The following is a 57319-nucleotide window of genomic DNA, read 5'->3' on the forward strand; positions in this document are numbered from 1 at the left end:
TGAAAGGCCAGATTTTTAATGAGATACTTGGCCAGCATAGTTCTATCCGCCATTTCCCGCAGGGGACCAAACTCCACCTCAATTTCAATCTGTCCCGGACCACCTACTTCGTGATGATGGTATTTGACTGGAATATTGTTATCTTCCATCAACAGGCACATACGAGCTCTCAGATCGTATAGTATATCCTGCGGGGGAGCAACATGATAGCCGCCGTTTGCCGGAATTTTGTAGCCCAGGTTCTGCTTCTCATTGTCTCCGCTGTTCCACATAGCCTGCTTAGCATCTATGGTAAAACCGCTCTTTTGCGGGGAACATTCATAACTGACATGGTCAAAAACATGAAACTCGAATTCCGGCCCGATTCTCATCTCATCAGCAATACCGGTGGATTTCATATATTCTTCCGCTTTGGCCGCTATGCTGCGCGGGTCCTGGTCAAAACGGTAGTTGTCCGGTTGAGCTATAACAAAGATATCGCCTATCATGCTGAGGGTGGGAACCACGGTAAAAGGATCATAAACAGCGGTGCTGAGGTCGGGAATAAACACCATATCGCTATTTTCTACCGGGGCAAAACCATAATTGGAACCATCAAAACCGATGCCGTATTCTAAAATTTCCGGTTTGAAGCGGCCCAGGGGAATGCTCAGGTGGTGCCACCTTCCCAGCAGGTCTATTATCTTGAAATCAATCATTCTGATAGCTTGTTCATTGCAAAAACCCAGTGCCTCGTCAAAACTCTCAAACACTTATAAAGCCTCCTTTGCTCTATACAACAAATTCCGTGAGAATTATAGCAGATAAGCCATACATAGTAAATATGAGGGTAATAGATAATCCTGGTTTTAGAAGTCTTTGCCTTGGAATAAAATTCTTCTCCAGATGGCGGTATATATACTCTTTTCGCTTAATAAAATGTATTACTCTCCGAGAAAAAAAGTTGTCAGATCATTCTGGGGGTGAATAAACTGAAGCGAACCCGCTTAATCATTCTTATCTTAATAGCTTTGCTATTACTGGGATTAGCTGCTTCAGCCCGCAGCATAGAAGAATACTATATAAAATCCCAACTGGATCCGCAAATCGAACTTCAAACCAGCATAAAAAATATGACCACGGTAGATAGCTACCGCTATAAGCTTACTTCATGCTTTACCGTGGCTGAACGGAAGGAGGTGATAAGCCGGGTAGAAGGAGAAAAGAGCGGCGCAAATACGCATATAAAGGGGGAGATGGTTAACACAGCTGTTGATATCTACTATATTGACCGCACTATCTACAATTACGATGCTTTTTCTAAGAAATGGCTGATAATTGAAAGTGATACCAATAAGTCGGAGGAATTGCTCATTTCAGAACTCAATCCCCTGTCCAATTTTAGATTCAAACAGATAGCTGCGGTAGAAAAGTTAAGGTTTGAAGAGGTAGATGGTGTAGAGTGTTTGGTAGTGGGCTGCAGGCCCTCAATTGAAAGCCGGTTATTGGAAAATTTATGGAAGAGTTTTGAGTATCGCTTATGGTTGGATTATAAGGAAAGGATGGTTAAAAAAGCGGATTTGACAGCAGTCAACAAAAAGGCCCCGGATACCAGGTTAAACTTGTTGGTAGAGTTCTCGGATTGGAATCAGAAAATTGATATTAGACCACCGGATACCAGCGGTACCAAAAAGAATTGAAGATTATCGGCAGGGGCTCAAGGCCCCTGCTTTTATGTTTTCACCCCTAAATCTCGATTTAATTGCACCTTTCCCTTCAAGTTGTTATAATCCACTTTATAGGGAGGGATTTACATTGGATCTGGTAAAGGTTGAAGTTTTATTTGATCGGGAAACCCTGAAGCAAAAAGTAGCAGAAATGGGAAAACAAATCTCCCGGGATTATAAAGGGCGGGATTTGCTGGTTGTAGGAATATTAAAGGGCGCTTTTGTTTTTATGGCTGATTTAATCAGGGAAATGGAAGTTCCGGTGGAGCTTGATTTTATGGATGTTTCCAGCTACGGCATCTCAACTTCCTCTTCTGGTGAGGTGAGGATTGTCAAGGATCTGGAATATTCCATAAAAGATAGGGATGTCCTTATTGTTGAAGATATAGTTGACACTGGTTTAACTTTAAAATATATTTGCGAAATATTGAGAAATAGGAATCCGCGCAGTTTGAAGATTGCCTGTTTACTGGACAAGCCATCCCGGCGAAAAACAGATATTCATCCCGACTATGTCGGATATACCATTCCGGATAAATTTGTGGTGGGTTACGGTTTGGATTATGCGGAACAATACCGGCATTATCCGGCTGTATGTGTTTTAAAACCTGCAGTTTACGAAAATTAGAGGTGGATAAATGAAGAAAGAAACGGTTGTGGTCCTGGATTTTGGAGGACAGTATAACCAACTAATTGCCCGCCGGGTTCGAGAGCTATCAGTTTATAGCGAAATGCTTCCTTATGATACTGGCTACGAAGAAATAGTGGCTAAAGAACCTCAGGCAATAATATTAACCGGAAGTCCGGCCAGTGTTCACGGGGGTGAGGCTCCTCATTGCGACCCCCGGGTTTTTTCTCTGGGTATTCCCGTTCTGGGCATTTGTTACGGTATGCAGTTAATGGCCGAGCAAATGGGCGGGAAGGTTCAACCTTCTTCCTTGCGGGAATATGGCCGTGCAGTTTTACAGCTCACGGGGGAGGACGAAATATTTAAAGGTCTTCCTGATCAAATGCAGGTATGGATGAGCCATGGGGATACTATTATTAGCGTGCCCGAAGGTTTTAGAATAACGGCAAGTACAGCTAATTGTCCGATAGCAGCTATCAGTTGCCCACAGCTCCAGCTCTACGGGGTGCAGTTTCATCCCGAGGTAAGACACAGTACCTATGGTATGGATATATTAAAAAAATTCTTGTTTGAGATTTGTGGTCTTCGAGGAGATTGGGATCTTAGTGATTTTATTAGTGAAGCCATTGCGGAGGTCAAAAACAAAGTAGGAAATAAACGAGTTCTTTGCGCCTTGAGCGGCGGGGTAGATTCTTCCGTGGCGGCCACCCTGGTGCACCAGGCAGTGGGGGAGCAGCTGATCTGTGTTTTTGTGGATAATGGCCTCTTAAGAAAAGGAGAAGCCCGCCAGGTAATTGATACTTTTGCTAAAGAAATGAAGATGAACCTGGTTTTTGTAGATGCGGGAGAAAGATTTCTGGCCAAACTGACTGGAATTACCGAGCCGGAGAGGAAACGCAAGATTATCGGAGAGGAATTTATCCGCATATTTGAGGAAGAGAAAGCCAAACTGGGAGAAATAGACTACCTGGTTCAGGGAACCATTTATCCGGACATTGTGGAAAGCGGAACCAGCACTGCGCAGACCATCAAAAGTCACCATAATGTGGGGGGATTGCCGGAGGATATGGATTTCCAGCTAATTGAACCCCTGCGCTTGCTCTTTAAAGACGAAGTCCGCCTGGTGGGAGAAAGGTTGGGCATCCCTGCGGAGATTCTATGGCGCCAGCCGTTTCCCGGGCCCGGTCTGGGGGTAAGGGTGCTGGAGGAAGTTACTTTTGAAAAACTGGGAATATTGCGGGAAGCCGATGCGATTGTCCGCGATGAAATAAAAAAGGCCGGTCTGGAAAGGGAAATCTGGCAGGCATTTGCCGTTCTGCCCCCGGTAAGGAGTGTAGGTGTAATGGGTGATGCTCGTACCTATGCCTATCCCATAATTATTCGCGCTGTAATCAGCGAAGATGCTATGACGGCGGAAGTGGCTAAACTCCCCTGGGAACTCCTGGATATTATGGCGCGCCGTATCGTTAACGAAGTGGCCGGTGTCAACCGGGTGGCCTATGACATCACTTCCAAGCCTCCCGGAACCATTGAATGGGAATAGACGCCAAAATGCCTCTGAACCCGGTGAAATAAAGGGTTTCAGAGGCCTAAGACATGCCCGAGGCAATCGAAAAGCAGAGCGGAAGCCAAGGGAATCAGTCAGGAACAGGCAGCAATCAGCAGCCTGAAATAAGTAGTAACGAAGATACTTGTTTCCTGTTGTCATATGTTTCGTATCTTCGGCTTCGAATTCTCCCGATTAAAGAACAGTCCCTTTTTATTGTGATGATTACCAGACTTCGGGAAAAGCAGTGTTAGTATAAAGTGCCTCCATTCGAGCCTTATGTCCTTCCTCCATTTTAGCCAACTCGGAAAGGATTTTTTGTTTTTCCGGATCGGCAGAAAGAGCGGCCAAAGAAGAATAAGTTTTCATCGCTTCTTCCTCTTTTTTCATAGCCAGGGCAATGGCATCCACCGGTTTTAATTCCAATGATAGGCGAGGCAATTCTACCGTTTCTGATACTTTATAATTGCTAGCTCCAGTAAAAGAGAAACTTTTAATATCGTGTCTTAAGATCTGTTCCAGCAAAGTACGATGTCCTAATTCTTCTTGGGCAAATTCTTGATAAATCTTTTTTACTGAGGTATCTGTTATTTTTTCAGACACATCACGGTAGAACTCGTAAGCTTCCGTCTCGGCCTCTATGGCCAGTTTCATTATCCTTTCAAATTCACTCGGATTCATCTATTTTTCCTCCTCACATTAGATTCGTTTTTTAAGCTGCCATTTTGTATTATTAGCAAAATCATAAAATTTTAAATATTTACAACTAGCTAGTTGTAAATCATAAAGGGTTTTATAGATGAGTGGCTTGCCTGTTCTTTAAATGCATGCAAATATAGCATGTTGCTTGAGTTATGCGCTCTTTGCTATGAATGAATTCTGGCACCCTGGGCAAAAATGGTAAAACAAGGGGGTGTTAGATTGGAAGAATATATTAAACAACTGGCGGCAAGACTGGCCAGCGAGCTGGAGGAATTGGAACAGGGAAGCGGGTTCGCGCATTTCCTGGCAGCTCCGGACAGCGAAGTGAGAGAAGAGGCCCGGGAATTAAAGGAACAGATTAGAAATCTCAGAGCTAAATTGCAGGGAATACTTTAGGGACCCAAAGGGAGGTTTTGCTCTAAGACATAGAGTATTCCTGGTTGAATCCTTCCTGGATTGCTATAATAGAGCAATGGAAGGAGAGGTAGAATGCTTGATATTTTGAGCGCTATGGCTCTGGGAGATTACCTGAGCCGGGGTCTGGGTCAAATAGGTTTAGAGTTTTGGCAGAGTGTATCCCACGATATTTTTTTAAATGTGGGAATGGAGTATAAAAACAGCAACCGTTTCTGGGAACGGGTTGAGTGCCGAGAAGTGGAAAGCCTGGCCGGCAAAGAACAACACTTTTGTGAAAATAACCGTCAGCTGGATAAAGATATCATCGCGCATTTTGGCAGCGCCACACCTGACGCCAAAAATTACCTGCTACATTACGCAGTCGGCTGGGATAGCAACAGAAACGCGGTTCCCTTGCTTTTGCTTCATGGGGCTGGATTGGATGCCACCTCTTTTTGCGATGTATTTGCTTTGGGATATACCGGTTTGCAACAACAGTTGGTTGAGCTTGGTTACAGGGTATTTGCCCTCAGCTTTTCCCATCCTCATGGGGATAATTATTACCAGGCGCTACAACTAGCTGATGCTATTTCCCGGGTGCGAGAATTGACCGGTGCTCCCCAGGTGGATGTATTGGCTCACAGTAAAGGGGGCCTGGCTGCCTGGATATATTTGTCCGGATTGGCTTCAACTCCATACAGTGGTGAGGTAAGACGATACATAATGCTGGGAACACCCAACGGAGGAACCGACTTTGCCTTTCGCAATCCCCTGTTTAATTACCTTATTTATATTTCCGGCTCCAATGGGGTTATGGCCTGGGATCAAGTACTTTCCCTGGGGAGCCTGGTGGATTGCAGCAAGCAGGCTATTTATCATGATGGCTGTTTTCCGGGACAGAGCCAGATGCTTGCTCGCTGGGATGAGAAATTCGCTTTAGATCCGCTGCAGCAAGATTGGTGGTCTACCTATTATGGTGGGTCTGGACTAATCAGTCATTCCCGGGGGATTGAGGCGGCTATACAGGACGGAGGCTCTTGTATGCAAAAGCTTAACCGGCATGGCCTGCCTCCAGAGATTGAGCTTGCTGTTCTGGCTGGCGATAAACATTTCCTTAATTGTTTACCGGGGGAATGCAGCGCTCCCAGTGATGGACTGGTTCTGGTGGATAGTGTTCTTTATACAGATGGTTTAATGAGGGAAGGTGCTCATCTCCTGGAAAAGACCGTTCTCCCGCTAAACCACCTGGAACTTCTTTTTGCCCGCCGGGCAGGCCGTTGGGTGGATCGGCAATTACGGGATTAAAGCAGGGAAGGGAGCAAGTTGACAGGCCAGGAATGCTCTGCTAATATCAAGGTGTAAAGCTGGAAATGAAAGAAATACGTTTAAGTTTTAGAAACGCGAAAGTGTGTCTAGGGTTCCGCATCTTGGTATGGTCTGGTCCAAGTGACACAGGTGCAGGATTGCACTACACCGTATAGGGATAAAAGCCCAGGCGGATAGGTTTCGGTTACGAATCCTGTCCTTCCGGGCTTGTTACTTTTTGCCTGGTTTTACTCTTGTTTTCTGTGAGAAAAGCGGCAAAATAACTGGTAAATCAAGCTAATGACATCATGAATTCGTAATAAGAATTTTATAAATAAGGGGGAATGCTAATATGCCCAGAGTGGGAATTATTATGGGAAGTGATTCCGACCTGGCTATAATGAAAAATGCTGGGGATATACTCCGAGAATTTGCTATAGAATATGAATATACGATCTGTTCGGCCCACCGTTTGCCTGCTGAAACCGCGGCCTATGCAAAGGAGGCTCGGGACAGGGGAATCGAAGTAATAATTGCCGGAGCCGGTGGTGCCGCACATCTACCTGGAGTAATTGCCTCTTATACTCTGCTTCCGGTTATCGGGGTTCCCATAAAAACCAGCAGTCTTTCCGGGGTTGACTCGCTTTATTCCATTGTGCAAATGCCCCGGGGAATCCCTGTAGCTACGGTAGCCATCAATGGTAGTGCCAATGCGGCCCTCCTGGCTTTGCAGATTTTGGCCCTGCATGATGAAAGCATTTGGCAGCACTTGCAAGAATATCGAAATAAAATGGCCCGGGAAGTTCGAGAAAAAGACCGGAAGTTGCAAGACTTGGGCGCCGATGCGTATTTGAACATAAAAAAATAGATTTGCAGTGGCATTAACCTTAAAAAGGGGAGTCCAAAATGATTGAAAGGTATACCCTGAGTGAAATGGGAAGGGTTTGGTCGGAAGAAAATAAACTTAAAAACTGGTTGAAAATCGAAATTGCCGCCTGTGAAGCCTGGGCTGAATTAGGTAAAATACCGTTGTCAGCCGTAGAGATAATTAGAGGAAGGGCAGCATTTAAACTGGATAGGATTAAAGAGATTGAAGCCGAGGTTCGTCATGATGTAATCGCATTTTTGACCAATGTAGCCGAATATGTGGGAGATGATTCCAAGTATATTCACCTGGGCATGACCTCTTCAGATATACTGGATACCGGACTGGCTTTACAGATGCGCGAATCTGCCGATTTAATTCAGGACAAGCTGGAAAAACTACAAAGGGTAGTAGCCGAAAAGGCTATCCGCTATAGGTACAGTCTTAATATTGGCCGAACACACGGGGTACATGGCGAGCCCAGTACCTTTGGCTTGAAGATGGCCCTGTGGTACAGTGAAATTAAGCGAAATATTCTGCGTTTGGAACAGGCCCGGGAAATAATATCTTTTGGCGCCATATCGGGAGCGATGGGCAATTTTGCTCACCTGGACCCTCGGGTGGAAGAGTATGTTTGTCACCAATTAGGGCTCAAACCCTGCCCAGTTTCTACCCAGGTAATTCAACGTGACCGGCATGCTCAGTTTATGACTACTTTGGCCATTATTGCCAGCTCTTTGGAAAAAATGGCCACAGAGATTCGCAACTTGCAGAGAAGCGAAATTTTAGAGGTGGAAGAACCATTTCGCCAGGGACAGAAGGGTTCCTCGGCCATGCCTCATAAGCGTAATCCCATGATGAGTGAGCGAGTTGCCGGTCTATCAAGGGTTATACGGGGCAACGCTTTGGCCGCCCTGGAAAATGTAGCCCTCTGGCATGAAAGGGATTTGACCCACTCTTCGGTGGAGAGGATTATCATTCCGGATAGCTGTATTTTACTGGATTATGTTTTAGAAAAATTCCGAGCTGTGGTTCAAGGGTTGGTGGTCTATGAAGAAAACATGTTGGAAAATATGAAGAAAACGCGAGGGTTGGTGTTTTCGCAGGAGTTGCTGCTGGCTCTGCTAACAAAAGGTCTTTCGCGTGAAGAAGCCTACCATTTGGTACAGAGAAACTCTATGAAAAGCTGGCAAGAAAGGTTGGACTTTAAAACTCTGGTGGAGAAAGACGCTGCTATAATGCAGCTGCTCTCCCATGATGAAATCGAGGGCATATTTGATCTCTCTATTTACCAGGCCCAGGTAGATTACATTTTTAAACGCTGCGGCTTGGATTGATGGAAATTTCACTTTTCTAACTAAGATGCCACTGCAAAAAAACTGTTCCCGGGTATACTCAACGCTACATATGGTGTTCAAAACCTCACCATTATACTAGATATAGCGGTGTTAATTTTGAAAAATGACTTTTTGCAGTGACATCAACTAATCAATGCGGTAAGTTAGGAGGAACGTTGGATTGGAAGCCAATGCCTGTGCAACCCTGAGTATTTGGATATTACAAGAGGGGGAGGAAATAGAGTGTTGGAGGAAATGAAGGATTTGGATCTGCTTTCTACATGCTGTGCTGAAGACAAATTCCACGATGAATGTGGGGTTTTCGGGATATTTCTAAATGAATCCGAGGATGATTGTGAAGCCGCCCGAACAACTTTTTACGGTCTTTATGCCTTGCAGCATCGAGGCCAGGAGAGTGCGGGTATAGCTGTTTCCAATGGTCATGAGATTCAACTGCATAAAGGCATGGGGCTAATAACCGAGGTCATAAAGCCGGATCATATTAAGAAACTTAAAGGCCGCCTGTCTATCGGCCATGTTCGTTATTCCACTACCGGGATGAGTAATGTGGTAAATACTCAGCCTCTGGTATTTCATTATTTGAATGGAATGCTGGCCTTGGCCCATAATGGGAATCTAGTGAATACAGTGGAGCTTAGAAAAAGGCTGGCTGCCTATGGCTCCGTTTTTCAAACAACTAGCGATACCGAGGTGGTGGCTAACCTTCTGGCCAGGTATTCCCAGGATAATAAAATAGAGGATGCTTTGGCCCGGTGCATAATGGATGCGAAGGGGGCTTTCGCTCTCTTAATAATGACCGAAGACCGTTTGGTTGGGGTGCGGGATCCGATGGGGATTCGGCCTCTTTGCCTAGGGGAGCTCAATGGCAACTATATACTGGCTTCCGAATCGGCGGCCCTGGATACAGTGGGGGCCACATTAATCCGTGATGTAAATCCCGGAGAAATAGTGGTAATAGACCAGGATGGATTACATTCCCGGCAGGTAATCGATTCGCCTCGCCGGGCCCATTGTATTTTTGAATATATCTACTTTGCCCGGCCGGACAGTACCATTGACCAGGTAAATGTTTATCAAGCCAGACGAGAGATGGGTCGGCAGCTGGCCCGGGAGTGCGATATCGATGCCGATATGGTTATTTCCGTACCGGACTCCGGCACCTCATCGGCTCTGGGTTATGCTGAAGAAGCGGGCTTGCCTTTTGAAGAAGGACTGATGAAGAACCGCTATGTGGGACGCACCTTTATTCAGCCCACCCAGAAGATGCGGGAACTGGGGGTTAAACTGAAACTCAATGCCATTGATGAAGTGGTTTGCGGCAAACGTATAATAATGGTTGATGACTCCATAGTTCGCGGAACCACCAGCAAGAAGATCGTGCAAATGCTGCGTGAAGCCGGGGCCACCGAGGTGCATATGGTGGTGGCTTCCCCTCCCACCCGTTTTCCCTGTTATTATGGAATTGATACCTCGCGCCGGGAGGAGCTTATTGCCAGCACCATGGACAAAACGGAGATTGAAAAGTTTATTGGTGCTGATAGCCTCCACTATTTAAGTATGGAAGCTATGTTTGCCGCCATGAAAAGCGGTGAAGATACTTTTTGTTCCGCCTGTTTCAGTGGTAAATATCCTATGGAGATTGAGACCTGATAGCGCCAGGAGAGCACGAGAACCGTTCCTCTGTGTGCATATTTGCAGGAGGTGGAAGGACATGGATAAACCGGGCTTGAGTTATAAGGAAGCGGGTGTGGATATAGATGCCGCCAACCGCTCGGTGGAAATGATTAAAAAGTGGGTGGGACAGACAATAAGACCGGAAGTGCTGTCAGGGATAGGGTCCTTTGGCGGTTTTTTCGCTCTGGATTTACAGAAGTACCGGGAACCGGTATTGGTTTCCGGTACTGATGGAGTAGGCACCAAACTAAGGATTGCTCAAATGATGGGGGTGCATGACAGCGTGGGGATTGACCTGGTGGCTATGTGTGTAAATGACATACTGGCTCACGGGGCTGAACCCCTATTTTTTTTGGATTATATCGCTATTGGCAAACTGGACCCCGTATTGGTGGAGCTATTGGTAAAGGGAGTCAGCCAGGGCTGCCGGCAGGCCGGCTGTTCTCTCATTGGTGGAGAAACCGCGGAAATGCCGGGTTTTTACCGGGAGAATGAATATGATTTGGCTGGATTTGCGGTAGGAGCAGTAGATCGTTCCCGGCTTATTAACGGGAGTTCTATTGCGGATGGAGATCTCTTGCTAGCTTTGCCTTCTTCCGGACTGCATTCCAACGGCTATTCCCTGGCGCGCAAGGTATTACTGGAAAAGGCCGGGATGGAGCTGGAGGAAAACATTGCTGAACTGGGACGTAGCCTGGGTGAGGAATTGCTCTGCCCCACCCGTATATATGTGCCAGCCATACTAGCACTGCTGGAAGCATGTGAGGTAAAAGGATTGGCCCACATAACCGGAGGGGGAATAGTAGAAAACCTGCAAAGAATTATGCCCTCCGGCCTGGGGGCGGTAATCGACAGTCAGGCTATAGAAGTCAAACCGGTATTTCAGCTTATTGAAAAATTGGGTCAGGTTGATAAATCTGAAATGTTTCGGACTTTCAATATGGGTGTAGGATACATAATCGTTGTATCGCCGCTTTATCATGATAAAGCTTTAAAGTGCTTGCATGATAAAGGAGAAAAGCCTATACTTATAGGCAGGGTGGAGAAAGACAGGGAGAAGGTAAGTATTCAATGATTAGAGTAAGGGAAGCCGGGCGTATCAGCCTGGCAGTTCTGGCCTCCGGGCGGGGAAGTAATTTTGATGCCCTCTGCCAGGCAGTGGAAAGAGGCCAGTTGGATGCTGATATCAAGCTCTTGCTCAGTGACCGCCGGGATGCTCCCGCTTTGGAAAAGGCGGCCCGCCGGGGGATAGAATCGATTTTTCTTTCCCCGGCAGCTTTTACTAGTCGTGATGATTATGAGGCTTGCCTCTTGCAAAAACTCCGGGAACACGGGGTGGAAATCATAGCTCTGGCCGGCTATATGCGCCTGGTAGGAAAAGTGCTTTTAGATGAATATAAATGGAAGATAATAAATATTCATCCGGCGCTTTTGCCATCTTTTCCTGGCTTGAATGCCCAGAGCCAGGCTTTGAACTATGGAGTCAGATTCAGCGGTTGCACTGTACATATGGTTGACGAAGGCATGGATACCGGGCCGATATTAATGCAAGCCGTGGTTCCGGTTTACCAGGATGACGAGGAGGACAGCCTGGCGGCGAGGATACTGCTGGAAGAACATCAGATTTACTGGCGTTCTTTGCAGCTATTAGCCGAGGGACGCGTTTTTTTAGATGGCCGCCGGGTGATAATAGCCGATAAGCAAGGAGGTTAGATAGATTATGAAAAGAGCATTGATCAGTGTGTCTAATAAAGAAGGTTTGCTGGATTTTGCCCGGGGATTGGAGAAGCTGGGCTATGAAATCATTTCAACCGGCGGCACCTATAATACTATCAAGGAAGCCGGGATTAAGGTCAAGAAGGTAGCAGATATAACCGGTTTTCCGGAAATCCTGGATGGCCGGGTTAAAACTCTGCATCCCAAAATCCATGGAGGAATTTTGGCTCGCCGGGTACCGGAACACCTCCAACAATTGCAGGAGAATGATATCGGCCCGATTGACATAGTGGCGGTAAACCTCTATCCCTTCCGGGAAACCATCAGCCGGCCCGGAGTAAGCCTGGAAGAAGCCATAGAGAACATTGATATCGGGGGACCGGCCATGGTAAGAGCCGCTGCCAAGAATTATCAGGATGTTGCGGTTGTGGTAAAACCTGAATTCTACCAACCTCTACTGGAGGCCCTGGAAAAACAAGGAGGAATAAGCCCGGAATTTCGCTTGAAACTGGCTTGGGAAGCTTTCAGCCATACTGCGGCTTACGATGCCATGATTTCTTACTACCTCTCTCGTGTAAGCAACAGCGATTTAAACCAGAACCTGATTCTGGCCGGGGAAAAGGTCTATGACCTGCGCTATGGCGAGAACCCCCACCAGAAAGCTTCTTTTTACCGCTTTATGACCCCGGGGCTGGGATTGCCTGATGCCCGGCAATTGAATGGCAAGGAACTCTCCTATAATAATATAATTGATACCCAGGCGGCCTGGGAACTGGTGCGGGAATTCGATGAACCGGCCTGTGTTATCATTAAACACACCAACCCCTGTGGAACGGCGGTAGCCGCAACCCTGGAAGAAGCCTTCGACCGGGCATTTGCCGCTGACCCATTGTCCGCCTATGGCGGTATTATTGCCCTGAACCGTCCGGTTGACGGGGCTACGGCCCAAAAAGCGGCCGAGCCTTTTATGGAAGTTATCATTGCTCCGGCTTATACCCCCGAGGCTTTGGAAAGCCTTCAGGCCAAGAAGAACCTGCGAGTACTGGAACTTCCGCTGGAAGTCGCCGGGGGGTTGCAGATAAGAACTGTAGCCGGTGGTTTCGTAGTTCAGGAAAGTGACCGGGATGAGCTGGATATGGATAAAGTGCAGGTAGTCACCCAGAAAAAACCTGCTGCCGAGCAATTAAAGGAACTGGCCTTTGCCCGCAAGGTGGTCAAACATATAAAGTCCAATGCGATTGTCGTAGCCCGGGATGGGGTTACTCTGGGTGTTGGTGCCGGGCAAATGAACCGGGTGGGTTCAGCCCGTATTGCCCTGGAAAGTGCCGGGGAAAAGGCCCGGGGGGCTGTGATGGCTTCCGATGCCTTCTTCCCCTTCAAGGATACGGTGGAATTGGCGGCGCGGTATGGGATTACCGCCATAATTCAACCGGGCGGCTCGGTAAGAGATCAGGAGAGCATAGATGAATGCGATAAAAACGGTATGGCCATGGTCTTTACCGGTATAAGGCATTTTAAACATTGATGCTACTGCGGTACCCTTGAGCCGCGAGACAAGCCGCAGGTGTTGCCCATGCGTAGACAGCGAGCGGTATATTTAATACAAGTATAATTTTGATATCAGTATTAAAGAGCACGAAAGAACTATCTACTTGTGCTAAAGGAGGCAGCTATGGGGAAAAAGCTATTGCTTATCGGACAGGGAGGAAGAGAACATGCACTGGCCTGGAAATTGGCCCAGAGCCCGGAGATAGAAGCACTGTATGTGGCGCCGGGTAATCCCGGCATAGCCGCTATAGCAGAGTGCATTTCCATAGGAGTAAATGAAATAGAAAGCCTGCTGGAATTTGCCCGGAGCCAGCGTATAGACCTTACCGTGGTTGGGCCGGAAGCTCCGCTTATGGAGGGCATAGCAGACCGTTTCCGGGAAGCGGGCTTGAAAATATTTGGCCCTACTACTGCTGCCTCCAGGTTGGAAGGAAGCAAGGTTTTTGCCAAGAAGCTGTTAAAAAAATATGGCATCCCCACAGCTGATTATACGGTATGTGAAAGATTGGATATGGCTTATGCTTCTGCCCGGACTTACACTGAGCAGGGGAAAGCAGTAGTAATAAAAGCTGATGGACTGGCAGCGGGCAAAGGGGTTACTGTCGCCGCCAACTGGGAAGAGGCCAGCCAGGCTATTGACAGCATGATGAAAGACAAGAGCTTCGGTCAGGCTGGTGAAAGACTGTTGGTGGAGGAGTGCCTGCTGGGCGAGGAAGTTAGTTTCTTTGCTATTTGTGATGGTAAGGATTATATTTCCTTGTTGGCCGCCCAGGATCATAAAAGAGTCTTCGATAATGATCAGGGCCCCAATACCGGAGGTATGGGAGCCTATGTCAATCCCCCAGTTTTTGACCGGGAACTGCAAATGCAGGTTATTAAAAATATAATAGAACCGGTCATTAAGGCCATGGCAGAAGAAGGATGCCCCTATCAAGGGGTGCTCTATGCCGGGCTGATGATAACCTCGGAAGGTCCTAAAGTATTAGAATTCAATGCCCGTTTCGGTGACCCGGAAACCCAGGTGTTGATGCCCATGATTAAAGGTGATATTTTGCCGGTGCTGGAGGCTGCCGCCAGTGGTAAGCTGGGTGATTTGCAGCTGGAGATAGAAGAAGGCAGCTGTGTGGCGGTTATTCTGGCCTCCGCAGGCTATCCCGGAGATTATGAAAAAGGGAAAATCATTAAAGGCTTGGATAGGCTTGAGCCGGATACCCTGGTATTCCATGCCGGAACCAGCCGAAAGGATGAAAATCTCATTACCGCTGGTGGCCGCGTTTTGGCCGTAGTCTGCCGGGGGCAGGACATGAGAGCGGCCCGGGATAAGGTTTATCAAGAGGTAAAAAAGATAGAATTTGATGGAATGCATTATCGCCAGGATATTGGCGTAAAAGCAATGCAACATGAGGTATAGGGAATGAAGCTGATAATACGAGTTTTATCCCGGATACTGTTAATAGCGGCTGTAATCGCTATGCTCTATTTCATGCCTACCCGGGAGTTTTTGAAAACAACTTTCATATTGGGTATGCCCTTCATTGTAGCTTTGGCCATAATGAGAAAAAGACCCCGCTATTCATTCTTATGGATTATTGCCTTCTTGGCACTATTGGGAATCGCCGGGGGTTATGTTTATTTATTGACCCAGCTCCCGGAGCGGATAGAAACCCGTCGTATAATCAGTGAGGGCGGATCTTTGGTGGCAGAAGGAAAATTTGATAAAGCTATAGATGAATACAAGAAGTTGGAAAAGCTAGGCAAGCCGGAAAAAATGAAAGAGAAGATTGCCATTGCGGAGCAGGAGAAGCGGGCAGCCGCTATGCTGCAGGAAGCCCAGGATTTGCTTGCTGCAGGCGAAACAGAAAAAGCGAAGAAACTGTTAGAGTCCATACCAGATAATACCAGGGCTGCCGTGCAGGCGAAACGATTGCAAAAAAAGCTATGAGGAATAAGGATATGTAATTAATTAAGGAACGGGGACAGATCAGCTTCGCAGAAATGTCATTGATTAAGGAACGGGGACACATCAGCTTCGCAGAAATGTCATTGATTAAGGAACGGGGACACATCAGCTTCGCAGAAATGTCATTGATTAAGGAACGGGGACACATCAGCTTCGCAGAAATGTCCCCCATTCGAAAACGGGGTGAGGAAATGGTAACACTGGAAGTGGTAAAGAACAGTCACATGGTGGAACAGTATATGCAAATAGGCAATGCCTATATCGGTAATATTGGAGCCATAGAACATGACCTGCACCATGCCGAGCAAACTTCGCAGCTTTGTTCGGAGATTCTGGAAAAACTGAACTTTCCTGCACGAGAAGCTGAGCTGGCTGCCATTGCCGGTTTTTTACATGACATCGGCAATCTGGTTAATCGATACGGGCATGGTATGTCCGGGGCTATTATGGCGTTTTATCTTTTGCTGGATTTGGAAATGGATACAGAGGAAATAGCGACGATTATGGGAGCCATAGGTAATCATGAAGAACAGGCTCAGGGTAAGAGCATCAATAATGTGGCGGCGGCCCTGATTTTGGCTGATAAGTCCGATGTACACCGCTCCCGGGTGCGAAAAACCGAGATGTCGGCTTTCACTCCGCGCGATAGGGTTAATTATGCAGTTACTGGTTCCCGGCTGGTGGTTATGCCGGAAGAAAAGACTATAAGGATGGAAATTGATATTGATAACGAAGTATGTTCAGTAATGGAGTATTTTGAGATATTTTTGACCAAGATGCTTATGTCCCGGCGGGCTGCCGAGTATTTGGGCTGCCGATTCGAACTCTTGATTAACAACAACCGGCTATTATAGTGTTGCCCATGCGAAGCGCCCTGTCGAGCACAACTGATGCTCCCTTTGGTCGCTATTAAGGACGCTGGAGCGGTCATATTTATGCAAGCTAATGAGTATTAATAACTTTTTGCAGTATAGTCAAGGTTAGGTTTCGTTGGTAGGGAGGTATGATCATGACATTTTCACCTGGCTGGAAAGACCAGCATACTGATTTCCTGGTTCAGGCTCTATTATGCCTCCAGAACGAAGAGGATGCTTATCGTCTGTTGGATGACCTCTGTACCGTTAGTGAGATAAAGGCTATGTCACAACGGCTGGAAGTAGCACGACTGCTGGCCGGGAATATCAAATACAATGAAATAGCTGCGGATACCGGAGCCAGCACAGCTACTATTAGCCGGGTAAAACGCTGCCTTAATTATGGTGCTGATGGTTACCGCAGGATATTAAATAATTTATACGGGGAGAAAAATAATGAAGAGTAGAAAGATTTCGCGGGGCCTGCGTGACCTCTTACCCCCGGAGCTAAAGGTCCGCCGTTTTATGGAAGAAAAGGCAGCGGCACTTTTTGCCAGCTATGCTTATGAGGAGGTTATGACTCCCACCTTTGAATATCTCGAAGTAGTGGAAATGGGAACCGGAGGGAATATAAGGGAAGAGCTCTTCCTCTTTATGGATAGGGAAGGAGGCATTCTCTCCCTGCGCCCGGAGATGACCACGGGGATTGCCCGTTTGGCTGCCACCCATCTGCGTGATGCTGTTTTCCCGCAGAGATTGTATTATCTGAGCAATTCTTTTCGCTATGTCCAGCCTCACCTGGCCCAATACCGTGAGTTTTGGCAGGCCGGCATTGAATTGCTGGGTGCCGAGGGGGTACGGGCTGATGCCGAGGTGATTACTATTGCGGTCAAAGCGCTGCAAGAGATGGGTTTGGATAATTTCAAAATAAGCCTCAATCAAATAGCTATTTTTAATAGTCTTCTGGATGATAGCGGTTTAAACCGCGAAGAGAAAGACTGTATCAGGAGCCTGGTGGAAAATAAAGATTTGGTGGAATTATCCCGGGTTCTGGAATCCCTGGACATTGATGATGAACTCAAAGAAACTATTGCCATACTCCCTGTTTTGCATGGGGGGATTGAAGTCCTGGACCGCTTGCCTTATGTGGAAAAAAACCGGCGGGCCCTGGCGGCAGTACAGGAACTGCGTGAAGTATATGAAACTTTGCAGCTTTGCGGGGTGATTGATCATATAGTAGTGGATATGGGAGTTCTCCGCGGGCTGGATTATTATACGGGCACTGTGTTTGAAGGTTATTCCCCTGAGCTGGGATACGGCCTGTTGGGTGGCGGCCGTTATGATCACTTGCTGGGGAAATTTGGCTTTCCCTGCCCGGCCACAGGATTTGCCCTGGGAATGGACCGCCTGGCTCTGCTTTTGAAGCACCCGGCCTTACAAGAAGCCCCTCGATACCTGGTGGGGGGAAAAGACTTCGCGGCGGTAATAGCTCAGGCGGAGGAACTCAGGAAGCAGGGCTTTGCCGTAGAAATAGATGTAGAAGGAAAGAGCCGGCAGGAGCTGGAAAGAAAGCTGGAAGGAAGGGAAAACTGTATAACTGGAGGATTAATCTATGTATGATGATTACCTGACCATCGCCCTGTCCAAAGGAACTCTACTGGAGCCCACCCTGGAAGTTTTTAAGAAATTAAAGCTGCCTGGTGAGGGAATTGATGATAAAAGCCGCAGCATGGTATTTACTTATGATAAAGAACGGGTAAAGTATATCATGTGTCGTCCCACCGATGTGCCTGCCTATGTCGAACAGGGAGCGGCCGACCTTGGTATAGTGGGCAAGGATGTAATTGTGGAACAGGCTCGGGATGTTTTTGAAATGGTGGACTTGCAATATGGATACTGCCGTTTTGTAGTAGCGGTACCGGAGGCCATTAAAAATATAGCGCTTAAAGATTTGAACTACAAGCGAGCTGCCACCAAGTTTCCGGTAATAGCGGAGAATTTTTTCCGCAGCCAGGGACTGCAGGTGGAAATTATAAAACTGCATGGCAATATAGAACTGGCACCCCTGATGGGGCTGGCCGACATGATCGTGGACCTGGTTTCTACGGGGCGAACCCTGAAAGAAAACCGGCTGGTGGAGTTTATTAAAATAATGGATTCCACCACCAGGCTGATATGCAACCGGGTGAGCTACCGCACCAAACACCAGCAGATTCAACCCCTGATTGAAAACATGCAAAAATTAAGTACAGGAGGCAGTGCTTGATGAATATAAAGAGATTTGATGGAGCTTCAGAGGATTTTAAGCATTTTTTAACCGCCAGTAATGCCAGTATGAAACAATACGAAGATAGTGTTGGAGAGATTGGCCGGCAGGTGCAAAAGAAAGGTAATCAGGCCATATTTGCCTTTACCTTAAAGTTTGATGGAGCAAAAATCGATGAAAGCAACTTCCTGGTTTCTGAAGATGAGATTGAGGCGGCTTATGATGCAGTTGATGATGATTACATATTTGCGCTAAACCAGGCTATAGATAATATCGCTGCTTTTCATGACAGACAGTTGAAGAACTCCTGGATGGAACCGGATGAGCGCGGCAATATACTGGGACAGCTTTACCGGCCTTTGAAAAGGGTGGGTATATATGTACCCGGCGGAACTGCGGCTTACCCTTCGTCAGTACTTATGAATGCCATACCGGCCCAGGTAGCCGGGGTAAGCGAAATAGCCATGGTGACTCCACCGGCTAAAGACGGTTCCATAAATCCCTATACTCTGGTAGCGGCAGCTGAACTGGGAATCGAGGAGATATATAAGATGGGTGGTGCCCAGGCTGTATTCGCTCTGGCCTATGGTACGGAGAATATTAATAAAGTGGATCTGATAAGCGGTCCCGGCAATATCTATGTTACTATCGCTAAAAAAATGGTTTATGGTGATGTAAATATCGACATGCTGGCTGGTCCCAGCGAAATACTGATAGTTGCTGATAAGAAAGCCAACCCGGCTTACCTGGCAGCGGATATGATGTCCCAGGCGGAACATGATGTGCTGGCTCGCAGCATACTGGTGACCGACAGTGAGACCTTGATTGAGCGGGTACGGGAGGAAATTGAGAAGCAGGTGCAGGAACTTTCCCGCCGGGATATTATCCGGCAGGCCCTGGAGAGTTACGGGGCCTTGGTACTGGTTCCCGGAATGGATCAGGCCTGTACGGTGGCTAACCTGGTGGCCCCCGAACACCTGGAATTGATGGTGGAGCATCCTTTTGATTATTTGAGCCGGATTCGCAATGCCGGGGCTATTTTCCTGGGAAAATACACCCCGGAACCGGTGGGGGATTATTTTGCCGGTCCCAACCATATTTTGCCCACCGGCGGAACCGCTCGTTTCTATTCCCCGGTTAGCGTAGACACCTTTATGAAGAGCTCCAGCATTATTTATTATTCTCCGCAAGGAATAAGGGAAGACGCCGAGGGAATAATGAAGCTGGCTGAGGTGGAAGGGCTTACTGCCCATGCCAATTCCATAAGAATAAGAGTAAAGGGAAAAAAGATAAAATAGGAAACCAAAGGAGGAGTGAAAATTGGATAATAGCAGAATAGGAGAAGTACAGAGGAAAACCAGTGAAACCGAGGTCTTACTGCAGGTCGAATTGGATGGTACCGGAAATCACCAGATTGACACGGAAATTCCGTTTCTCAATCACATGCTGACCCTTTTTTCATTTCATAGCTTGTGCAACTTGAGAGTCACTGCCCGAGGAGATATAGAGGTAGATGATCACCATTCGGTGGAAGACATCGCCATCTGTCTGGGTCAGGCCTTGAAAACGGCCCTGGGCGACAAGAGAGGAATAACTCGCTACGGGGAAGCGACGGTCCCTATGGATGAATCCCTGGCCCGGGTGGTCCTTGATCTCTCAGGTCGCTCTTACCTGGTCTATAATGTGCCGCTGGAAAGGGAAATGATAGGCAATTTCGCTACGGAAAATGTACGGGAGTTTTTCCAGGCCGTGGCCGCCAATGCCGGGATTAATATCCATATCGATCTCTTGCGGGGCACGAACACTCATCATATAATTGAAGCGGTTTTCAAGGCTTTTGCCCGGGCCTTAAAGGATGCAATCGCAATAGAGCCGCGCATGGAAGGAATATGGTCCTCCAAGAGGGTTCTCTAAGCTCAGGGAGTATCAGGGAGTTCATAGAAGAGGAAAAAGAAAACGGCTGAGTTTGGGAATATTACAGAAGTTGGGGGAGATGGAATAAAAATGATTATTTATCCCGCGATAGATTTAAAGGATGGCCAGTGTGTACGGCTGGTTCAGGGCCGGGTGGAAAACAAAACGGTGTACTCTGATGCACCCGCCACTGTAGCCCGTTCTTTTCAGGAGCAGGGCGCTTCATTCTTACACATTGTTGATCTCGACGGTGCTTTCCAGGGCAGTCCCCAGAGCCTTAAAGCTATTGAAGCGATAGCCGCAGCGATTGACATTAGTTTTCAAGTAGGCGGAGGCTTGCGTCAGCTAAGCGATGTGGAAAAGCTTCTGGCTTTGGGTGCCAGCCGGGTAATAATTGGAACCCGGGCGGTTTCCCACCCGGATTTCATCGCCAGCCTGCTGGATAAGTTCGGCCCTGAGCGCATAGTACTGGGCCTGGATGCTAAGGAGGGCATGGTGGCGGTGGAAGGATGGGTTTCCACTTCTTCAATAACGGCTATAGATTTTGCGTTGCGGATGAAAGCTCTGGGGGTACAAACGGCCATATATACAGATGTCTCGCGAGACGGGCTTTTGCAGGGTCCCAACCTGGCGGCCATAAAAGAGATGGCCTGTAGTACCGGACTGGATATTATTGCTTCCGGAGGGGTAAGCAGCCTGGACAATATAAGAGCCTTGAAAGAGTTGGAGAATGACGGGGTGAGCGGGGCCATTATCGGCAAGGCCCTCTATGACGGCAAGATAAGTTTGCTTGATGCTCTTAAGGAAGCGGAAAAATAAATTTTGATATATGGGGTGGTTTAATGCGGGCTAAAAGAATTATTCCCTGCCTGGATGTACATGGCGGCCGGGTGGTAAAAGGAACAAATTTTATTAATTTACGGGATGCCGGCGATCCGGTGGAATTTGCGGCTTTCTATGATAAAGAGGGGGCCGATGAACTGGTGTTTCTGGATATCAGCGCCACCTCCGAGGAGCGCCAAACCATGGTGGAGGTGGTACGGCAAACCGCCCGCGAGGTTTCTATTCCCTTTGCTGTCGGCGGAGGGATAAGGACCCTGGATGATATCCGCAATATATTGAAGGCAGGAGCGGATAAGGTTTCCATGAATTCGGCGGCCATAAGAGATCCGCAGATCATTAAAGAAGGGGCAGTTGAATTTGGCAGCCAGTGTATCGTGGTGGCTATCGATGCCCGGCGCATCAGCGAAAATTTATGGGAGGTTTATATTGATGGGGGACAGGTTGCTACCGGCATGGATGCCCGAGAGTGGGCCTGCAAGGTGGAAAGCCTGGGAGCTGGAGAAATACTTTTAACCAGCATGGACAAGGACGGAACCAAAGACGGGTATGATATCGAGCTAACCGCCGCCATAAGCGAGCAGGTCGGGATACCGGTTATCGCCTCGGGCGGAGCCGGCAAGCTGGAACATCTCTATGAGGGCATTACTCTGGGTAAGGCTGATGCCGTTCTTTGCGCTTCAATTTTTCATTTTCGTGAATATACGGTGCGGCAGGCCAAGGAATACCTGGCGGCTAAAGGAGTGGCAGTAAGATTATGATAGATAATTTAATATTCGATGAAAAGGGCTTGCTTCCCGCCATTATCCAGGATTTTCAGAGTGGACAGGTATTGATGATGGCCTATATGAATAAGGAATCCCTGACTCGCACCCGGGAAAGCGGCAAAACCTGGTTTTATTCCCGCAGTCGCCAGAAACTATGGCAAAAGGGGGAAGAATCAGGGCATATCCAGGAGGTAAAGGAAATATCTTTTGATTGTGATAGTGACTGCTTGCTGATCAAAGTGGCACAAACGGGGGTAGCCTGTCATACCGGGCACTACAGCTGTTTTTACCAGACCCTTGACGGGAAAGAGGTGGAGAGTCCCCTCTTTGACCTGTCGGCGGTTTACAACTCCGCTGGTGGGGGGCCGGGGATCCTTTATGAATTATATGATATTATCCTGGAACGCAGGGAAAAAATGCCAGAAGGCTCGTACACAGCCTATCTCTTTAGTAAAGGCCTGGACAAAATCCTGAAAAAAGTGGGTGAAGAAAATGCGGAAGTGATTATCGCCGCCAAGAACCGGGATAAAGCTGAACTGGTCTACGAGACATCCGACTTGCTCTATCACCTGCTGGTTTTGCTGGTGGAACAGGGAGTTAGCCTGGCGGAAGTTTTTTCCGAACTGAAATCCCGCCGCTAAAGCTCAATCCTGGCGGGGCTTGGCCGGAAGTTTACGGATGCGGATGCGGTCGATGCGCATCCCGTCCATCTTTACCACTTCCAGCTGCAAATGTTCCTGCTTCACCACATCTCCCTCTTGCGGGCGCTGGCCCAGTTTTCCCAGAACATAGCCGGCCAGGGTGTTATACTGCTCCTCTTCCTCTTTATCAATCGCCAGGTCAAATCTCTCCATCGCGTCTTCAATGAACATACGGCCGCTGACCAGAAGCCTGCCGGATTCTTCGACAATGACTTCGGGTTCCTCATGGTCAAATTCATCCTGGATTTCCCCTACCAGCTCTTCCAGAACATTTTCCAGGGTCACAATACCGGCGGTACCTCCGTATTCATCCAGAACCACGGCAATGTGCTGGTGGCGTTTTTGGAATTCCGGCAGCAAACGCTCCAGGGGCATAACCTCGGGGATAAAGATAATATCCCGGCGTATCTGGTTCAGGTTTTCTATTCCTTCCTCCCGGGAGATGATGTCTTTAATATTTATCTGCCCGATTATCCGGTCCGGACTGCCGTCACAAAGAGGAAACCTGGTGTGTCCGGACTTGCGCGCTATAGCCAGGTTCTCTTCCAGCGGGTTCTGGATGTCCAGGAAAATAACTTCCGGGCGGGGAACCATTATTTCTTCGGCTATCCGGTTTTCAAAACGAAAAACATTTTGCAGCAATTCCTGTTCGCTTTTATTGATTTGACCGCCCCGGTAGCTTTCCGAAATGAGCATGCGCAATTCCTCTTCACTGTGTATCCTCTCTATCTCACCTTCCGGTTCCAAGCCCAGCAGCCTTACTACTTTATTGGCAGTTCCGTTTAACAAATGCACCGCCGGATAAAAAAGATAAAAGAAAGCCCGCATGGGAGCTGCCAGCCAGAGGCTTATAGCTTCCGCTTTCTGAATGGCCAGGGTTTTGGGGGCCAGCTCGCCGAAAACCACATGAAGAAAAGTGATTAGGGAAAAGGCCAGCAGAAAAGAAATGGAATGGACCAGGGCCGGGGTATTTATACCCCAGCGAAACAGCAAAGGGGAGATCAGGGTGGCTACGGCCGGTTCGCCCAGCCAGCCCAGGCCCAGGCTGGATAGGGTAATACCCAGTTGGCTTACCGAGAGGTAGGCATCCAATTTTTCAATACATTCTTGTACGCTCTCAGCTTTCTTATTCCCTTCCGCTACCAGTTGCCGGATGCGGGTGGGCCGAACCTTGACAAAGGCAAATTCAGCCGCCACAAAAATCCCATTGAGCAGCACCAGGAGAAGGGCAATAAGGATTTTGCCCAGACTAAAGAGGATATTAAGGCCAGCTGGATTTTCCATTAAAAAATTCTCCTTGCCAACAGTCAGATTAGAATTCGCTCAAGTTCAGCTTGCATCATGGCCGTAATTTATATGTACATAAAACCTGGGGGTAAATTATGAAAAGCATATGCATAAAAAACAGCAAAGTAGAATGATTTTTATGTAAATGTGAATCTACTGCAAAAAATCCTTTTTGTTGCATAAGGCTTGCCTAAACATACAAGTATAATAATGACTTTTTGCGGTGAAATCAACCGTTGGTGTTGCTCATGCGTAGACTGCGAGCGGAATAATTATGCAAGCAAATGCATAATTATTACTTTTTGCAGCGGAATCACAGTTACATTAGCAAATCTAAGTGAAGACAACTTAAGTATAACAGCAGGGGGAACTAACTGGAAGTCTCCTGTTCCAAATCTGAGTATTAGTAAATAGAATATACAAAATTCACCTTCCTTGCGTAAAAAATTCCTCTAGTTGGCTATTACCCAGTCATCGGTATATTATAGCTTTAGATCCGGTACTTCGGAGGCGGGGTGTAGTAAGCTGTTGCAGATTGAATTGCTGTTGGTCTGATTTCAAGAAGCACTAGCTCTGTGCTATACTGTATACCCCTGACCCAGTGGATGGAATTCATTGATGGGAAGTCAAAAGGAGTGATGGAAATGTTGGCAGCCAAAAACGAGCAAATAAAAAAGGCTTTCAACCTCCTGGAAATAATTAGTCAGGATGAGAAAGCCAGAATGATTTACGAAGCCCGACAGGCGGAAATCCACGACCAGGTAACCAGACTGGAGTCGGCTCGCGAAGAAGGTAAAGAAGAGGGTAAAAAAGAAGGTATCAAGGAACTGGCCATCAAGTTGTTAAACCGGGGTATAGATATTAATGTTATTATTGAAACTTCTGGTTTGAGCCGCCAGGAAATTGAAGTTCTAAAAGCAGAGTCAGAGAGAAACTAATTACGCTGCTATAATAAGTCCGGGGACTTTCCCTGGACTTTTTGCTGAAATGAGAAAAATGAAAGAACTAATACACCGTCCCACGCCCGCACAATAAATATTCCTTTGCAACTTGATAAAAAATGTTATTATTAAGGAAATAAGTATAAAATGAAGGGAGAGACTGTATTGGTAAGGAAAGTTCGCAGTATTACTATTCTGGGGGTATTAATAGCTTTGGTGATGAGTTGCCTGGGATGTAGCGGTAATTTGTCTGCAGCAAAACAGGAGTCGCCAATTAAAATTAGCACTGAGGAAATTAAAGAAAACAAGGATAATCTTGAGTTAAGTTTGAAAATTCCAGTTCTTAGCGAAATGAAAGATGAAAAGCTGCAGCAAAGCTTAAATGAGCGTTTTCGCAATCTTTTTCTACAACGCCGGGATGAAATGCTGGCTGAAAAGGAAGAAATGGATAAAGAACTAGATGAAGAAGATAAAGATAACCCGTTTGCAGATATTCCTTATGGATTAGCCAGCGATTATAAAGTGACATATAACAATAATGGCTTGCTAAGCTTTTATTTTGATAAGTACGAGTTTACGGGCGGAGCACATGGCATGACTTATCGCATGCCCTGTAATATTGATTTGAGAGATGGGTCGGAGCTGGAACTATCTGATATTTTTAAACCGGATAGCAATTATGAAGATCTTATTGATAAAGCAATACAGGCTGAGATAGCTAAGAATCCGGAAGGCTATTTTGAACCGGAAATGGGCGGTTTTAAGGGCATTGAAGACGACCAAACCTTTACGCTGCAGCCGGGCGGTATAACTATTTATTTCCAGTTATATGATATTGCTCCTTATGCTGCTGGGATACCGGAATTTAAAATTCCCTTTAGCGAGTTTGGTGACATGGTAAATCCTGAACTGCAAAAACGGCTTGAATAAATCCATGTCTTTACATCGTTTAGTGCAGGCGCATATCAAGGGGGCGGCTAAAAGCTAGCATTTTTTCCGGCCCCCGTGCCTACTGTTCCGCTTGAATTCCCATCGCCTTGCTTTCCTCTTGCTCTACCCTTTATAATGAAATCATACTAATATTACCAATAGAGTTTAAGGAGGCATTTCATTTGAACGTTCCCGCGTCAAAACCGGATAAAAAATATACCTATGCAGAATATTTACAATGGCCGGGGAATGAAAGGTGGGAAATTATTGATGGGAAACCTTTTCTGATGAGTCCAGCTCCGTTAACAGAACACCAAAGGGTATTGGGACAGCTCTTCGGCCAAATCTGGATGGGCCTTCAGCAAAAGCCCTGTCAGGTCTTCCCGGCTCCTTTTGATGTGCGCCTGCCTCGAGGAGAAGAAAACGATAATGAAATTGATACGGTGGTTCAACCCGACATCGTTGTGGTTTGTGACCCGGCCAAAATAGATAAACGAGGCTGCAAGGGAGCTCCGGATTTAATTATTGAAATACTTTCCTATTCTACCGCCAAAAAAGATCTGAATGAAAAATTCAACCTGTATGAAAGAGTGGGAGTAAAAGAATACTGGGTAGTTTTTCCGGGAGAAGCGGTCATTGAGGTTTATCATTTAGGTAAAGACATGAAGTATTGCAAAACCGGCACATACCAGGAAAATGACCAAATAGAACTGGGGATTCTGCCTGAGCTGGCTATCGACCTAAGCCTGGTATTTCCACAAAACCAGGCTTAAATTAACCCATGGGGCTAGCATGATCTTGATTGGCGAAGGTCTGATTGAAACAATACCAATGTCTTGACACGGTCTTCGTCTTTTTGTTATTCGGCAGGTTCCAGGCTACAGAATAAACCGGGACGTGGTAAAATAGACTACAAATCAACAAGAGTTAATAGCCCTGCTGGAAAGGAGAGTAAAGCTATGCGACTGGGAATAGTTAGTGATACTCATGGTAATGTGAAGAATTTGCGGCGGGTGGCTGAGGAATTGACAGAGAATCGGAAAGTTGATTGCATTATTCACCTGGGGGATGAATGTGAAGATATCAAGGTGTTGGACGAGTTTAAGGTTACTGTGCTGCTGGTGCATGGAGTTTATTGCCGCCATTACCAGGACCCGGATATACCCAATCGGATATTTTGCCGTTTTGATGGCTATCGTTTTCTCCTGACCCATACTGACAGCAAACATAAAAATGACCTCCCCGATGATCCGGATCCGCAAGAGCTGGCTATAGCCGGAGAAGTGGACATAATACTATATGGCCATACCCATATTCCGGGAATTAAGCGGGAAAACGCGGTTATATGGCTTAATCCCGGTCATTTAAAGGATGAGGACAAGAAGGGTTATGGTCCCAGTTTTGCGGTAATTGAGACTGATGATAAAGGGATTCTGCTGCAGATAATCGAACTGAATACCGGGAAGGTATTGGAAGAATTAGAGATAAAAAAAGATTTGAGACAGGGGAAGCATTGAAAATAGCCTGATCCATAAAATAATTAAATGAATGGTTCTACTGCAAAAACCCCTTTTTTGTTGCATAAGGGTTGCATAAATATACAAAGCGAGCGTTGGCGAAGCATGGATGCAACACCCGGCGAAGGCGAACAGGCGAAAGGGGGCGAGCGACAGGAGGTCGCGAGAGCGCTACCTCCCATGGACGGGAGATTAGCGCGGTACCCCTTGAGCCGCGAGACAAGCCGTAGGTGTTGCCCATGCGTAGACTGCGAGCGGAATATTTATGCAAGCAAATGCATAATTATTACTTTTTGCAGCGGAATCAAATAATCAATATATTTCAGAGTAAATTAGGGACTGGCCTATATCCCAAAAAGCCAGTCCCTTTGCTGTTAATATTCTAATTGAGTTATATACCTATGCCTCGCTTACGGGCTAACGCAGGTAAAGGCTCCCCACTTCCTTTAAATCTGTGATTTGGTGCGATTTTGCCAGGCTCTGGGACAGAGTATAAAGATTCTTTCCTATAAAAATTATGCGCTGTATATTTTTGCTGTCTTCGCACCAATAGTCACCGGCCCGCTGGTAATCAGCCGGGCTTAGATGGCTGATGCGGCCTTGCAGCTGGAAGCCGTGCTGCAGGTCAATCTTGTAAACATAGGCCCCCTGGAAAGAAAACTTGCCGTAAGCCGGAAAATCAGCTCTAGCCCGGTTTTTATCCGCTTCGCTCAAAGTCATGACGGTAACCGGGAAGGCCAGCAAATTCTTTTCCCGGGAAAAGAGCAAGGCCTTATGATCGCGTAACAATTCGGAGTCGGTTCCCCGGTCGCCTATAATCTCACGGGACATTTCCCGGGGGTTATTGACATCGGATACATCGAAGAGGGCGATTTTCATGCCCTGATAAAAGGCCTGAGCCTCATTGTTCCTGCCTTTGAGCTCAATTGTTTCCTTGCCAAAGCCGATAATATGGTTTTCATCATAAGGATGCAGGTAATCACTATAACCGGGAATTTTCAGCTTGCCCAGTATAGCTGGTTTGGCCGGGTCCTTCAGGTCTATGACAAAGAGGGGGTCAACAGTTCTGAAGGTCACCATATAAGCCCGGTCTCCCATGAAACGGGTGGAGTAAATCTGCTCCCCGGGAGCGATTCCTTCCAGTTTACCGGCAATATTCATTTCCTGATCCAGTACATAGAGGTTATTCTTGGAGGTATTCTCATCATTGCGCCAGATTTCTCCGCTGGTAGTGGCGATACGGAAATATGCCTTTTCCTCATCCATGGAAAACTGGTTGAGGATTCGGCCCGGAACTTCACCCTTGCCTTGATATTCAACCTTTCCCTGTTGCAATCCAAAGCGATAAATCCTGGTTTTGGGCCCAATCTCGGCATCTGGAGAGGGAAAGTCACTGTCCTTAAGCAGGGGGCGAGCAGGCTCCTGGCGGCTTACTGCAATATAGAGGTGGTTGATGGAGGCGTAGATGTTTTCACCGTTGCCCAGGCAGGTCTTCACCTGGGCGGGTTCATTACGGTTTATATCCACAGCGGCAATGATAATGTAGGCGGGATATATTTCCCCGGGGAAGTAATTGATCTGCCCACAATCGATTTGCTTAAAATCACTGCTAACGGCTGTATCACGATAGGAAGGCAGGATATTTTCCTCCTTTTCCTGAATGCGATACCAATCCAGGTGGCGATTGCTCACCAGATAAAGATGGGAACCGATCTTGCGCGAGGAGAGATAATTTCCTTCCAGTTCCAGCTCGCGGGTTTTCTTAATCTGGTTTTTATCGGTGATATCGTATATCAAGGCCAGGATGCCGGGTTGCCGATAAACCGGGGGAGGATAAATTTCCGCTTTCCTCTTAGGCATAGACCGGGCATATATTTCGTCATGGGAGTCTCCTATTACTACTAGATGTTTGCTATCCAGGAAAAGCTCGCGGGGGGTAAAGCCATGATTATCAAGCTTTATACGGCTAACCACCTGCATCTGCTCAGCTGGAATCGCCTTTATTACGACTATTTCCTGCTGATTGACCTGGTAAATATAGTTGCCGTCACTTTTAACTATGTCGGCTTCATCTACTCCCTGTACCTGGACATTGGTGGAGGAATAATCAGTCGAGGCCGCCACTAATGATTTAGCTGACTCCCGGGCTAAATTAACAGCGGCGCCGCCAGCCATTTCGTCCCGGGCCATAGGAGCTACAGCTGCCGTATCGTTCATCATTTTCATCTTAGATTCTTTGAGCAGTAGTTGGCCGGAATTAATCTTGGAGGACTTCTCATATTCCACCAAGAGCTTTTTCAGGTTATCTATGCTTCCTACCACTGGCAAAGGTTCAACCGGTTTTTGGGCTGGTGTGGCCGGAGTATTATCCAGAGCCATTACCAGGCTGGAGGCAAAAAAAAGCAGCATCAAGCCGATTATAACGCCGGGCCAAAAAGATTTCTTTTTTCCCACGGGCATGATTCAATCCCTCCTTCTTATTTACCATAGTTACGCTGAGGGGGTGGAAATTCTTACAGCAAGTAAATATTCTTTTCTTCAAGCGGATGATGGCCTGGCCCCTTACCCCTATACCACCGCTATTGGAGTAAATTCCAAAATCGCGGTAGAATAGAGAAAAACGCAAGGGTGGCGGATACAATGGCCAGAGTCAAGGAAATTACTGTCGGGGTTTACCAGGTAGGAGGTGACGGTTTCTCCCGTTCGGAAGACTGCTGCGTGTATCTGGTAGATGGCGGTGGAGAGTCTGCTTTAATTGATGCTGAAAAGATTGTGAGCCGGGGAATCAATCCCCCGGCTATTTTGGCTTAGTCTTGGATACCCAGTTGTTGTTTTAAGGCTTTTTGCAGGGTTTGGGAGAAATTGATACCGGCTTCATCGCCCAGGACTTTTAGATATTTAGGAACCGATACATTAATGCGCATAGTAATTAAGTCATTTGCTTTTCGATATTTTTCAAAGTCAATATCTACCCACGAAACTAATTCATTATCTTCATGCGGCGGTTCAGAGGTAGATGGTTCAGGGATTATGCGTCCGTCATCCTGTTCACATATTCCCCAAAGACCGATAGCGTCACGCGCCATATAAATTGCTTCGGCGAGGTCTTTACCTTGCGTATTAATATCGAGGTCAGGAACAGTTACAACATATCCTGAATCGCTTGGAGTGAGAATAACAGGGTATACTTTAAGCATTATATAACACTCTCCTTTGCAGGCGGCAGAGGATTATCCCAACCCTCGCCGCTTGATAATTTTCTTCGCCAGTATGTCATCTATTTCAGTTTGTCGCGAGATTGGTTCGTTTGCTGTACCGTTAGTGTAAATAGTATGGTCATGGCCTTCGCGCTTTAGCCACCATCCGTTTTTTTCCAGAAGTTTTATCAGGTCTTTCCGTTTCATTGCCTCACCTCTCGCTTATATTATACACAATAAGTATGTATAAGCAAGGGGGTTTTAATAAAGTTAAGTTTAAGACCGTTAACGGAGTAAAGATTTTTTTATGGTGCGGATGAGAGGACTCGAACCTCCACTATGTTACTCGCCAGATCCTAAGTCTGGTGCGTCTGCCAATTCCGCCACATCCGCATTTCATACATGAAATATTGTACCTGCCTGTATGGATTATTTCAACTGCCATTTGGAGTATATCAATATCCACCGCTATTGGAGCAAATTCCAAAATTGCGGTAGAATAGAGAAAAACGCAAGGGTGGCGGATACAATGGCCAGAGTCAAGGAAATTACTGCCGGGGTTTACCAGGTAGGAGGTGACGGTCTCTCCCGTGCGGAAGATTGCTGTGTATATCTGCTTGATGGTGGGGGAGAATCCGCTTTAATCGACACGGGAGCAGGAAGAAGCGCTTCCATGATATGGAATAATATCATTGCTGCTGCTGTAGATATGTCCGGCTTGAAGTATATTGTTGTCACCCACGGGCATATTGACCACATTGGCGGCCTGGCATTTCTAAAAGAGAAGCTGCAAGCGCAGGTAATTGCCCATAGCCTGGAACTGCCGGCTATTGAAGAGGGCTTGCCTCAGCTTACGGCTGCTTCCTGGTATGGGGTTACCTATGAGAAGGTGAAAGTAGAACAGGTACTTAAAGGGGAAGAACAAAGGCTTAAACTAGGCCAACTGGAACTTATTTGTCTCCATACTCCCGGACATACTCCAGGCGGGATATCTCCCTATGTAGATATCGCAGGGAAAAGGGTGCTCTTCGGCCAGGACATTCATGGTCCTTTCAATCAGCAATGGGGCTCAGACATAGAGCAGTGGAGGATTTCCATGCAAAAGCTGCTTGAACTCGAAGCGGATATACTATGTGAAGGACATTTCGGTATTTATTCACCGGCGGCGGCAGTAAGAAAGTATATTGAAGGTTACCTGCGCCAATATGCCCGGAAATAAGAAGTTTCTTTTGATTCGCTCCCTGTGCTCAGGTTACGCAAGCAGCGGTGAAAATGGGGGCAACAAGAATACTCCCCATGGACGGTGGACCAAGCAGCTATGAAAAGTGAATTTGCAGGCGATTGAATAGTAAAATTAAGATATAGAAGGAAATAGCAACCCCTACAACCTTACCCTGTTTTATGAAATATCGTAATATTGAAGGAAAAATATGTCTTAGGAAGTGATGCATGTGACTCAATCTATTACCCCTGCGCTGGAAGACTATCTGGAGGTTATCTATCGTCTTTCCGAAGAAAACGGTAGAGCCAAGATAAGCGATATTGCAAGGCGCATGGATATTGCCAAGCCGAGCGTAACCCAGGCTATTACCGCCTTGCGCAATGAAGGTATGGTTTACCAGGAACGCTACGGGCCGGTATATTTAACGGCGAAAGGGGAAAAAAAGGCCCGTGAAGTTTGGCACCGGCACCAGGTAATCCGTCAATTCCTGAGAGAAGTATTGCAGGTTAATCCAGCAACGGCTGACCGGGATGCCTGCTTGATGGAGCATAGTATCAGTGCAGAAACATTTTCTCGGATGGAAAAATGGCTGCAGTTGCCAGAAGAAGCTCCCGAAAAAAAACACCCGGTTGAGAAAGCGCTGCTGCCTCTTTCCGAATTGCTGCCCGGACAAAAAGCGCGGTTGGTTAAAATTGTCGGCACAGAATCCTGGCTTAGACAGCGGCTCCTGGAGATGGGACTGGTTCCCGGGGTTAAACTGGAATTGGAACGGGTAGCCCCCCTGGGCGATCCGATAGAGATTGGGCTCAAGGGTTTTCATCTTAGCCTGCGCCGGGAAGAAGCATCTATGCTGCTGGTTAAAGTGCTAGAGCGAGAGATAAATTAAGAGAAGATGGACCTCCCTTTTCGGTATCTTGGCCGGACGATTCCTTATCTATTTCTGCAGTTGTTGCTGTTTTCCGCTCAAGTCTTTTCCCGAAAAAAATTTAAGTATAAATCTATTGACAAAATTAAAAGATGACTGTATGATACAGATAATGATAATCAATATCATCAACCCGGAGAGACTGATATTGAGGTGTTAATTTGAATAAAAAGTTAGGAAAAACTAACAAATAGGGGAGGAGCAATGACGGTCTGTATTTTGGTATTTAGCCTGTGTGTTTTGCTTATCGTTTTGATTTTGATTAAACGGGTGAAACGTTTGCTCAGAACGCGCTTTGGCCCGACTTTCGAGGATGCCGGGAAAGAGAGCGTTATGATGAGCTATGCGGCAAGCGGGTTAAAACAACCAGCAAATGGGAAGAGAGTACTGGAGGAGAAAGATGATTATGAAAACAAAAATCAATAGTTGCAGTGCCGGATTATTAATGCCAGAGCGGAAAAAAATCTGGGAGTTAAGACCCAATCTGCATTGTTCCATATGCGGCACCTGCCTGAGCATTGAAGAACAAAGACAAATACTTAAAAAAATGAAGGTGCCGGAAAAAGACTACCGGGATTATGAGATACACGCTATAGTGGCGAACAACTTGTTCAGAGAAAACATGGTTTCTTGTATGATAAATGCTTATCTGGACAAGAAATACCGGGTCGAAATTGCTCGTTTTGGTTTTCTGGAAGAAGCCAAGCTGATGATGATCTGGCGGGATAAGATGGCCGAGGGGGATATTTGCGGACTATACTGGGCGGTGTTGACCAATCCTCTTCTGCCTGAGGAGAGCATCAATCGGGTTGTTGGCGAGGTGCATATGCTGTCGCATTTAAATGGTGGTCTATGCCGGCAGGAAAGAATGAAATTGAAGCGATTGGCCGAAGAAAAACAAAAATATGTAGTGAGATTGCGGCAGTGCAGATCGAGGGAAAAGGAATTGGCGGCGGAATTAGATGCAGCGAGAATCTGCATCGCTAAAATGGAAAGGCAGCTTCAAGAACAAAATACAAGAAGCAGATCATCGGAAGATGGACAGGATTATCGGCAAATGCTAAACAGTCTTAAAATTGAGAATAATGAATTGCGTCTTAAATTGGAAGAGCTAAACCGCAAGTGCCAGGATTATAAGGAAGAATCCCGGCAACTGCTCAGGGATAATGACGAACTGGAAAAGCAAGTACGACAGCAAAAAGAGGCCATTATTCAATTGTGCCGGGAGTCAAAAATGATGGCCCGCTGCCAGGCTCTTGATTCTGGGATATCGGCAGGCGGGGAAGCAGGGGAAATCAAAAAAAGGCGGCTCCTTCTGGTAGGGGGAAACAGCGGCTTGAATAATCACTATCGGGACTTAATCAATGGTATGGGTTGGGAATTCCGCCATCATGACGGCTGCCTTAACGGCGGGCGGCAAAGCTTGACGGAAATGCTGAAATGGTCGGATTTGATACTTTGTTCCCTTGATGCCAACAGTCATGGAGCAGTACATTGCGTTAAAGAATTGGCTCCTAAACTGCACAAGGAATACCGGCTGCTGGGCAATAGCAGCCTCAGCGGCATAAGCCGGGCTCTGGCCGAGCAGTCGGATACATGCACAGCTTAATCGAGGAGGTGGAGAATTTGGGACTGAAACGGATGGAAAATGTGCTGGATTATCTAATCGCTTTAGACCGTAAGAGGCCTCTGGAAGAGATGAGTTGTGCAGAAACGAGGGATCTTTTGCAAGCGCTGGGCTGGAAAGACAACCGGGATTATGAATTTGCTCGCCATAAGCTGCTCCGCCTGGTCAAGTTTATAACGAGGTAAGATATGCCCCCGCTTATTTTAAGCGGTCGGTTTCCTATTAACAAAACAGGCGGCGGGTTCTGGTTCCCCGCCTCGTTGCAGCGCTGTGTTGAAACTGCTTAAGCAGTTTCTTCCGATGTTTTAAAGCGGTAATAGATAAGGTTTAGTGGGGTGATAAAGATGCTGGCCGAAAAGCTGGATAACAAAACCATCGAAAACAGGAATACCGTGCCGGTCAGTCTCAATAAACTAATTGCGGCGCTTTCGGCTGCGGTCGATTTGGCTGGTAGTTCTGACCGCAAGCATTCGCTGCGCACCGCCTATATAGCAACCCGCCTGGCAAGCAACATGTCCATGGAAAAAGCGGAAGTTGATAATATTTATTATGCCGCCCTTTTGCATGATCTGATTCCAGCGCAAAGCTATTTCAATCAGAGCTTGATTTTTGAGATCCTGGGCAATCTGCCGTTGAGTTCGCAGGTAGCTAAACAAGTAGTGGCATTATGGCAATACAAGCAGGGAAATGGAATTGCAAGCCGGCTGGGCCACCTGAGTCTTTCCGAGCGTATTATATACCTGGCAGAATGTTTTGAAAACCAGTATTGCAATGGAGAATCAGAAGAGTACCTGTTGCGCAGGAGCTTATCGAACTGGAGCAATCGTGTTGCGGCTGCGGCAGATAAAAAAATAGCTGCCGCTCTGGCGGATTGTTTGCGCGAAGAGGCCTTCTGGCAGGATCTCAAGGAAAACCGGGTGCAGCGTGCCCTCGAACAGATGGCTCCTGACTGGCGACAGCAGCTGAATATTGATGATCTGGAAAAAGTAAGCCGTAGTTTTTCCTTGTTAATTGACCGTAAAAATCCCTATACCGGACAGCATTCTCAACGGGTGGGCATGATAGCGGGATGCTGCGCCCGGCTTTATGGGTTGGATTCGGCCATGTCTCGCCGGGTTTCCATTGCCGGTTACCTGCATGATCTGGGCAAATTATCGATACCTGAAGTCATACTAGACAAAGCAGGTTCGCTGACAGAACGAGAAATGCAGGCAATTAGGGCCCATCCCTATGATAGCTATGCGGTATTGAGCGAGATTGAAGACTTTACGGATATAGCCCGTTGGGCGGGAAATCATCATGAGCGCATGGATGGTAGCGGCTATCCCTGGGGGAGAAGCGATTTGACCGTTGTTGACCAGATAGTTGCGGTAGCCGATATTTATGAAGCCCTTACTTCGAACCGCCCCTACCGGCGGGCTTTAAGTCAGGGTGATGCTTTAAGCCTGATCAAGAAACAGGTGGCAAAAGGGAAGATCAGGCTGGAAGCTTATGAGTTATTGGAAATGACGGTAGAGAGCAAGAACAGTTGTAAAGAAGCAGACAATCTGGCCAATGCTCGCGGCAGCAGTTGTTGGTTTAGAGTATATTCGGGTTTTGACGCTAAGCAAATAGCGGCTGAAGGGCTGAAGCGGATAGATAGAATTTGAGGGGGGAGCAGATATAATGGCGGTTATAGGTGTTCAGCGATTGAGGGCCATATTGGCGGATTTGGAAAAGGAAAATGATGATTTGCATTATATGTCGCCGGAACAAAGTGAGGTTCTTTTTAACCGCTATCTTGCCCATTTGCAGGGAATATCAAAAGAAACGGAAAAGAATCGGCAGAAGGCGCTTAGATTTGAGGATTCCCGAAGCGTTTAGTCTGCCTAAAGGTGTTTGGATACAAATAAGTTGTGAGGGGAGCTTGAAAATAAATGCATATAATGAAAAGCCTTACATCAAAGATGGCAGCAATGATTATAAGCCTATTGCTGCTGGCAATAATTTTGCCTGCTTGTGATTCCGGGACAGAAAAGGAGGCTAAATCCAGTAGAACCATTATTGACCAGCGGGGGAAGCAGGTTAAAGTTCCGGGGGAAATAAATAGAATTGTGACTCTGCCGATCCCCCTCCCTTCCATGATTGTGGCTGTTGACGGCAACGGCAAGCGCATTGTCGGCATGCATCCCGAATCCAAATCGGCGGTGGAAAAAAGCACCCTTAAAAATATAAGTCCCGAACTTATGAATGTTTCCACCGCCTTTGTTCAGGAAGGCTTCGCCGTTAACATTGAAGAGCTGGTGAAGCTGCAGCCGGATGTGGTTTTTCAGTGGAAGCACCAGCCGGAAGAGATAGAAAAAATTGAAAACGCGGGAATTCCGGTTATAGCTTTGCAATACGGAACCCAGCAGGATTTGGAAGCCTGGTTGAAGATTCTGGGGGAATTGCTGGATAAAAAGCAACAGGTCAATAAAATCATCAACTATCACCATGAGGTTATCAATGATATCCGGAACAGAACCAGCACTATTAATGAAAAGGACAAACCCCGGGTAATGTATTTGAATGGGCCAGAACCCTCAACCAACGGCGGCGACAGCTACAATCATTTCTGGATTACAGCCAGCGGGGGGTGCAATGTGGCGGCCGATATAGAGGGAACCGGAAAGTATGTCAATATGGAACAGGTCTTAAGATGGAATCCGGAGATCATATATATTGGCAATTTCTGCAATTTACAGGCTGACGATTTGTTTAAAAATAAGATTCAAGGACAGGATTGGAGTCATGTTGCCGCGGTCAAGAACAGGCGGGTGTATAAGATTCCTCTGGCCGGGTACCGCTGGGATCCCCCGTCGGTGGAGTCGCCGCTTATGCTGAAATGGCTGGCGCAAAAGCACTACCCGGAGATTTTTGCGGATTATTCGATGGCAGCAGAGCTCAAGGAATTCTATAGGAATATTTACAACTATGAATTGTCTGATGAAGAAGTAGCCAGAGTATTGAAGGATTAATCGAATGCTGGTGCAAAAGCAGATTATGGAGGGAATATAGTGCGCAGGATAGCAATATATGGTAAAGGCGGCATCGGCAAATCTACCATCACCAGTACGCTGTCAGCCGCCCTTTCAACAATGGGCTATAGAGTAATGCAGGTAGGATGCGATCCCAAAGCCGATTCCACCATTACTCTCACTGCCGGGAAAACGCTTACCCCTATTATGGATTATCTAAAAGAACATGGGAAATGTGATTCTCTTGAGGAAATCACCGTACAGGGCTTTAACGGCATAGTCTGTGTCGAAACGGGAGGGCCCACTCCTGGTATTGGCTGTGCCGGAAGAGGGATTATTACTTCATTTAATGTGCTCGATGAACTGGGAGCTTACCAGGTTTTTAATCCCGATTTTGTTTTTTATGATGTGCTTGGCGATGTGGTTTGCGGGGGGTTTGCCCTGCCCTTGCGCCAGGGTTATGCCGATGAGGTGATCATCGTTACTTCTGGAGAACCTATGGCTTTATTCGCCGCCGGCAATATAAAAAAAGCCCTGGACAATTTTGCCGAACGCGATTATGCCCAACTGCGGGGATTAATACTAAACCTGCGCAATATTGAACGGGAAGAGGAAATAGTTTACGACTTCGCCGAGCGCATGGGGGTTCCTGTCTTCGGTATTATTCCCCGGGATAAGAATATTCAGCTTTATGAAAGCAGGCAGCAAACGGTTATAGAGGGCGATCCTGCTTTAAACATTTCGCGTTCAATCATGAAATTGGCCGAACAGATTATTGATTTGGGGGAGGCGAGTTGATGGCTTGCGCTCCGTATTCCTTATCAATCACGGAACTAAAGACGGCAGTAGAATCCGGGACGCGGAAATTACTTGATGGAGGCAGCTTGCGCTATTGCCCCCCCAGCGCCGGGGGCTGGGGAATTATTCGCGTTGGTCTCCTGGTGCCGGAATCCATCATGCTTTTTGTTTCGCCGGCGGGTTGCGGACGACACGGGGCTATTGCTGGTTTGCAGCTCGGATTCCGGCAGCGTTTGTTTTTCCTCTATGTTGATGAAGTTGATCTGGTTACCGGGCGTCATCTGGAAAGAGCCAAGGAGGCCGTTGAGGAAATACTGGCTTCCATTTCCCGGCCGCGGGCAATTATGATTTGCGCCACCTGTATTGACGACCTGCTGGTTTCCGATTATGAAAAACTGGCGGAGGAAGTGGAGAATGATTACCGAATACCGGTAAGAGCCTGCCATATGAATCCCATCGCCATGGATGGCAAAAAACCTCCGCAACTGACCATACAAAAGGCAATACATGAGTTTATTCCGGCAGTTAAGCAAAAAGAGCAGGCTATAAACATGCTGGGAAGTTTTGCTGCCATTAACCGCGGCAGTGAGTTTTACGAGTTAATGGCCGGTGCCGGCGTATCTCCAGTACGTCATATTGCCGCCTGTTCTACTTTCGATGATCTATGCAGCATGGGACGATCTTTTTACAATGTCTTGATAAAACCGGGAGGAAAGCTGGCGGCGGAGTATATGGCAAAAGCGTTGAATATACCCTATTGCTACGCCCCGGTGAGTTATGGACTGGAAGCCATAGCCGCCAGCTACCGCAAGCTGGAGGAACAGCTGGGGATAAGCCTGGATACCGCCGCTTATTATGAAAAGACGGAAAAGGCCATTAATTATTATAGAAAAATACTGGGTTCCATATCCATAGCCGTGGGAGAGAACATCAATGCCTGCCCCTTTGAATTAGCTCGCGCTCTGCTAAGTTATGGATTTGAAGTACCCTATATATTTACTGACCAGGTTTTAGACATAGACCGGGAAAATATAAATTGGCTGGCGGAAAGAAGACCGCATATAAAGGTTTTTACCAATGCTCATCCCAGTATGGCAAATTTCCTGGATGAAAAATTAAAGGTTGACCTGGCTATCGGTTTTGATGCCGGTTATTTCTGCTCGGGTGCCAAAACCGCAGCATTATCCATGGATTGCCAGGCTTATGGTTTTGAAGCCGCCAACTCGCTTTTGAAGGAAATGACGCTGGCTATGAACAATCCCCATAGCCATCGCGAGCAGATGTACGCCGCCGGGCTGGTTTTGTAAAGGAGATTCCGTTATGAAAGGCTTGTACAAGTATCTACCGCCGTTTGCCCCGGATTATTCGGGAGTTTGTTCGGTACTTTTCAACCTGAATGGTATAGTAATAATCCATGATGCCAGCGGCTGCACCGGTAATTTTACCGGCTATGACGAACCGCGCTGGTATGGGAGCAATGCCGCCATATTCAGCTCCGGCCTGCGGGAAATAGAGGCCGTGCTGGGGGATGATGAGCGTTTGATAAACAGGATAATGGAGGCTGTAGAAAGAATGCCGCGCAACTTTGTGGCTTTGCTGGGAAGTCCTGCCCCGGCAGTAATAGGTACAGATATGCAGGCCCTGGCCAGGATACTCAAAGCCAGATCCGGCTTGCCGGTATTAAGCTTCGACACTACGGGAATCAAGTATTATGATACAGGCGCTTCCCAGGCCTACCTGGAAATAGCCCGGAACTTCGTTAAACCTTGGAATGGAAAAAAGCAGGCCCTGGTGAACATACTGGGCGCTATACCGCTGGATATGGGAAAAGGAAAACGGGTACGAGACATAGGCCTGCTGCTAAGGCAATGCGGATTCTCAAAGGTATATGCCTGGGGGCAGAATGCGGGCCTGAAGGAAATCAGCCAGGCGGGCGCTGCCTCTCTGAATCTGGTGGTGGCTTATTCCGGTCTGGCAGTCGCCCGCTATCTCCATGAGCACTTTGCCACTCCCTATATGGTAGGCATACCAATCGGGCAAGGCTCCACCAATCAATTCATGCGCACGGCCAGTTCTGTTCTGGGGCTGGAAACCCCGCCCAGGACGACACCTTACTTGCTGCCCCCCAACACTTATGCCCAGGCACTGGTAATAGGCGAACAGGTCATGGCCGGCTCTATTCGCAGTTTCCTGCGCCTGGACTGGGGAATACGGAAGGTAAACGTGGCTTCATTTTTTGCCATGGACAAAGAGCTTTGGGAGGAGGGGGACAAATTCCTGGAAGAGGAAGATGATTTAAGCTCTTTATGCCAGAAGGAAAACTACGATTTGATAATCGGGGATCCTCTGTATGAGAATTTGCTCGGAGCAAACCAAGGCCGTTTTATTCATTTCCCCCATGTTGCCGTTTCCAGCCGCCTGTATTGGGATAATGAACCGGCGTGCGTCAGCAAGCAGCTGGAAGGATTATCGAGCAAATTGAAAACACCCGCCAGAAGAACATGAACATAAAATTTTACGCAGAAGGAGATTTTCCATGCGGGCTAAACGGAGTAGCTCAGATGAAAGCAAGAAATCAACATTAATAATGACCATACTTATTCTTATGCCGTTACTGGCATTCTTCCTCTCCCTCTGCATAGGCAGGTATCATATCGAAGCAGGAAGAACAGCGGGTATTCTCTTTAGCGCAATTGCCCATATAGAGCAGGCGGGCCTGGAATTGGAACAGTCCATAGTGTTGGATATCCGATTGCCGCGGGCGTTGCTTGCTATGATGGTAGGGGCGGGTCTGGCGGTTTCGGGAGCTGCTTTTCAAGGTCTGTTCGGCAATCCTCTGGTCAGCCCTCATATCCTGGGGGTGTCTTCGGGAGCGGGTTTTGGCGCGGCTATGGGCATACTCCTGTCAGGTCATCTGGCCGTGGTGCAGCTTCTGGCTTTGTTATTCGGTATTTTGGCAGTAATGGCAACCTTTATGATCAGCCGGCTTAAAGGTTCGACCCAGTTGTTTATGCTGGTGCTGGCCGGTGTTATCGTAGGAGCCTTTTTTCAGGCACTTATTTCTTTAATAAAATATGTCGCCGATCCCCAGGATAAGCTGCCCACGATTGTGTACTGGCTGATGGGCAGCCTTACCGGGGCTTCCTTCCATGACCTGCTGATCGCGATTCCGCTGATCGGTGCGGGAATTATCATTATTTTCCTTTTGCGCTGGAGAATAAATATCCTTTCTCTGGATGAGGATGAAGCCCGTTCCATGGGGATAAATGTTCAGCTTACCCGCTGGATTGTTATTGCGGCCGCCACCATAATAACGGCTACCTCTGTTTCCTTGTGCGGAATTATCGGCTGGGTAGGTCTGGTAATTCCCCATATCGGGAGGATGCTGGTTGAAACGGATCACCGCAAACTGATACCTGCTTGTATATCGATTGGAGCTTTCTATCTATTGCTTATCGATGATATCGCGAGAACGGCTACCGCCGCTGAAATACCGCTTTCCATACTAACCGCCGTTATTGGGGCGCCGTTCTTTGCTTATCTTCTTAGAAAAACGGGAGGTAAATGGTCATGAAGATTTCTGTGGAGCAGGGCAGTTTTGGCTACCCGGGAAGCAGGACCCTTTTTGAAAATCTTTGCTTTGAGGTGGAAAGAGGGGAGATACTGGCAATCCTGGGGCCTAATGGGGTAGGGAAAACCACCCTGTTGAAGTGCATGACTTGCATGCTGCCGTGGAACCGGGGAGCTGCATATCTGGATGGCCAGAATATCAAGTATTTTGACAGCGTTGATATTTGGCGCCATTTGGCCTATGTGCCGCAAGTTCATGCCAGCGTTTTTTCTTACTCGGTGCTTGATATGGTGTTAATGGGAAGATCGGCTCATATAAACTGGTTTTCCATGCCGGGGAAAAATGATCGCCGCGTTGCCCGTAATGCTTTGGAGAGTGTGGGGATTGGGCACCTGGCCAGGAGAATATGTTCGGAATTAAGCGGCGGTGAACGCCAGCTGGTGATGATTGCCCGGGCGCTGGCCGCGGAACCGGAGATAATTATTCTGGATGAGCCGGAATCCCATTTGGACTTCAGGAATCAGCTGATGATACTGGATATACTCGAAAGCATATCCCAGCAAAGGGAAATTTCCTGTATCATCAATACCCACTACCCCGAGCATGCTTTGCGTATATCCGATAAGACTCTGATTTTAGGCAAAGAATGCGATTATGTGGTGGGTGAGACGGAGGAGGTAATCAGCGAAGATAATCTGCAGAAGTTCTTTGCGGTAAGAACCAGGTTATTATCCTATACGGATCGTGGTGTTGCCAGAAAAACCGTGGTAGCGGTAGCGATTTAAAACAGGTTCCGTATGAGCAAGGTTAAATTCCTTTTAGGCGGGGAGGCGATCGAAAAGAGTTAGTCTTAACAAAAAAAATTAATTATAAAAAGGGGGAGAAATGCATGAAAAGAGCAATGATGTCAGTTGGGTTATGTGCACTGTGTTTATTGTTGGTTTCTGTTTATATGCTGGGTTGCAGTGATAAGAGTTCCAACAACATTGAAAAAGAGCTGCCGGAGACCAGAACTATTACGGATCAGTACGGACGGCAGGTGGAGATACCAGCTGAAGTTAATCGGGTTTAATATGCTTATCGATTTCAGACTCCGTAAATCCAAATTCTCTAAAAAATCTTTTTCCTTTTTAATTTAGTTCAAATTACAAAAACTCCTTACGAGCAATATCTGAATACGGCTTGGGGGCTGAAACAGCCCTAAAATGATGATAATGATAATCAGAATTAAACATGGTCCGTTAGGATTGGATTTGCTGCAATGGCTGGTTAATAAAATAGAACGGAGAGGATGAAATGGGAAGGTTAATCGATGATATACAACATATGAAAATGGATGTGGAACATGTAAAAAATGATGTTGAACATATGTTAAGAGATTTGGAAAACTTGGGGGATGGCCCCAATGCGGAAGACATAAAGACCCATTTGAGAGACATGGAGAATCATATGGAGGACCTTTATAGCCATGTATCTCACGTTGAAAATCACGAGTAAATCTTAATCCTTATCAGTCATTGCAGCATTATATATATGCAATTGGTTTGCCTGAAACAAGCGGACATAGTATAGAATTGTGGGCACTGGCTCGATACCCGATTATGCTTATGTGAAAAAGAATCCCTTCGATGTGGTGGCTGATTCAGATAAATTCAGCATCGCCTTTGTTTTTCCCGAGGCTTTTGAGGAGCTGCTGGAAAGTGATGTTGAACAGGAATTATGCTACAGTTATCGCTTGAATGGCCATATAACAGACAACCGGCTTAAGGACCTTATTGCCGAAATGGATATTGACGAGGCCATGGTGCAAAACTGCTATATGAGTGAAATCATCGACGAGGTGGAAGGCAAGGCCGGCTAATTTGTATTGGATAAATACTGGAATGCTTATTTCCTAAAAAACAACCAGGAAACAGGGGTTAGAGAGATGAACAACCATTTAATAATGAAGGATATTGATGAATACTATCAGGTTATGAATTCGGAACTGGGGATATTTGAGCAAATAGGTTCAACCTGCTGCTATCAAATTCATCCTCGTTGGGGGAAAGGCCTGGCGGAGAGGATTATCCTGGGTAATGGAGTGGAAATAAATATTTGGAATATGGAACTGGTGCAGGATTTAAAACTGGTTTGGCAGTTAGAAGAGAGATGCTTTGAAATAATGCACTGTGTCGAAGGTCATGCCTGCTATGGCGGATGTGAGTGCAAAAACGAAAAACAGATTAAGACTGGTGAATACGGTTGTTGGACCAATGACGGCAAGCAAAATTGGGTGCATTTCTCGGCTGAATTGCCGTGGAAAAGTATCTCGATTTGCTATGCGGAAGGCTTCATTAAATCATTCCTGGAGATGGCTCCCAGTTTAACTGATAGACAGGAAGTGAAATCAGTTTTAGATTACTATAACAAGGGAAACGATAGCTGCTATTTGGTTTCGCCGGATACTGAACTGGTTTTTTCTGAAATTATGAATTGTTCCCAGAAGGGAATTGCCAGGCTTCTATACATAAAAAGCAAGGTGCTGGAGATTTTCTCACTTTTTATTCAAAATGAACTGCTTTTGCGTAAGCATAAAAATTATAAAATATTTTTGAGCCGAGAAGACCGGCTGAAATTGGAACAGGCCAAAAGAATTATTGTGGACAATATGCTGGATCCTTTGAGCGTTGCTGAACTGGCCCTGCAAATAGACCTTAATGTTTATAAATTAAAAGTGGGTTTTAAAGAAATGTGGGGCACTACCATTTTTGGCTATCTGCGGGATATGCGCATGGAAAAGGCCCGCTTTTTATTATCCGGCACCCATAAAAATGTCGCCGAGGTGGCCCAGGAAGTGGGCTATTCCAATCCCAGCCATTTTAGTACTGCCTTCAGAAAAAAATACGGCATAAACCCGCACGAATATGCTAACCACTATAGGAGCTTGTAACTAAGAACATGCAGGGGAAAGAAGTTGGTATCGTATATTTGCGATACGTACCACACGTGTTAAAATAATTTTGTAACCCTGGAGGTCAAAACAAATGAAGTTCCGGGAGTGACCATTCCTTACCACAACAAAGATTTAAAAATGAAAACCGTTAACTCAATTCTTAAGCAAGCGGGGCTGAAATAAGCTCCAGCTTTACTGGGCTATACATATAAGGAGGTTTTTCTTGTGCAATTAGTTTATCCAGCTTGTTTTTATCCGTGCGAAGAAGGCGGTTACACGGTGATTTTTCCTGATTTGCCTGGTTGCGTAACGGAGGGAGATGACCTGTTGGAGGCCATGCATAATGCTATTGATGCTGCTTCCGGTTGGCTGTTGTTTTTGATTGAAGATGAAAAGCAACAAATACCAGAAGCAGCAGATATCAAAGCTATAATCCCCGACGAATATGAAAATGGTTTTGTAAGCCTGATTAATATTGACTTAAATGAGTATTCCAAAAAATACGGTCATAAAGCGATTAAAAAGACTTTAACCATCCCTGCCTGGTTAAACTCATTGGCTGAGGAAAACAATTTAAACTTCTCGCAAATCCTACAAAGAGCTTTAATTGACCACCTGGGAATTAAACATCCCTGAAGGCAAACAGAGGGACGTTCTTTTTGTTGGCTCATTACCATTTACACGGATGCTTATTCAGTCTCTTAACTGGCATCACAGCGGTTTTAATGTCTATTGTGAGTCAGCTATTAGTCCAGGGGATAAGGAAGGATTGGAGAAACTGGCTCTATTTATTAGAGCTCCCCTATCCCAGGAAAGATTGCGCTATATACCCAAATCCGAAGTGCATGACGGTATTGCCAGAGTAATCTATAGAGGTAAGAACAACGGGGTTCCCCCACATCAAAAATATCTGCCTCTCAACAGATGCCCGATAAACATGCTGTATCAAGTATTCTTTACTGAAAGCCGTTTTAATTCCTTTTATCCTCCTGCTTCCGTTTGCCGTAGCTGTTCTTCAATATCACATCCGCCATACATAATGCGGATAACTGCCACCGTCGTTTTTGTTTCTACAGGCAGATAAAACGCTAAATAGTTGTCCACTGGTAAAACCCGCAAACCCTTGCTGTGCCACGGCTCTTTTTGGTAAAGGGGATATCGCAGCGGCATTTCATTTAGCTTCGCGACCGTGTCCATGATCCGCCGTGATTGATTTTTTGCAGTTTCCGGCTCAAGCAGGGAAAATGCAATATACTCGAATATGCTGCATAAATCACGTTCTGCTTGCTCGGTGTAAACTACCTTCCATTTGCTCATATGCCATAGTCCTGGCGCATTCTATCGGTAATGCTTTCTGCAGAAATGACTCTTCCAGCGGTCAGATCAGCAAGCCCTTTCTCGATCTCAGCATTAAATTGCTCCTCGGTAAGCGAACTCACTGACAGTGGTTTGCTTTGCGGAAGCTTCAATTCGAAAGGAATACCTCGTTGAAGCACAACCTGTCTGAGGAAAAGTCCGATTGCATTTGACATCGGGATACCAAGCTGCTCTAAAACAAGCTCCGCCTGTTCTTTAACTTCCGGTTCGACACGGGCAAATATATTTGATGTTCTTGCCATAACGAGCACCTCCTATTCTGCTACTAATATACCAATTTGTATTGCGAAATGCAATCTATTAGCTAACGCGATATCCTTTAATCAATAGTAAAATGAGTAAATGAGGTATAATCCGCTGGTCAGGGGTTACTGGTACCTGATATTGAACTGAGAAAATATCCTGAGCTATGTTAGTATTTTATCAACTTGAGGATTCTGAACCTCTAATTATTAACACTTTTTTTAGCCGATTACCGATTGGTCAGTATATGCTTCATGAGCAATAGTCACGGATTCAGGTAGTCTATTAACTATTAAAATACCTCCCGGGGTAATAAAAATACCTCTGCGGGTTGATAATGATAATTAGTTTCAATTACAATGTAATTGAAAGATGATTCAGCAAAAAGCTTCGGAATTACAAGAAAAAACAGGCATCTTTTCATCAATGTTAAAGACCCAATATCAGAATAGTTAATACTTGATATTAATACGGTACGTTCAGATGGGAGACATTGATACAACATAATAACATATAAAAATCGAATGGCTAATCAACGCCGCAGAGTCCGGTGTCCGCCAATTCCCGGCGCACTGTTGCAAGGTCTCTGATTAAGGGTTTATCGGCACGATTCTTTATCAACGCCATATACAAAACTATCCGAAGCGACCATATTCAGGATTGCTTTTTATTAGCGTTCGAAACCACAGTCATAATCTATTACGTTAATCTCCGATGATGAAACAGATAAAGATAGTCTATTAAAATACTTCCCAGGGCTGATAATGATAATTGTTTTCATGATAATGTAGTTAGAAGCTGAAATAACAGCCGAGAGGGGGAAAGAAGAGCGGAAAGCCGTTATAACTGGATTCAGGCTATAACGCAAAAAGCCGTAAGCTTGCCCGAGGGACAAAAAGTGCCGCTGGAAGTTAACGAGACATTGCTGGATGATATGCCAGATAGCGCTGGGGCAAGAATGGGATATATCGAAAAGATAGACCTGGGGTGCAGTAAGAACGCTTGCGGCAATTGCTATATGAAGGCCGGCGGTGATAGCCATAAGCCTCTTATGTGGGCCATTACTAAAAAGGGTATTGATTTTATGGGAAAGCAAACATTGATTTAGAAAGGGTGATGAGGATGAATAATGCGGCGCTAGTACGTAAAAAGACCGGCATTCCGCGCCTGTTGGAAATTGCCGGGGAGAAACGCGGGCTGCTGGTTCTTTCCGGGGTGCTGTCGGTCATAAGTACGGTACTGATGTTCTTTCCCTTTGTAGCAGCCTATTTTATTGTGGCGGAACTGCTGCAACATGCTGCCAGTCCGGCATTGAGCGATATGGATTCCATTCGTCAATGGGGGTTGTGGGCTTTATACGCCCTGTTGGGGGCCCTGCTCTTTTTATATGCCAGCACCATGGCTTCCCACATAGCGGCTTTCCGTATACTCTACAGCCTTAGAGTGCGTTTGACCGAACACCTGGCCCGGCTGCCCATGGGATACCATACCCGGCAGTCATCAGGAACTATTAAGAAGCTGCTGGAACTGAGCGTGGAAAAGATTGAAAACTTTATCGCCCATCAATTGCCTGACCTGGTGGGAGCAGTTGCTCTGCCGGTAATTATGCTGACGGTCATGTTTATTCTGGACATGGCGCCTGGCGGTTGCCTGTGCCGCCCCTATTATAGCGGCTTATTTCCTGCAGGCGCTGGTGTTCTATGGCGAGGAGGGGATGGCCAATATCAGAGATATGCATGATACTCAGGAGAGGATGAATGCGGCCGGAGTGGAATATGTGCGGGGAATGCCGGCGGTCAAGGTGTTTGGACTTACCGTAAGCACTTTTCTGCAGTTTCATAACTCTATTACCGGTTACCGGGATTGGGCGGTGCAATATGTCCGCTTCTGCAAACGGCCCTATATGGTTTTTATTACCATTCTGGCTTCGCTTATAGTCTTCATCCTGCCGGTCGGGGTTTTTATTCTTAGCCAAAAACCGGATAATCAAGCATTTGCTCTGACCTTGATGCTTTTCCTGGTAGTAGCTCCGGGTTTTGTAACTCCTATGATGAAACTGATGAACCTGGGCGGCAACATGCGGATTATCGCGGAGGGAGTAGAAAGAATTGACGAGATTTTTGCCCAGGAGCCGGTGGCTGAGCCAATAAATCCGCAAAAGGCGGAGGGATATAACATTGAATTTGACCATGTGGTTTTTTCTTACGATGACCCCGCGGTCTCTACCCGGACCGAGGCTCTGGCCGGGGTTTCCTTTACCGCCCGGGAAGGTGAACTGACCGCTCTGGTCGGGCCTTCCGGAGGAGGAAAATCTACCATAGCCTATCTCATTCCCCGTTTTTGGGATGTAGGAACCGGCGCTATCCGTATTGGCGGAGTGGATATCCGGGAGATGGGAAGCGAACAGTTGATGGATATGGTTTCCTTTGTATTTCAGGATGTGCATTTGTTCTATGACACTATTGAGGAAAATATTCGTATGGGACGCAGTGACGCCGGCTATGAAGAGGTTGTGGCCGCCGCTAAAGCCGCTTCCTGCCATGAGTTTATTGAATGTCTGCCTCAGGGCTATCAAACCAGAATTGGGGAGGGAGGTACTTACCTTTCCGGGGGAGAGGCTCAGCGGGTGGCTATTGCCCGGGCGATTCTAAAGAATTCCCCCATATTGGTACTGGATGAAGCTACCGCTTTTGCCGATCCGGAAAACGAAAGCAAAATACAGGCCGGCTTGAGTGAGCTTATCAAGGGGAAAACCGTCATAATTATCGCCCATCGACTGTCGTCTATCCGCGAGGCCGACCAGATCCTGGTGGTGGATGAAGGGCGGATTGTGGAGCGGGGCCGGCATAATGAGCTTATTGACCGGGATGGGTTATACCGGCGTATGTGGCGGGCGCATATTGATGCCGACAGCTGGACCATAGCAGCGGAACAGGCAAGCAAGGCGGTGAATGAATAATGAGGAATTTCTTCTATAATATAACCAGCGGCAACCCGACCGCACTTCTGGTTCCCTCGCTGGCCTCCTTTTTTGATGGCTTGGGCAAGATTATTCCGGCCGCGCTTATCTTTGATGTGGTCAATACTATGTATCTATTCTTTGCCCACCCCGGAACCCCCCTGAATACCGGCAGGCTGTGGACGGTATGCGCGATTCTGCTGGCCTGGATGCTGCTGCAGTACCTGGTATCCGGTTGGGCCTACAGCCAGACCTTTACCGCTGCTTATGCGGTTTCCGCCCAGGGCCGCATCGCTCTGGCCGAGCATCTGCGCCGCTTGTCACTGGGTTTTTTAGGCAGCCGTGACCCGGGTGACCTGACCACCATGATGTTGGGGGACTATGCGGCGGTAGAACTTACTATCTCGCATTATGTGCCGCAACTGGTAAGTGCCACCGCCCTGCCGGTCATAGCCTTTATCGGATTTTCCTTTATTAACTGGAAAATGGCTCTGGCCATGTTTATCGCCCTGCCCCTGGCAATCCTGATTGTCTGGCTTTCGGCCGGCTTGCAGGCCCGCCTCGGCCTTAACCATGTTAAGGCCAAGGTCGATAGTGCCAGCCGTTTGCAGGAATATCTGCTGGGCATGCGGGAAATAAAATCTCATAACCTGAGCGGGGAGAGATTTGAACGTCTGCGGGAGGCTTTTGCCCGTCTGATGCGGGAATCAATCAAAATAGAAGGTGTGGTAGGGCCGATTATGATGGCGGCGATTGCCCTGGTGCGGGCCGGCCTTACGCTGATGATTTTTGTAGGAAGCTACCTGCTGGTGGGGGGAGAGCTTACCTTGCCGGTGTTTCTGATGTTCCTGGTGCTGGGGAATATGGTTTTTGAGCCATTGACCGGGGTGCTGATCAATTACGCTGAAATCCGCTATTCGGTTTTAAGTGCCGAGCGCATCATGCAGATTCGCCGCGAAGAACCATTAGCAGGTGCGAAGAATCCTCCGCCCGGCAATCATATTGAATTTGACCATGTTACCTTTGCTTATGAAGACGCCCTGGTGCTTAAAAATATATCTTTTAGTATTCCGCCCGGGAGTATTACGGCCCTGGTTGGCCCTTCCGGGAGCGGCAAGAGCACGATAACCCGCCTTATTGCCCGTTTCTGGGATGTGCAAGGGGGGGAAGTACTGCTGGATGGCCAGAATATAAAGGAGATTGACCCGGAGAAACTGCTGACCCGCATTTCCATGGTATTTCAGGATGTCTATCTGTTCAAAGACAGCATCCGCAACAATATTAAAGTCGGGAAAATGGATGCCAGCCAGGAAGAAATCGAATGGGCGGCCCGGCAAGCCTGCTGCCATGAGTTTATCATGAAGCTGCCCCAGGGCTATGATACCCCGGTGGGTGAAGGGGGCTGCACCCTGTCGGGTGGGGAAAAACAGCGGGTATCAATTGCCCGTGCCTTATTAAAAGACGCCCCCATCGTACTCCTGGATGAGGCAACCGCTTCCCTGGACCCGGAAAATGAAAATCAGGTACAGCGGGCAATTAATGCTCTGGTCAGCAACAAGACCGTAGTTATCATTGCCCATCGCTTAAAGACCGTAAAAAAGGCCGATAATATCATCGTTCTGGATGACGGCCGGGTGGCGGAACAGGGCAGGCATGAAGAACTATTGGCTAATCAGGGGTTGTATCACCACCTGTGGACTCTGCAGCAGGAGTCGGCCGGTTGGAGCATGAAGGCTTCATGAACGCATACCTGTGTTTGAGCGTGGTTCCTTAAGCTCATATCGTTGCTTAAGCGCTAAGCGCTCAAAAATGACAATGTATCTGCGCGCAAGTTAGAAAGGTCTAACATTTATCATTTTTAAGGTTTCTTATACCTTACGTAAATTGATTAGGGAGGGATTTATTATGAAAGGAAAAAGCAGAATCGTCAGTAATGGGCGGACATTGAGAAAAATTATCGGCATGCTGCTGGCGGTAGCAATGGTTGTTGCATTGCTGCCAATTACTGCGTATGCCACCTTCTCCGATATGCAGGGGCACTGGGGGCAAACGGCAATCGAAAAATGGAGCGACATGGAAATCGTTCAAGGCTGGGATGGAGCGTTTCGCCCCAATGCCCCCATTACGAGGGGGGAAATGGCGGTCATCATTGATCGCGTCATGAAGTATCAGACCAAATCGAAAAACAGCTTTTCCGATTTGGGATCGGCATTTTATACCGATGCTATTTTAAAGGCCAATGCTGCGGGGGTGATCAAGGGTGACGGCACTACGGTACGCCCTATGGATAATATCACCCGCGAGGAAGCTGCCGTTATGCTCGGGCGTGCCCTGGGACTTAGCGAGAACCCAACCGGCGGCACCGCTTTTTCTGATTATGCGGACATTTCTGGCTGGGCTGTCGGCGGGGTAAACGCCATGGCGAATAAAGGCTATGTAAAAGGCTTCAACGCGGCCTTCCATCCGAAGCGCAGCATTACCCGGGCCGAAGTTGTCGCTATTCTCGATAATTCAATTAAGCAATTATATAATGGAAACAAGGAATACACCGGCAATGTATCCGGTACGGCGATTGTCAATACACCGGGTGCGGTGCTGAAAAACATGAAAATCTCCGGTGATCTTATCATAGCCGAGGGTGTCGGAGACGGCGATATAACCCTTAACAACGTTACGGTTGCGGGGAATACCCTGCTGCGCGGCGGAGGCTCCGATTCCATCCACATCCAGGGCGGCAGCCAAATATCAAATCTTATTATTGAAAAAACGGATAACGGCGCTATTCGTGTTGTTACTTCCGGGGGCGCTGTTGTAGAAACGGTCTGGGTGGACGATGGTAGAGATGATATTATTCTGACCGGTTCCTTTGAAAGCATTACCGTTGCTGCGGATGTGACAGTCAAAGCGGTTGATGCCAAGATCGAACGGGTAGAGGTTACGGTAAAAAATGCAGTGCTGGACGTGGATAAGGAAAGCGCAATTGATGCGCTCAATGTAACGGGGACCGCGGCGAACACGGAAATCAAAGTATTCGGCAAGGTGGGGACGCTGACCGCTGATGCGAAGATCAGCGTAAACAACCAGGGGATAATTGCCAGGGCGCAGATCAATGCCAACGATGTTTCCATAAACGGCAATGCGCCGGCAACTATGAATGTGGCGGCTACGGTTACCACCAGGCCCGCCACGGGAAGCGCTCCTTCCTCCGACGGAAGTTCAGGCGGCGGGGGCTCTTCCAGCCCGTCCTTTGCGGGCGGCAGCGGGACCGAGTCTTCCCCGTACCAGATTGCGACAGCTGCACAGCTTGACCAGGTGCGCAATTACCTGGACAAGCACTTTGTCCTGACGGCGGACATCGATCTCAGCGGATATGAAAACTGGACGCCTATCGGCGCTTTTCGGCCGTTGTCGGACGCGCCAGAGCATGTGGAGACGCCTGATCCGGAAGCGGCCTTTAGCGGCACCTTTAACGGTGACGGGCACACCATCTCTAACGTACGCATCAATCAGCCGGAAGGCATGTTCGTCGGGTTGTTCGGATGCACTGTCGGGCAAGAGGACAATCCCACTTCCATTTACAATTTGACGGTGGAAAATGTGGATGTAACCGGGTTCCATCTGGTCGGCGGCGTAGTAGGCATGCAATATTCGGGCTGCATTCTGGAGAATGTAAACTTGATCAGTGAAAATACGGGTGATAATACGGTTTGCGGCAATCAGGGAGTAGGCGGCATTACGGGTATCAGCTTTGAGGACATGAAAAACTGCCGCGCTGAAGCGGATATCGTGGTCCTGGGCGATGACGGCGCTGCCGCAGGTGTTTTAGCCGGAGGCATGGAAGGGTGCTCGACAATTGAATGCCGGGTCACCGGCGGCACAGTAAGGGCGGAAGGTAAAAATTGTTGGGGTCTAGGCGGCTTGGCTGGCTGCATATTTAAAGGAATAGCGGCCACGAACTGCCATGTTGCTAATGTTTCCATCACTGCTTCCGGTGCAAACACTCGTTTGGTCGGCGGCTTGCTGGGCTTTACGGGGACATATGACAATGATCCCCCTACCCAGATAACAGAGTGCTCGGCGGATACCACCATCACGGTATCGGACAGCACCACCCGGGTTGGCGGGTTGGTCGGCGGAAGCTACGATGATGAGACGAAATGGCCTGTGCCCTCGGTATATGCCATTGCCAATTGCGAGACTCACGGCAGCATCACCGGCGGCTCCGAAGCCCTGGGCAGCATCGCGGGCTATGCTTACCGGTCCACGGTTGAGAACTGCAGGAGCGACATGACCATCAACGGTGACAGCAACCCGCCCCAGGTCGTTCAAGCGGAAGGCTTTGAGAATCTTTCCGCCTGGGCAAATCGCGGTAGCGGCAGCTTTGAATCGCTGGTCAATTATGTAAACGACGATGCTCTAAACGACGTGTGGAATGCCGCCGCTTCCTCCGAGATGGCGCAAATGATGGCGGGAATGTTTGGCGCTACTGTTACTGACGGCGCATCTCTGAAGGCCATGTTTGCCAATATGGCATCGACTCCGGCCAATAACGGTACGCAGATCTACCAGATCAAATTTGCTTATGATTACAAGACCATTTATTTTTGTGACAATGACGGCCATGTCATTGCATCTCACCCATACACCTTTGTGGAGCGCAATGACAATCTGGGAATGCTGGCCGGGGAGACAACCTATGTATTCAAGGCGGATGACGATGCGGGGGTGCTGACCTATATGGCAATGCTCAAACCCCACTTCGACGAGGGTATGGATGAGACCACCATGCCTGCCCACATCCATTTCTACTATGCCGCAACGAAGGATACCCTGGGCACTTACAAGCCGGACAGCGTAACCCTCAATGGTTGGATGCCGACCATGCTCCAGATGGGCGATGAATTCAGCACGGCGGATAAGACGGCTCTGCTCAAATGCCTGTTTGGCATCAATAATGCTCCTGAAGAGCCGGTTGCCGCTACAGGAATATTAGTAGTAGCCCATGGGTCGGATGAAAATTGGAACCAGCGTGTACGCGAATCAGTAACCCAGGTTGAAGTGCCTTATCCAGTAGAATTAGGCTTTTTAGATGTGGAAACAGAAAACATAGCGATGGCCGTGCAGGCACTGGAGCAAAAGGGAGTAAAACGAATTGTGGCTGTTCCCATTTTCGTTTGTTCTGCTTCCAGCCACATGGAAGAAATAAAATATATGCTCGGTTTACCCAGCTCGCTAAATGATGAAGCCGCACAAAAAAAAGGTCTGGAAAGAATCGAAAAAACTGCTACGGTGGAATTGACCCCCGCTTTAGATGATCATTTATTGGTTGCCGAAATTATCAATGAAAGATTGAAAAATCTTAGCCAGAACCCTGAAAAAGAAATTGTAGTTCTGGTTGCTCACGGCACATCTGATCCCGAAAATCTGGCTGTCTGGAAAGAAAAGATGGCATCCCTGGGGGATAAACTGCAGCAAATACAAGGATTCAAGCAAGTATGTTGCGGATTTGTGGGAGCGGGAACACCCAAAATAAGAACCGTGGTTGAAGAAGTGAAAAATAGTAATCCTGACTGCACAGTTATAGTAATGCCGGTTATGTTGAGTGCAGGAGTTTATACGGACAGTAAAATACCCACCAGCCTGGAGGGTATAACCTATCTGTACCCCGAAGCCGGGCAAAGAGCGCTATTGCCTCATGCCAACATAGCCAAATATATTGCATTTCGTGCCAATGACGCGATCATGGGAGACATAGAAATGCAGGAATCAGGGCAGCTATATGTGGTCCAGTACTCTGATGTTGCTCTGGAAGAGGGAGGTAAGGTCTGCGTCTGCGGCTCCCTTGCTTATCGGGCTATGCAGGAAGCACTTGAGGTTTTAAGCCCAGGGACTGTTGCTGAGCGCAGTCGTTTTACCGTATTGGGACCAAAATCGAAAGGCACTGAGGCGGCACTGCAGGCCATACTCGGTGACGGTAGATTCCAATTGGAAGAACGGCCTCATAATGAAGCTTATTATAGTTATCAGATTACTGATTGCGAGAGGGGCACGATACTAACAGTAAAGGCGCGTCCCGAGGTATTTTCGGATAACTTCTTTGCCTTAAAAACCAAGATCAAAAATAATACCGCAACCTCTGAGGAAAAAAAGGCATTTCAAGTTCTTCGGGCTCAAGTAGTGGAAAAAGTGCGCTGGGAAGAGGCCGATAATTTGTTTGCCATCGAGGCAAGCACCGCCTTCGCGGGCGGCAGCGGCACGCAGTCCGATCCTTACCAGATCGCAACAGCGGCGTAGCTTGACCGGGTGCACCGGGTGTGCAATCATACCATTTCCAATCTGACTATTGCGGAAGATTCTGTCAGGGTCGCTCTCTTTGGTGCCAATACTTAAACCTTGTCCGGCGTACCGTTGCTTATGTTGGATAAGCACTTTGCGGGAACTGCCCCGCATTCCCAGAGTATCTATTTTTTCAAAGGCAGCATTCGCAACAATATTAAAGTCGGGAGGATGGATGCCACCCAGGAAGAAAGCGAATGGTGCAGCAGGAGGCGGTCGGCTGGTTGGAGCATGAAGGCTTCATGAACGCAGGGGCAATATGATATATAATGACAGTATTAAAACGGGGAGGTGTAATATGAATTCTTCCGACATTTCCACTTATGAGAAAAGCCTGTTATTATCACAGCCCCTGCGGGAACCGGGCTTAAAAAACATTATTCAGTATCTGCCGCTTCCCAGCTCTGGAATCGGATTGGATATCGGATGCGGAACAGGTTTTACTACATTTATGCTGGCGGAAGCTCTGGGGCCTGCGGGTAGCGTAATTGGTTTTGATATCGAAGAAAGGTTTTTACAAAGCGCACGATTGCTGCGCCAAAATAAACCGCAGATCCGCGAACGGGTTGAATTTGTCCAGGGTAATGCCGGGGATTTGCCTTTTTCGGGAAAAAGCTTTGATTGGGCCGTCAGCATCGATTGTGTCGGCGTTCTGGATATTGACCCGGTAGTAATGTTAAAAGAAATCGGCCGGGTGCTAAAACCCGGCGGCCGGGTATTTATTATTATGTGGTCTTCCCAGATGCTGCTGCCGGGATATCCGCTCCTGGAGGCGCAATTGAATGCTACTGCGGCCGGCATTGCTCCTTTTAAAACCGGGATGGCACCAGACCGACATATCATGCGGGCGCCGGAATGGTTCCGGTCGGCTGGTTTTCAGGATATCCAAACCCATACTTGCGCTATGGATGTTTGCTCACCTTTAAGTGCTGAGATAATTGTTGCTGTAAGCGACCTGTTTATAATGCGTTGGGGAAGCTGCGAAAAGGAAGTGGCACCGGAAATCTGGCATGATTACCAGCGTTTATGCCAGCCCGATTCAACTGAATTCATTCTAAATGTTCCGGGATATTACGCTTTTTTTACTTATAGCGTATTTTCCGCACGAAATAGTTAATGTTTACGGCGAGATTTATAATTGCAAGCTATAGTACATATAGGGCGAAGGCGGCAGTTATTTGTGGATAGAAAATAAGATGGATGCAGGCGACCGGGCCAAAATAATTCCGGCTATAAGATGGCCGGCAAAATTGTCGGTGCTCTTGTCTACGTCATCCGGCTGAAAGGCCGTTTCGCTCAAATCCAGGTCTGAGGGCAGGGATTCTCTGAGGTTTTCCAGGGTTTCCCGGACCTTTTTGCCCACCGGTATGATATTTCGGTCATCTTTAAAATATGCCGCAACCAGCACGGCGTTTTTATCACCCTGTTTGCATTTATAGGCATCGTCCTTACTCTCCATATAAACTGAGGCGATGTCTTTAAGCCTTACCATAGCGCCCGTTTGCCTGGATACGCCCACAATTATGTTCTTCATATCATCCAGGGACTGGTACAATGCCTCGGTTTTAACATATATTTTGCCCGCTTCGTTTTCCAAAGCCCCATTGGGAATTTCCAGATTTTGCGCGTACAGGACCTGGTTTACTTCGCTCAAAGAAAATCCGAGTTGGTTCAAACGGTCACTATCGACTTCCACCGTTACCTGCTTTTCA

Annotated in this window: 61 protein-coding genes and 1 tRNA gene (2 of these 62 only partly in view); 52 read left to right on the forward strand and 10 right to left on the reverse strand. The window is 47.3% G+C overall.

The window, feature by feature from the left end:
* A protein-coding gene (glnA, locus tag AWB54_RS07730; RefSeq protein ID WP_082736085.1) for a type I glutamate--ammonia ligase crosses the window boundary here: on the reverse strand, positions 1–752 show its 5' portion. It extends 682 nt beyond the left edge of the window; only the first 752 of its 1434 coding nucleotides appear in the window; the start codon lies at positions 750–752; its stop codon lies off the left edge, out of view.
* 210 nt (positions 753–962) lie between these two features.
* On the opposite strand from glnA, the gene AWB54_RS07735 reads away from it, so the two are divergent.
* The 3 genes from AWB54_RS07735 to guaA all read left to right on the forward strand — a co-directional run bounded on the left by AWB54_RS07735 (position 963) and on the right by guaA (position 3877).
* Positions 963–1679, forward strand: coding sequence for a hypothetical protein (locus tag AWB54_RS07735; RefSeq protein WP_061214034.1), 717 nt, complete (start codon positions 963–965; stop codon positions 1677–1679).
* A gap of 115 nt (positions 1680–1794) precedes the next feature.
* Complete coding sequence (hpt, locus tag AWB54_RS07740) at positions 1795–2334, forward strand: hypoxanthine phosphoribosyltransferase (RefSeq protein ID WP_061214035.1); 540 nt, start codon at positions 1795–1797, stop codon at positions 2332–2334.
* A 10-nt stretch (positions 2335–2344) separates the two neighbouring features.
* Positions 2345–3877, forward strand: a complete 1533-nt coding sequence (gene guaA, locus AWB54_RS07745) for a glutamine-hydrolyzing GMP synthase (protein WP_061214036.1) — start codon at positions 2345–2347, stop codon at positions 3875–3877.
* 228 nt (positions 3878–4105) lie between these two features.
* On the opposite strand, the gene AWB54_RS07750 is transcribed toward guaA, so the two are convergent.
* Complete coding sequence (locus AWB54_RS07750) at positions 4106–4561, reverse strand: ferritin-like domain-containing protein (RefSeq protein WP_061214037.1); 456 nt, start codon at positions 4559–4561, stop codon at positions 4106–4108.
* A 240-nt stretch (positions 4562–4801) separates the two neighbouring features.
* On the opposite strand from AWB54_RS07750, the gene AWB54_RS15910 reads away from it, so the two are divergent.
* The 19 genes from AWB54_RS15910 (at position 4802) to hisIE (ending at position 22686) form a co-directional block, all read left to right on the forward strand.
* Positions 4802–4978, forward strand: a complete 177-nt coding sequence (locus tag AWB54_RS15910; protein ID WP_160328924.1) for a hypothetical protein — start codon at positions 4802–4804, stop codon at positions 4976–4978.
* A 93-nt stretch (positions 4979–5071) separates the two neighbouring features.
* Entirely contained in the window at positions 5072–6283 is a 1212-nt protein-coding gene (locus AWB54_RS07755; protein WP_061214038.1) for an esterase/lipase family protein, read from the forward strand.
* 352 nt (positions 6284–6635) lie between these two features.
* Entirely contained in the window at positions 6636–7151 is a 516-nt protein-coding gene (gene purE, locus AWB54_RS07760) for a 5-(carboxyamino)imidazole ribonucleotide mutase (RefSeq protein WP_061214039.1), read from the forward strand.
* Positions 7152–7189: 38 nt separating this feature from the next.
* Positions 7190–8485 (forward strand): adenylosuccinate lyase, encoded by a 1296-nt coding sequence (gene purB, locus AWB54_RS07765; RefSeq protein ID WP_061214040.1) that lies wholly within the window; start codon positions 7190–7192, stop codon positions 8483–8485.
* 255 nt (positions 8486–8740) lie between these two features.
* Positions 8741–10156: an amidophosphoribosyltransferase gene (gene purF / locus AWB54_RS07770; protein ID WP_061214102.1), complete on the forward strand. Its 1416-nt coding sequence runs from the start codon at positions 8741–8743 to the stop codon at positions 10154–10156.
* A 61-nt stretch (positions 10157–10217) separates the two neighbouring features.
* Entirely contained in the window at positions 10218–11255 is a 1038-nt protein-coding gene (gene purM / locus AWB54_RS07775; protein ID WP_061214041.1) for a phosphoribosylformylglycinamidine cyclo-ligase, read from the forward strand.
* The gene (gene purN / locus AWB54_RS07780) at positions 11252–11893 is read left to right on the forward strand and encodes a phosphoribosylglycinamide formyltransferase (protein ID WP_061214042.1); all 642 of its coding nucleotides are present in this window, start codon (positions 11252–11254) and stop codon (positions 11891–11893) included. The genes purM and purN overlap by 4 nt, the downstream gene beginning before the upstream one ends.
* Before the next feature lie 7 nt (positions 11894–11900).
* Complete coding sequence (purH, locus tag AWB54_RS07785; RefSeq protein ID WP_061214043.1) at positions 11901–13421, forward strand: bifunctional phosphoribosylaminoimidazolecarboxamide formyltransferase/IMP cyclohydrolase; 1521 nt, start codon at positions 11901–11903, stop codon at positions 13419–13421.
* A 147-nt stretch (positions 13422–13568) separates the two neighbouring features.
* Positions 13569–14855 (forward strand): phosphoribosylamine--glycine ligase, encoded by a 1287-nt coding sequence (purD, locus tag AWB54_RS07790; protein ID WP_061214044.1) that lies wholly within the window; start codon positions 13569–13571, stop codon positions 14853–14855.
* Between the two features lie 3 nt (positions 14856–14858).
* Positions 14859–15386, forward strand: coding sequence for a tol-pal system YbgF family protein (locus AWB54_RS07795; RefSeq protein ID WP_061214045.1), 528 nt, complete (start codon positions 14859–14861; stop codon positions 15384–15386).
* A 209-nt stretch (positions 15387–15595) separates the two neighbouring features.
* Positions 15596–16258: an HD domain-containing protein gene (locus tag AWB54_RS07800; RefSeq protein ID WP_061214103.1), complete on the forward strand. Its 663-nt coding sequence runs from the start codon at positions 15596–15598 to the stop codon at positions 16256–16258.
* Between the two features lie 155 nt (positions 16259–16413).
* Positions 16414–16725, forward strand: a complete 312-nt coding sequence (locus AWB54_RS07805) for a YerC/YecD family TrpR-related protein (RefSeq protein ID WP_061214046.1) — start codon at positions 16414–16416, stop codon at positions 16723–16725.
* Entirely contained in the window at positions 16715–17878 is a 1164-nt protein-coding gene (hisZ, locus tag AWB54_RS07810) for an ATP phosphoribosyltransferase regulatory subunit (protein WP_061214047.1), read from the forward strand. The genes AWB54_RS07805 and hisZ overlap by 11 nt, the downstream gene beginning before the upstream one ends.
* Positions 17871–18524, forward strand: a complete 654-nt coding sequence (gene hisG, locus AWB54_RS07815; protein WP_061214048.1) for an ATP phosphoribosyltransferase — start codon at positions 17871–17873, stop codon at positions 18522–18524. Before hisZ ends, hisG begins: the two co-directional genes overlap by 8 nt.
* Positions 18524–19822 carry a histidinol dehydrogenase gene (gene hisD / locus AWB54_RS07820; protein ID WP_061214049.1) on the forward strand — a complete coding sequence of 433 codons (1299 nt, stop codon included), beginning with the start codon at positions 18524–18526 and terminating at the stop codon, positions 19820–19822. The genes hisG and hisD overlap by 1 nt, the downstream gene beginning before the upstream one ends.
* Positions 19823–19844: 22 nt before the next feature.
* A complete protein-coding gene (hisB, locus tag AWB54_RS07825) occupies positions 19845–20438 on the forward strand; it encodes an imidazoleglycerol-phosphate dehydratase HisB (protein ID WP_061214050.1) in 594 nt (197 codons plus the stop codon).
* 90 nt (positions 20439–20528) lie between these two features.
* Positions 20529–21257, forward strand: coding sequence for a 1-(5-phosphoribosyl)-5-[(5-phosphoribosylamino)methylideneamino]imidazole-4-carboxamide isomerase (gene hisA, locus AWB54_RS07830; RefSeq protein ID WP_061214051.1), 729 nt, complete (start codon positions 20529–20531; stop codon positions 21255–21257).
* Positions 21258–21280: 23 nt separating this feature from the next.
* Positions 21281–22039, forward strand: a complete 759-nt coding sequence (gene hisF, locus AWB54_RS07835) for an imidazole glycerol phosphate synthase subunit HisF (RefSeq protein ID WP_061214052.1) — start codon at positions 21281–21283, stop codon at positions 22037–22039.
* On the forward strand, positions 22036–22686 hold the full coding sequence (gene hisIE / locus AWB54_RS07840; RefSeq protein ID WP_061214053.1) for a bifunctional phosphoribosyl-AMP cyclohydrolase/phosphoribosyl-ATP diphosphatase HisIE: 651 nt from the start codon (positions 22036–22038) through the stop codon (positions 22684–22686). Before hisF ends, hisIE begins: the two co-directional genes overlap by 4 nt.
* Before the next feature lie 3 nt (positions 22687–22689).
* Here the strand turns inward: hisIE and AWB54_RS07845 are convergent, their stop codons facing one another.
* Complete coding sequence (locus AWB54_RS07845) at positions 22690–24030, reverse strand: hemolysin family protein (protein ID WP_061214054.1); 1341 nt, start codon at positions 24028–24030, stop codon at positions 22690–22692.
* 647 nt (positions 24031–24677) lie between these two features.
* Between AWB54_RS07845 and AWB54_RS07850 the strand changes: the two genes are divergently transcribed.
* The 4 genes from AWB54_RS07850 (at position 24678) to AWB54_RS07865 (ending at position 27421) form a co-directional block, all read left to right on the forward strand.
* Positions 24678–24971, forward strand: a complete 294-nt coding sequence (locus tag AWB54_RS07850; RefSeq protein WP_061214055.1) for a DUF2802 domain-containing protein — start codon at positions 24678–24680, stop codon at positions 24969–24971.
* A gap of 168 nt (positions 24972–25139) precedes the next feature.
* Positions 25140–25904: a DUF3298 and DUF4163 domain-containing protein gene (locus AWB54_RS07855; protein WP_160328925.1), complete on the forward strand. Its 765-nt coding sequence runs from the start codon at positions 25140–25142 to the stop codon at positions 25902–25904.
* 182 nt (positions 25905–26086) lie between these two features.
* The gene (locus AWB54_RS07860; RefSeq protein WP_061214057.1) at positions 26087–26677 is read left to right on the forward strand and encodes a Uma2 family endonuclease; all 591 of its coding nucleotides are present in this window, start codon (positions 26087–26089) and stop codon (positions 26675–26677) included.
* 186 nt (positions 26678–26863) lie between these two features.
* Positions 26864–27421, forward strand: coding sequence for a metallophosphoesterase family protein (locus tag AWB54_RS07865; RefSeq protein WP_061214058.1), 558 nt, complete (start codon positions 26864–26866; stop codon positions 27419–27421).
* A 417-nt stretch (positions 27422–27838) separates the two neighbouring features.
* Here the strand turns inward: AWB54_RS07865 and AWB54_RS07870 are convergent, their stop codons facing one another.
* Positions 27839–29881: a beta-propeller domain-containing protein gene (locus AWB54_RS07870; protein ID WP_061214059.1), complete on the reverse strand. Its 2043-nt coding sequence runs from the start codon at positions 29879–29881 to the stop codon at positions 27839–27841.
* A gap of 180 nt (positions 29882–30061) precedes the next feature.
* Here AWB54_RS07870 and AWB54_RS15690 point away from each other — a divergent pair, with 180 nt between their 5' ends.
* Positions 30062–30232, forward strand: a complete 171-nt coding sequence (locus AWB54_RS15690) for a hypothetical protein (RefSeq protein ID WP_174520061.1) — start codon at positions 30062–30064, stop codon at positions 30230–30232.
* Here the strand turns inward: AWB54_RS15690 and AWB54_RS07875 are convergent.
* The 3 genes from AWB54_RS07875 to AWB54_RS07885 all read right to left on the reverse strand — a co-directional run bounded on the left by AWB54_RS07875 (position 30229) and on the right by AWB54_RS07885 (position 31011).
* Positions 30229–30618 carry a type II toxin-antitoxin system HicB family antitoxin gene (locus tag AWB54_RS07875; protein WP_061214060.1) on the reverse strand — a complete coding sequence of 130 codons (390 nt, stop codon included), beginning with the start codon at positions 30616–30618 and terminating at the stop codon, positions 30229–30231. The two genes, AWB54_RS15690 and AWB54_RS07875, sit on opposite strands and share 4 nt — an antisense overlap.
* 33 nt (positions 30619–30651) lie before the next feature.
* The gene (locus AWB54_RS07880) at positions 30652–30825 is read right to left on the reverse strand and encodes a type II toxin-antitoxin system HicA family toxin (RefSeq protein ID WP_061214061.1); all 174 of its coding nucleotides are present in this window, start codon (positions 30823–30825) and stop codon (positions 30652–30654) included.
* A 101-nt stretch (positions 30826–30926) separates the two neighbouring features.
* Positions 30927–31011 (reverse strand) — tRNA-Leu (locus AWB54_RS07885).
* 136 nt (positions 31012–31147) lie between these two features.
* Here AWB54_RS07885 and AWB54_RS07890 point away from each other — a divergent pair.
* The 19 genes from AWB54_RS07890 to AWB54_RS07975 all read left to right on the forward strand — a co-directional run bounded on the left by AWB54_RS07890 (position 31148) and on the right by AWB54_RS07975 (position 45328).
* Complete coding sequence (locus AWB54_RS07890; RefSeq protein WP_061214062.1) at positions 31148–31837, forward strand: MBL fold metallo-hydrolase; 690 nt, start codon at positions 31148–31150, stop codon at positions 31835–31837.
* Positions 31838–32069: 232 nt separating this feature from the next.
* Positions 32070–32726: a metal-dependent transcriptional regulator gene (locus tag AWB54_RS07895; protein ID WP_061214063.1), complete on the forward strand. Its 657-nt coding sequence runs from the start codon at positions 32070–32072 to the stop codon at positions 32724–32726.
* A gap of 243 nt (positions 32727–32969) precedes the next feature.
* Entirely contained in the window at positions 32970–33191 is a 222-nt protein-coding gene (locus AWB54_RS07900; protein ID WP_061214064.1) for a hypothetical protein, read from the forward strand.
* Positions 33172–34374, forward strand: coding sequence for a DUF2325 domain-containing protein (locus AWB54_RS07905; RefSeq protein ID WP_160328926.1), 1203 nt, complete (start codon positions 33172–33174; stop codon positions 34372–34374). Before AWB54_RS07900 ends, AWB54_RS07905 begins: the two co-directional genes overlap by 20 nt.
* A 17-nt stretch (positions 34375–34391) precedes the next feature.
* Positions 34392–34577 (forward strand): hypothetical protein, encoded by a 186-nt coding sequence (locus AWB54_RS07910; RefSeq protein ID WP_061214066.1) that lies wholly within the window; start codon positions 34392–34394, stop codon positions 34575–34577.
* Positions 34578–34736: 159 nt separating this feature from the next.
* A complete protein-coding gene (locus AWB54_RS07915) occupies positions 34737–36041 on the forward strand; it encodes an HD domain-containing phosphohydrolase (RefSeq protein WP_061214067.1) in 1305 nt (434 codons plus the stop codon).
* A gap of 16 nt (positions 36042–36057) precedes the next feature.
* On the forward strand, positions 36058–36255 hold the full coding sequence (locus AWB54_RS07920; RefSeq protein WP_061214068.1) for a hypothetical protein: 198 nt from the start codon (positions 36058–36060) through the stop codon (positions 36253–36255).
* A gap of 53 nt (positions 36256–36308) precedes the next feature.
* A complete protein-coding gene (locus AWB54_RS07925) occupies positions 36309–37388 on the forward strand; it encodes an ABC transporter substrate-binding protein (RefSeq protein ID WP_061214069.1) in 1080 nt (359 codons plus the stop codon).
* A gap of 39 nt (positions 37389–37427) precedes the next feature.
* A complete protein-coding gene (locus AWB54_RS07930; protein ID WP_061214070.1) occupies positions 37428–38186 on the forward strand; it encodes a nucleotide-binding protein in 759 nt (252 codons plus the stop codon).
* A complete protein-coding gene (locus AWB54_RS07935; protein ID WP_061214071.1) occupies positions 38186–39493 on the forward strand; it encodes a nitrogenase component 1 in 1308 nt (435 codons plus the stop codon). The genes AWB54_RS07930 and AWB54_RS07935 overlap by 1 nt, the downstream gene beginning before the upstream one ends.
* A gap of 13 nt (positions 39494–39506) precedes the next feature.
* Entirely contained in the window at positions 39507–40691 is a 1185-nt protein-coding gene (locus AWB54_RS07940) for a nitrogenase component 1 (RefSeq protein ID WP_061214072.1), read from the forward strand.
* Between the two features lie 31 nt (positions 40692–40722).
* Positions 40723–41760: a FecCD family ABC transporter permease gene (locus AWB54_RS07945; RefSeq protein WP_061214073.1), complete on the forward strand. Its 1038-nt coding sequence runs from the start codon at positions 40723–40725 to the stop codon at positions 41758–41760.
* The gene (locus AWB54_RS07950; RefSeq protein ID WP_061214074.1) at positions 41757–42542 is read left to right on the forward strand and encodes an ABC transporter ATP-binding protein; all 786 of its coding nucleotides are present in this window, start codon (positions 41757–41759) and stop codon (positions 42540–42542) included. Before AWB54_RS07945 ends, AWB54_RS07950 begins: the two co-directional genes overlap by 4 nt.
* A 104-nt stretch (positions 42543–42646) precedes the next feature.
* Complete coding sequence (locus tag AWB54_RS07955) at positions 42647–42829, forward strand: ABC transporter substrate-binding protein (protein ID WP_061214075.1); 183 nt, start codon at positions 42647–42649, stop codon at positions 42827–42829.
* A gap of 224 nt (positions 42830–43053) precedes the next feature.
* On the forward strand, positions 43054–43254 hold the full coding sequence (locus tag AWB54_RS07960) for a hypothetical protein (RefSeq protein ID WP_061214076.1): 201 nt from the start codon (positions 43054–43056) through the stop codon (positions 43252–43254).
* Between the two features lie 79 nt (positions 43255–43333).
* Positions 43334–43618 (forward strand): hypothetical protein, encoded by a 285-nt coding sequence (locus AWB54_RS07965; RefSeq protein WP_061214077.1) that lies wholly within the window; start codon positions 43334–43336, stop codon positions 43616–43618.
* 66 nt (positions 43619–43684) lie between these two features.
* Positions 43685–44689 (forward strand): helix-turn-helix transcriptional regulator, encoded by a 1005-nt coding sequence (locus tag AWB54_RS07970; protein ID WP_153014686.1) that lies wholly within the window; start codon positions 43685–43687, stop codon positions 44687–44689.
* 108 nt (positions 44690–44797) lie between these two features.
* Positions 44798–44875: a type II toxin-antitoxin system HicA family toxin gene (locus tag AWB54_RS15695; protein WP_235811128.1), complete on the forward strand. Its 78-nt coding sequence runs from the start codon at positions 44798–44800 to the stop codon at positions 44873–44875.
* Between the two features lie 42 nt (positions 44876–44917).
* Entirely contained in the window at positions 44918–45328 is a 411-nt protein-coding gene (locus AWB54_RS07975) for a type II toxin-antitoxin system HicB family antitoxin (RefSeq protein ID WP_061214079.1), read from the forward strand.
* 345 nt (positions 45329–45673) lie between these two features.
* Here AWB54_RS07975 and AWB54_RS07980 read toward each other — a convergent pair whose 3' ends face one another.
* Positions 45674–46009, reverse strand: a complete 336-nt coding sequence (locus AWB54_RS07980; RefSeq protein WP_061214080.1) for a type II toxin-antitoxin system RelE/ParE family toxin — start codon at positions 46007–46009, stop codon at positions 45674–45676.
* A complete protein-coding gene (locus AWB54_RS07985) occupies positions 46006–46311 on the reverse strand; it encodes a type II toxin-antitoxin system RelB/DinJ family antitoxin (protein WP_061214081.1) in 306 nt (101 codons plus the stop codon). The genes AWB54_RS07980 and AWB54_RS07985 overlap by 4 nt, the downstream gene beginning before the upstream one ends.
* Positions 46312–47210: 899 nt before the next feature.
* On the opposite strand from AWB54_RS07985, the gene AWB54_RS07990 reads away from it, so the two are divergent.
* The 6 genes from AWB54_RS07990 to AWB54_RS08010 all read left to right on the forward strand — a co-directional run bounded on the left by AWB54_RS07990 (position 47211) and on the right by AWB54_RS08010 (position 56724).
* Entirely contained in the window at positions 47211–47420 is a 210-nt protein-coding gene (locus tag AWB54_RS07990) for a hypothetical protein (RefSeq protein ID WP_061214082.1), read from the forward strand.
* Between the two features lie 14 nt (positions 47421–47434).
* Positions 47435–48052 carry an ABC transporter transmembrane domain-containing protein gene (locus AWB54_RS16675; RefSeq protein WP_338116454.1) on the forward strand — a complete coding sequence of 206 codons (618 nt, stop codon included), beginning with the start codon at positions 47435–47437 and terminating at the stop codon, positions 48050–48052.
* The gene (locus tag AWB54_RS07995; RefSeq protein WP_368664467.1) at positions 48027–49271 is read left to right on the forward strand and encodes an ABC transporter ATP-binding protein; all 1245 of its coding nucleotides are present in this window, start codon (positions 48027–48029) and stop codon (positions 49269–49271) included. Before AWB54_RS16675 ends, AWB54_RS07995 begins: the two co-directional genes overlap by 26 nt.
* A complete protein-coding gene (locus AWB54_RS08000) occupies positions 49271–51013 on the forward strand; it encodes an ABC transporter ATP-binding protein (protein ID WP_061214083.1) in 1743 nt (580 codons plus the stop codon). Before AWB54_RS07995 ends, AWB54_RS08000 begins: the two co-directional genes overlap by 1 nt.
* A gap of 163 nt (positions 51014–51176) precedes the next feature.
* Positions 51177–55565 carry an S-layer homology domain-containing protein gene (locus AWB54_RS08005; RefSeq protein ID WP_061214084.1) on the forward strand — a complete coding sequence of 1463 codons (4389 nt, stop codon included), beginning with the start codon at positions 51177–51179 and terminating at the stop codon, positions 55563–55565.
* A gap of 340 nt (positions 55566–55905) precedes the next feature.
* On the forward strand, positions 55906–56724 hold the full coding sequence (locus AWB54_RS08010; protein WP_061214085.1) for a class I SAM-dependent methyltransferase: 819 nt from the start codon (positions 55906–55908) through the stop codon (positions 56722–56724).
* Positions 56725–56781: 57 nt separating this feature from the next.
* On the opposite strand, the gene AWB54_RS08015 is transcribed toward AWB54_RS08010, so the two are convergent.
* Positions 56782–57319: the 3' portion of an efflux RND transporter permease subunit gene (locus AWB54_RS08015; protein WP_160328927.1), read on the reverse strand. Its footprint extends 281 nt past the window's final position; the window shows 538 of its 819 coding nt (coding positions 282–819); its start codon lies beyond the right edge, outside the window; its stop codon occupies positions 56782–56784.

This window comes from Syntrophomonas wolfei subsp. methylbutyratica (assembly GCF_001570625.1).
Classification (GTDB): domain Bacteria; phylum Bacillota; class Syntrophomonadia; order Syntrophomonadales; family Syntrophomonadaceae; genus Syntrophomonas; species Syntrophomonas methylbutyratica.

Bases quoted from the DNA above. Each gene is read 5' to 3' on its own strand.
- AWB54_RS07750 (WP_061214037.1), bottom strand. From the start codon at position 4,561: ATGAATCCGAGTGAATTTGAAAGGATAATGAAACTGGCCATAGAGGCC.
- hisIE (WP_061214053.1), top strand. From the start codon at position 22,036: ATGATAGATAATTTAATATTCGATGAAAAGGGCTTGCTTCCCGCCATT.
- AWB54_RS07915 (WP_061214067.1), top strand. From the start codon at position 34,737: ATGCTGGCCGAAAAGCTGGATAACAAAACCATCGAAAACAGGAATACC.
- AWB54_RS07755 (WP_061214038.1), top strand. From the start codon at position 5,072: ATGCTTGATATTTTGAGCGCTATGGCTCTGGGAGATTACCTGAGCCGG.
- AWB54_RS07800 (WP_061214103.1), top strand. From the start codon at position 15,596: ATGGTAACACTGGAAGTGGTAAAGAACAGTCACATGGTGGAACAGTAT.
- purF (WP_061214102.1), top strand. From the start codon at position 8,741: ATGAAGGATTTGGATCTGCTTTCTACATGCTGTGCTGAAGACAAATTC.
- AWB54_RS08010 (WP_061214085.1), top strand. From the start codon at position 55,906: ATGAATTCTTCCGACATTTCCACTTATGAGAAAAGCCTGTTATTATCA.
- AWB54_RS07935 (WP_061214071.1), top strand. From the start codon at position 38,186: ATGGCTTGCGCTCCGTATTCCTTATCAATCACGGAACTAAAGACGGCA.
- AWB54_RS07995 (WP_368664467.1), top strand. From the start codon at position 48,027: ATGGCCAATATCAGAGATATGCATGATACTCAGGAGAGGATGAATGCG.
- AWB54_RS07805 (WP_061214046.1), top strand. From the start codon at position 16,414: ATGACATTTTCACCTGGCTGGAAAGACCAGCATACTGATTTCCTGGTT.
- hisD (WP_061214049.1), top strand. From the start codon at position 18,524: ATGAATATAAAGAGATTTGATGGAGCTTCAGAGGATTTTAAGCATTTT.
- AWB54_RS07950 (WP_061214074.1), top strand. From the start codon at position 41,757: ATGAAGATTTCTGTGGAGCAGGGCAGTTTTGGCTACCCGGGAAGCAGG.
- purE (WP_061214039.1), top strand. From the start codon at position 6,636: ATGCCCAGAGTGGGAATTATTATGGGAAGTGATTCCGACCTGGCTATA.
- AWB54_RS07865 (WP_061214058.1), top strand. From the start codon at position 26,864: ATGCGACTGGGAATAGTTAGTGATACTCATGGTAATGTGAAGAATTTG.
- purH (WP_061214043.1), top strand. From the start codon at position 11,901: ATGAAAAGAGCATTGATCAGTGTGTCTAATAAAGAAGGTTTGCTGGAT.
- AWB54_RS15690 (WP_174520061.1), top strand. From the start codon at position 30,062: ATGGCCAGAGTCAAGGAAATTACTGTCGGGGTTTACCAGGTAGGAGGT.
- AWB54_RS07890 (WP_061214062.1), top strand. From the start codon at position 31,148: ATGGCCAGAGTCAAGGAAATTACTGCCGGGGTTTACCAGGTAGGAGGT.
- AWB54_RS07945 (WP_061214073.1), top strand. From the start codon at position 40,723: ATGCGGGCTAAACGGAGTAGCTCAGATGAAAGCAAGAAATCAACATTA.
- hisG (WP_061214048.1), top strand. From the start codon at position 17,871: ATGTATGATGATTACCTGACCATCGCCCTGTCCAAAGGAACTCTACTG.
- AWB54_RS07985 (WP_061214081.1), bottom strand. From the start codon at position 46,311: ATGGCAAGAACATCAAATATATTTGCCCGTGTCGAACCGGAAGTTAAA.
- hisZ (WP_061214047.1), top strand. From the start codon at position 16,715: ATGAAGAGTAGAAAGATTTCGCGGGGCCTGCGTGACCTCTTACCCCCG.
- purD (WP_061214044.1), top strand. From the start codon at position 13,569: ATGGGGAAAAAGCTATTGCTTATCGGACAGGGAGGAAGAGAACATGCA.
- AWB54_RS07925 (WP_061214069.1), top strand. From the start codon at position 36,309: ATGCATATAATGAAAAGCCTTACATCAAAGATGGCAGCAATGATTATA.
- AWB54_RS07880 (WP_061214061.1), bottom strand. From the start codon at position 30,825: ATGAAACGGAAAGACCTGATAAAACTTCTGGAAAAAAACGGATGGTGG.
- AWB54_RS07920 (WP_061214068.1), top strand. From the start codon at position 36,058: ATGGCGGTTATAGGTGTTCAGCGATTGAGGGCCATATTGGCGGATTTG.
- AWB54_RS07905 (WP_160328926.1), top strand. From the start codon at position 33,172: ATGAAAACAAAAATCAATAGTTGCAGTGCCGGATTATTAATGCCAGAG.
- AWB54_RS16675 (WP_338116454.1), top strand. From the start codon at position 47,435: ATGAATAATGCGGCGCTAGTACGTAAAAAGACCGGCATTCCGCGCCTG.
- AWB54_RS07970 (WP_153014686.1), top strand. From the start codon at position 43,685: ATGAACAACCATTTAATAATGAAGGATATTGATGAATACTATCAGGTT.
- purN (WP_061214042.1), top strand. From the start codon at position 11,252: ATGATTAGAGTAAGGGAAGCCGGGCGTATCAGCCTGGCAGTTCTGGCC.
- purB (WP_061214040.1), top strand. From the start codon at position 7,190: ATGATTGAAAGGTATACCCTGAGTGAAATGGGAAGGGTTTGGTCGGAA.
- hisA (WP_061214051.1), top strand. From the start codon at position 20,529: ATGATTATTTATCCCGCGATAGATTTAAAGGATGGCCAGTGTGTACGG.
- AWB54_RS07795 (WP_061214045.1), top strand. From the start codon at position 14,859: ATGAAGCTGATAATACGAGTTTTATCCCGGATACTGTTAATAGCGGCT.
- AWB54_RS07900 (WP_061214064.1), top strand. From the start codon at position 32,970: ATGACGGTCTGTATTTTGGTATTTAGCCTGTGTGTTTTGCTTATCGTT.
- hisF (WP_061214052.1), top strand. From the start codon at position 21,281: ATGCGGGCTAAAAGAATTATTCCCTGCCTGGATGTACATGGCGGCCGG.
- AWB54_RS07980 (WP_061214080.1), bottom strand. From the start codon at position 46,009: ATGAGCAAATGGAAGGTAGTTTACACCGAGCAAGCAGAACGTGATTTA.
- AWB54_RS07850 (WP_061214055.1), top strand. From the start codon at position 24,678: ATGTTGGCAGCCAAAAACGAGCAAATAAAAAAGGCTTTCAACCTCCTG.
- AWB54_RS07845 (WP_061214054.1), bottom strand. From the start codon at position 24,030: ATGGAAAATCCAGCTGGCCTTAATATCCTCTTTAGTCTGGGCAAAATC.
- AWB54_RS07940 (WP_061214072.1), top strand. From the start codon at position 39,507: ATGAAAGGCTTGTACAAGTATCTACCGCCGTTTGCCCCGGATTATTCG.
- AWB54_RS07875 (WP_061214060.1), bottom strand. From the start codon at position 30,618: ATGCTTAAAGTATACCCTGTTATTCTCACTCCAAGCGATTCAGGATAT.
- AWB54_RS07955 (WP_061214075.1), top strand. From the start codon at position 42,647: ATGAAAAGAGCAATGATGTCAGTTGGGTTATGTGCACTGTGTTTATTG.
- AWB54_RS07960 (WP_061214076.1), top strand. From the start codon at position 43,054: ATGGGAAGGTTAATCGATGATATACAACATATGAAAATGGATGTGGAA.
- purM (WP_061214041.1), top strand. From the start codon at position 10,218: ATGGATAAACCGGGCTTGAGTTATAAGGAAGCGGGTGTGGATATAGAT.
- AWB54_RS08005 (WP_061214084.1), top strand. From the start codon at position 51,177: ATGAAAGGAAAAAGCAGAATCGTCAGTAATGGGCGGACATTGAGAAAA.
- guaA (WP_061214036.1), top strand. From the start codon at position 2,345: ATGAAGAAAGAAACGGTTGTGGTCCTGGATTTTGGAGGACAGTATAAC.
- AWB54_RS08000 (WP_061214083.1), top strand. From the start codon at position 49,271: ATGAGGAATTTCTTCTATAATATAACCAGCGGCAACCCGACCGCACTT.
- AWB54_RS07870 (WP_061214059.1), bottom strand. From the start codon at position 29,881: ATGCCCGTGGGAAAAAAGAAATCTTTTTGGCCCGGCGTTATAATCGGC.